At 75.1% G+C, this 43,270-nt stretch carries 32 protein-coding genes and 1 pseudogene; 13 read left to right on the top strand and 20 right to left on the bottom strand.

Going from position 1 to position 43,270, the window contains the following annotated elements:
* Positions 1 to 487 precede the first annotated feature (487 nt).
* The 7 genes from ACFVHV_RS29785 to ACFVHV_RS29755 all read left to right on the top strand — a co-directional run bounded on the left by ACFVHV_RS29785 (position 488) and on the right by ACFVHV_RS29755 (position 12,317).
* Entirely contained in the window at positions 488 to 1,873 is a 1,386-nt protein-coding gene (locus tag ACFVHV_RS29785) for a PLP-dependent aminotransferase family protein (protein ID WP_380355023.1), read from the top strand.
* Positions 1,870 to 2,985, top strand: a complete 1,116-nt coding sequence (gene dpgA / locus ACFVHV_RS29780) for a 3,5-dihydroxyphenylacetyl-CoA synthase DpgA (protein ID WP_380355020.1) — start codon at positions 1,870 to 1,872, stop codon at positions 2,983 to 2,985. The genes ACFVHV_RS29785 and dpgA overlap by 4 nt, the downstream gene beginning before the upstream one ends.
* Positions 2,986 to 3,006: 21 nt before the next feature.
* Positions 3,007 to 3,690, top strand: coding sequence for an enoyl-CoA-hydratase DpgB (gene dpgB, locus ACFVHV_RS29775; protein WP_359913179.1), 684 nt, complete (start codon positions 3,007 to 3,009; stop codon positions 3,688 to 3,690).
* Positions 3,687 to 4,988, top strand: a complete 1,302-nt coding sequence (gene dpgC / locus ACFVHV_RS29770) for a (3,5-dihydroxyphenyl)acetyl-CoA 1,2-dioxygenase DpgC (protein WP_380355018.1) — start codon at positions 3,687 to 3,689, stop codon at positions 4,986 to 4,988. Before dpgB ends, dpgC begins: the two co-directional genes overlap by 4 nt.
* Positions 4,989 to 5,050: 62 nt before the next feature.
* Positions 5,051 to 5,278 carry an MbtH family protein gene (locus ACFVHV_RS29765; protein WP_359913173.1) on the top strand — a complete coding sequence of 76 codons (228 nt, stop codon included), beginning with the start codon at positions 5,051 to 5,053 and terminating at the stop codon, positions 5,276 to 5,278.
* The gene (locus tag ACFVHV_RS29760; protein ID WP_359913170.1) at positions 5,275 to 7,305 is read left to right on the top strand and encodes an ABC transporter ATP-binding protein; all 2,031 of its coding nucleotides are present in this window, start codon (positions 5,275 to 5,277) and stop codon (positions 7,303 to 7,305) included. The genes ACFVHV_RS29765 and ACFVHV_RS29760 overlap by 4 nt, the downstream gene beginning before the upstream one ends.
* The gene (locus ACFVHV_RS29755; RefSeq protein WP_380355014.1) at positions 7,302 to 12,317 is read left to right on the top strand and encodes an amino acid adenylation domain-containing protein; all 5,016 of its coding nucleotides are present in this window, start codon (positions 7,302 to 7,304) and stop codon (positions 12,315 to 12,317) included. Before ACFVHV_RS29760 ends, ACFVHV_RS29755 begins: the two co-directional genes overlap by 4 nt.
* Positions 12,318 to 12,364: 47 nt before the next feature.
* On the opposite strand, the gene dpgD is transcribed toward ACFVHV_RS29755, so the two are convergent.
* The 5 genes from dpgD to ACFVHV_RS29730 all read right to left on the bottom strand — a co-directional run bounded on the left by dpgD (position 12,365) and on the right by ACFVHV_RS29730 (position 19,199).
* Positions 12,365 to 13,246, bottom strand: a complete 882-nt coding sequence (gene dpgD, locus ACFVHV_RS29750; protein ID WP_359906313.1) for an enoyl-CoA-hydratase DpgD — start codon at positions 13,244 to 13,246, stop codon at positions 12,365 to 12,367.
* A 64-nt stretch (positions 13,247 to 13,310) separates the two neighbouring features.
* Positions 13,311 to 14,861: a hypothetical protein gene (locus ACFVHV_RS29745; protein ID WP_359906310.1), complete on the bottom strand. Its 1,551-nt coding sequence runs from the start codon at positions 14,859 to 14,861 to the stop codon at positions 13,311 to 13,313.
* A gap of 14 nt (positions 14,862 to 14,875) precedes the next feature.
* Positions 14,876 to 16,975: a hypothetical protein gene (locus ACFVHV_RS29740; RefSeq protein WP_380355011.1), complete on the bottom strand. Its 2,100-nt coding sequence runs from the start codon at positions 16,973 to 16,975 to the stop codon at positions 14,876 to 14,878.
* Between the two features lie 228 nt (positions 16,976 to 17,203).
* On the bottom strand, positions 17,204 to 18,250 hold the full coding sequence (locus ACFVHV_RS29735) for a DUF4190 domain-containing protein (RefSeq protein WP_380355008.1): 1,047 nt from the start codon (positions 18,248 to 18,250) through the stop codon (positions 17,204 to 17,206).
* Positions 18,251 to 18,554: 304 nt separating this feature from the next.
* Positions 18,555 to 19,199 carry a tetratricopeptide repeat protein gene (locus ACFVHV_RS29730; protein ID WP_380355006.1) on the bottom strand — a complete coding sequence of 215 codons (645 nt, stop codon included), beginning with the start codon at positions 19,197 to 19,199 and terminating at the stop codon, positions 18,555 to 18,557.
* 168 nt (positions 19,200 to 19,367) lie between these two features.
* On the opposite strand from ACFVHV_RS29730, the gene ACFVHV_RS29725 reads away from it, so the two are divergent.
* Positions 19,368 to 19,862: a helix-turn-helix domain-containing protein gene (locus ACFVHV_RS29725; RefSeq protein WP_380355003.1), complete on the top strand. Its 495-nt coding sequence runs from the start codon at positions 19,368 to 19,370 to the stop codon at positions 19,860 to 19,862.
* A gap of 70 nt (positions 19,863 to 19,932) precedes the next feature.
* On the opposite strand, the gene ACFVHV_RS29720 is transcribed toward ACFVHV_RS29725, so the two are convergent.
* Complete coding sequence (locus ACFVHV_RS29720; RefSeq protein ID WP_359906295.1) at positions 19,933 to 20,535, bottom strand: ATP-dependent Clp protease proteolytic subunit; 603 nt, start codon at positions 20,533 to 20,535, stop codon at positions 19,933 to 19,935.
* 1 nt (position 20,536) lies between these two features.
* Complete coding sequence (locus ACFVHV_RS29715) at positions 20,537 to 21,175, bottom strand: ATP-dependent Clp protease proteolytic subunit (protein ID WP_380354999.1); 639 nt, start codon at positions 21,173 to 21,175, stop codon at positions 20,537 to 20,539.
* A 283-nt stretch (positions 21,176 to 21,458) separates the two neighbouring features.
* On the opposite strand from ACFVHV_RS29715, the gene ACFVHV_RS29710 reads away from it, so the two are divergent.
* Together ACFVHV_RS29710 and ACFVHV_RS29705 are read left to right on the top strand one after the other, a co-directional pair.
* The gene (locus tag ACFVHV_RS29710; protein ID WP_359906290.1) at positions 21,459 to 21,956 is read left to right on the top strand and encodes a hypothetical protein; all 498 of its coding nucleotides are present in this window, start codon (positions 21,459 to 21,461) and stop codon (positions 21,954 to 21,956) included.
* Positions 21,953 to 24,796 carry a M48 family metalloprotease gene (locus tag ACFVHV_RS29705; protein ID WP_380354996.1) on the top strand — a complete coding sequence of 948 codons (2,844 nt, stop codon included), beginning with the start codon at positions 21,953 to 21,955 and terminating at the stop codon, positions 24,794 to 24,796. The genes ACFVHV_RS29710 and ACFVHV_RS29705 overlap by 4 nt, the downstream gene beginning before the upstream one ends.
* 93 nt (positions 24,797 to 24,889) lie before the next feature.
* Here the strand turns inward: ACFVHV_RS29705 and ACFVHV_RS29700 are convergent, their stop codons facing one another.
* The gene (locus ACFVHV_RS29700; RefSeq protein WP_380354995.1) at positions 24,890 to 25,720 is read right to left on the bottom strand and encodes an arylamine N-acetyltransferase; all 831 of its coding nucleotides are present in this window, start codon (positions 25,718 to 25,720) and stop codon (positions 24,890 to 24,892) included.
* A 201-nt stretch (positions 25,721 to 25,921) separates the two neighbouring features.
* On the opposite strand from ACFVHV_RS29700, the gene ACFVHV_RS29695 reads away from it, so the two are divergent.
* On the top strand, positions 25,922 to 26,893 hold the full coding sequence (locus tag ACFVHV_RS29695) for a hypothetical protein (RefSeq protein WP_380354992.1): 972 nt from the start codon (positions 25,922 to 25,924) through the stop codon (positions 26,891 to 26,893).
* 169 nt (positions 26,894 to 27,062) lie between these two features.
* On the opposite strand, the gene ligA is transcribed toward ACFVHV_RS29695, so the two are convergent.
* The 11 genes and pseudogenes from ligA to ACFVHV_RS29640 form a co-directional block, all read right to left on the bottom strand.
* Positions 27,063 to 29,141, bottom strand: a complete 2,079-nt coding sequence (gene ligA / locus ACFVHV_RS29690; protein ID WP_380354990.1) for an NAD-dependent DNA ligase LigA — start codon at positions 29,139 to 29,141, stop codon at positions 27,063 to 27,065.
* A gap of 581 nt (positions 29,142 to 29,722) precedes the next feature.
* Positions 29,723 to 30,532, bottom strand: a complete 810-nt coding sequence (locus tag ACFVHV_RS29685; RefSeq protein ID WP_380354987.1) for a TIGR04222 domain-containing membrane protein — start codon at positions 30,530 to 30,532, stop codon at positions 29,723 to 29,725.
* Between the two features lie 263 nt (positions 30,533 to 30,795).
* Positions 30,796 to 31,311 (bottom strand): annotated as a pseudogene (locus tag ACFVHV_RS29680) (IS701 family transposase); the annotation flags it as partial.
* A 65-nt stretch (positions 31,312 to 31,376) separates the two neighbouring features.
* A complete protein-coding gene (locus tag ACFVHV_RS29675; protein ID WP_380354984.1) occupies positions 31,377 to 32,321 on the bottom strand; it encodes a hypothetical protein in 945 nt (314 codons plus the stop codon).
* Entirely contained in the window at positions 32,318 to 33,856 is a 1,539-nt protein-coding gene (locus ACFVHV_RS29670) for a phenylacetate--CoA ligase family protein (protein WP_359906269.1), read from the bottom strand. The genes ACFVHV_RS29675 and ACFVHV_RS29670 overlap by 4 nt, the downstream gene beginning before the upstream one ends.
* A 77-nt stretch (positions 33,857 to 33,933) precedes the next feature.
* Positions 33,934 to 34,089: a hypothetical protein gene (locus tag ACFVHV_RS29665; RefSeq protein ID WP_359906266.1), complete on the bottom strand. Its 156-nt coding sequence runs from the start codon at positions 34,087 to 34,089 to the stop codon at positions 33,934 to 33,936.
* An 82-nt stretch (positions 34,090 to 34,171) separates the two neighbouring features.
* Complete coding sequence (locus ACFVHV_RS29660) at positions 34,172 to 35,182, bottom strand: 3-oxoacyl-ACP synthase III family protein (protein ID WP_380354981.1); 1,011 nt, start codon at positions 35,180 to 35,182, stop codon at positions 34,172 to 34,174.
* A gap of 199 nt (positions 35,183 to 35,381) precedes the next feature.
* Complete coding sequence (locus ACFVHV_RS29655; protein WP_380354978.1) at positions 35,382 to 36,494, bottom strand: hypothetical protein; 1,113 nt, start codon at positions 36,492 to 36,494, stop codon at positions 35,382 to 35,384.
* 107 nt (positions 36,495 to 36,601) lie between these two features.
* Complete coding sequence (locus ACFVHV_RS29650) at positions 36,602 to 37,033, bottom strand: SRPBCC family protein (protein ID WP_380354974.1); 432 nt, start codon at positions 37,031 to 37,033, stop codon at positions 36,602 to 36,604.
* 53 nt (positions 37,034 to 37,086) lie between these two features.
* Positions 37,087 to 38,097, bottom strand: a complete 1,011-nt coding sequence (locus tag ACFVHV_RS29645; protein ID WP_380354971.1) for an aldo/keto reductase — start codon at positions 38,095 to 38,097, stop codon at positions 37,087 to 37,089.
* A 267-nt stretch (positions 38,098 to 38,364) separates the two neighbouring features.
* Positions 38,365 to 39,999 (bottom strand): alkaline phosphatase family protein, encoded by a 1,635-nt coding sequence (locus ACFVHV_RS29640; RefSeq protein ID WP_380354969.1) that lies wholly within the window; start codon positions 39,997 to 39,999, stop codon positions 38,365 to 38,367.
* Between the two features lie 198 nt (positions 40,000 to 40,197).
* On the opposite strand from ACFVHV_RS29640, the gene ACFVHV_RS29635 reads away from it, so the two are divergent.
* Positions 40,198 to 40,965 carry a GntR family transcriptional regulator gene (locus tag ACFVHV_RS29635; protein ID WP_359906252.1) on the top strand — a complete coding sequence of 256 codons (768 nt, stop codon included), beginning with the start codon at positions 40,198 to 40,200 and terminating at the stop codon, positions 40,963 to 40,965.
* A gap of 102 nt (positions 40,966 to 41,067) precedes the next feature.
* Here ACFVHV_RS29635 and ACFVHV_RS29630 read toward each other — a convergent pair whose 3' ends face one another.
* Positions 41,068 to 41,589, bottom strand: coding sequence for a hypothetical protein (locus ACFVHV_RS29630; RefSeq protein ID WP_359906249.1), 522 nt, complete (start codon positions 41,587 to 41,589; stop codon positions 41,068 to 41,070).
* Between the two features lie 324 nt (positions 41,590 to 41,913).
* Here ACFVHV_RS29630 and ACFVHV_RS29625 point away from each other — a divergent pair, with 324 nt between their 5' ends.
* The gene (locus ACFVHV_RS29625; RefSeq protein WP_380354965.1) at positions 41,914 to 42,987 is read left to right on the top strand and encodes a helix-turn-helix domain-containing protein; all 1,074 of its coding nucleotides are present in this window, start codon (positions 41,914 to 41,916) and stop codon (positions 42,985 to 42,987) included.
* The last annotated feature ends 283 nt before the right edge of the window (positions 42,988 to 43,270 follow it).

Here is a 43,270-nt window from a genome sequence, read left to right as displayed (position 1 = left end):
CCGCCGGGCCCGCCGGTAGCGGACCGTGACGGGAGGGGAACCCTCAGCACTTGACAGTCTCTTGCCCCGAGGCGCGTACTGGAACAAGGACAAACAGCAGACAGGGCCCTGTGCTCCAGGATTCCGTTCGATCTCCGCGGCCGGTGCGAAGCGGCGACAGGGCGTCGGGATGCTCCGCACCCCCGCGTCGTGCTCGGCCCGGTGCCTTCGACGGGCCCTTTCGTGTGCCGGTACCGCGCCCGCACCACCGGACGGTGCACGGGCGGTGACGCCGCCGGGGGCCGGAGCCCGTGGGCCGGGTCCGAGGGGCCGCCATGAGGTCGAAGTCGAAAACGGCCGATGTTCGAACGCGGGAGGACGCCGCCGGCGCACCGCCGGCGGGACGCCGCCGCATCGGCGCTCTGCCGCGCGTCCTTCACGCGAGCCCCGGCATCCGCCCTTCCGACGGACTGCCGTCCTGCGGCTCGTCGACGGAAAGGCGGGCACCATGGTGCTCGATTCGACAACCCTGCACTCGAGCATCGAGGACCCGGTTCTCGACCGGATGAACTTCCTGAACGAGATCACGTCCAGCTACCCGGACGCGGTGTCCTTCGCGCCGGGGCGGCCCTATGACGGCTTCTTCGAGGTCGAGGAGATCCACGCCCACCTGCGCCGGTACGCGAAGTACCTGGAGAGCCGGGGCGCGGGGCCGGCCGAAGTGCGCGACGGCTTCTACCAGTACGGGCCGGCCGCGGGGCGGATCCGCGAGCTGATCGCGTACTGGCTGCGGCAGGACGAGGGGCTGGAGGTCGCGCCCGAGGCGATCGTGGTGACGGTCGGTGCGCAGGAGGCGATGTTCCTGGTGCTGCGCGCGCTGTTCGCGACGCCCGAGGACGTCCTGCTGCTGGTGACCCCCTGTTATGTCGGGATCATCGGGGCCGCGCGGCTGCTGGACATCCCGGTGGTCGCGGTGCCGGAGCGTGACGGGCGGCTGGTGGTGGCCGACGTGGACGGGGCGGTGCGGGCGCAGCGTGCGGCGGGCCGGCGGCCACGGGCGGTGTACGTGGTGCCGGACCACGCCAATCCGACCGGGTCCACGCTGGACCTGGCGACGCGGACCGCGCTGCTGGAGCTGGCCGAGCGCCACGGGCTGCTCGTCCTGGAGGACAGTCCCTACCGGCTGAGCGGCCCGGGGCCGCGGCAGCCGATGCTCAAGGCGCTCGACCGGTCGAGGAGCGTCGTCCAGCTCGGCAGCTTCTCCAAGACGCTGTTCCCCGGCGCGCGGATCGGCTACGTCGTGGCCGACCAGGAGGTGCGGGGCGGGCGCGGCGGGGTGCGGCTGCTCGCGCGGGACCTGGCGAGGGTGAAGAGCATGGTCACGGTGAACACGTCCTCGCTCAGCCAGGCGGCCGCGGCGGGTGCGCTGCTGGGTGCGGACGGCCGGCTCTCCGTGCTGAACGCCCGGGCCGCCGAGCACTACCGGCGCAGCATGGCTTCGACGCTGGCGCAGTTGGAGCGGTGGCTGCCCGAGGGGCGGCGCCGGGAGCTGGGGGTGGGGTGGAACCGTCCCGAGGGCGGGTTCTTCCTCACGCTGCGCACCGGTTTCCGGACCGGCGCCGCGGCCCTGGAGCGTTCGGCCCGGGACTTCGGTGTGATCTGGACGCCGATGGAGTTCTTCCATCCGTACGGCGGGGGCGAGCAGGACATCCGGCTCTCGATCAGTTATCTGACGCCCGGGCAGGTGGCCGAGGGCGTCGAGCGGCTCGCGCGGTTCGTGGAGGCGCTCAGCGGCGAGCGGCGCCCGGAGGGGACGCACAGAGCCAGGACGTACAGAGCCGCGGCGCACGGCGGCGACGTGCCGGGCACCGGAACGGAGAGTGACGCATCATGACCGCGGCCCTGGAGCGAACGACGGTCGCCACGGCCCCGCGCATCCTGAGCGTGGGCACCGCCGTGCCGCCCGAGCACTATTCCCAGGAGGAGCTGCTCGACCTGTTCGGGATCACCGACCGGAAGGTGCGCTCGGTCTTCCTGCTGGGCTCCATCCGGCAGCGTTCGCTGGTGCTGCCCCCGGCGGCGCCCGACGGCACGCGGGTGCGCGAGAGCCAGGGCGATCTCCTGGACAAGCACAAGGCGTGGGCCGTGAGCATGGGGTCGGACGCGATGTCGGTGTGCCTCAAGCGGATCGGGGCCGACCTGTCCGAGGTGGGCTACCTGTGCTGCGTGACGTCGACCGGCTTCCTCACCCCGGGTCTGAGCGCGCTGCTGATCCGCGAGCTGGGCATGGACTGGCACACGGCGCGGGCCGACATCGTCGGCATGGGCTGCAACGCGGGGCTCAACGCGCTGGCCGTGGTGGGCAACTGGGCCGCGGCCAATCCGGGCCGGCTGGCCGTGATGGTCTGCTCGGAGGCCTGCTCGGCCGCGTACACGATGGACTCCACGATGCGTACGGCCGTGGTCAACAGCCTCTTCGGCGACGGCGCGGCGGCGGTGGCGGTGATGGCCGACCCGCGGGGCGGCGAGGGGGCCGAGGAGGAGGGGTCCGGCCCGCGCCCGGAGGGCCCGCGGATCCTGCGGACGGCGAGCGTCACGATCGTCGACGCCATCGACGCGATGCGCTACGACTGGGACCGCGACCAGGACCGCTTCAGCTTCTTCCTGGATCCGCAGATCCCCTATCTGGTGGGCGCGCACGTGGAGGGCGTCGTCGACCGGCTGCTGGCCGGCACGTCGCTGCGCCGCGACGACGTGGCGCACTGGCTGGTGCACTCGGGCGGCAAGAAGGTCATCGACGCGGTCGCCGTCAACCTCGGGCTGACCCGTCACGACCTGCGCCACACCATCACCGTGCTGCGCGACTTCGGCAACGTCTCCAGCGGCTCGTTCCTCTTCTCCTACGACCGGCTCCTGCAGGAGGGCGTGGTCCGCGACGGCGACTACGGCGTGCTCATGACCATGGGGCCGGGTTCGACGATCGAATCCGCGCTCATCCAGTGGTGAACCGACGCGAGGGAGACCGCGATGCCCGTCAACGCCCTGCCCGAAGGCCCCGTGCTGCACGTGGACGGCGGCCGGGAGATCTCGGCCGGACTGACCGAGGCCGTCGGCGCGCTGTGCGACGAGGCGGAGTCCGCCGGAGCCGACTTCGCGACCCTGTACCTCTCCGGCGCCCCGACGGGCGAGGCGGTGGCGAAGCCGGCCGACGTGGCCACCGTGACGAAGTGGGAGCGGGCCGTACGGCGCTTCGAACGGCTGCGGCTGCCCACCCTGGCGGCGGCGAGCGGGGAGTGCGGCGGCGCGGCACTGGACCTGCTGCTCGCCACCGACGTGCGGGTGGCGGCACCCGACCTGCGGCTGCGGGTGACCTTCCACGGGCAGGCCGTGTGGCCCGGCATGGCCGGCTTCCGGCTGGTCCAGCAGCTCGGGCCGGCCCCGGCGCGCCGCACGGTGCTCTTCGGGATGCCGATCACCGCCCGTGAGGCCCTGGAGCACTGCCTGGTGGACCGGGTGAGCACGGACCCCGGGCGCACCCTGGCGGCCGCGGCCCGGCTGCTGCGCCGGCTGTCCGGCCCCGAACTCGCGATCCGCCGCCAACTGGCCTTCGACGCCCAGTGGATGAGCTTCGAGGACGCGCTCGGCCCGCACCTGGCCGCCTGCGACCGCTCGCTGCGGCGCGCCCGGGCGGCGGACGGGGTGACGGCGTGAGCACCCCGAACGGGCGGGCGCCCGCCGCCGTACGGGAGCGCGCCGCGGACGGCTTCGACCGGGCGGCCCGGCGGCTGCCGCCGTTCCCCGAGCCCGGGCCGCGCACCGGCGGCCCGCCCGCCGGCACCGAGCGGGCGCTGGAGGACGGCCGCGCGCGGCGCACCGCCTTCCTGGACCTGCACGCCGAGGCGCTGTACGACCGGCTCACCGAGGGCCGCACGCTGCGCCCGCGGCTGGAGGCCCTGGTGGAGGGCGCCGCGTTCGCCGTGCCCCACCTGGTGCCCACGCCCGCGCAGCTGCGGGCGGAACGGGCCCTGCCGGTCGCACGGCGCCTGGGCTACGAGATCGACCTGGGCGTCCTCCTGCGCGGGCTGCTGCGCTGCCCGGACGCCGGCCACCACCTGATGGACTCCATGCTGCGGCCCACCGGGCGCGCGCTGGCCCTGCTCGGGGAGTTCCGGGCCACCGGGGTGGTGCGGATGGAGAGCACCCGGCTGGAGCGGCGCGCGGGGGTGGCCCGGATCACCATGTGCGCCGGGGACCGCCTCAACGCCGAGGACGAGCAGCAGGTCGACGACATGGAGACCGCGGTCGACCTCGCGCTGCTGGACGGGCAGTGCGAGATCGGGCTCATCCGGGGCGGCGAGATGACGCACCCGCGCTACGCGGGCCGCCGGGTGTTCAGCGCCGGGATCAACCTCAAGCGCCTGCACGCGGGCGAGATCACGCTGGTCGGCTTCCTGCTGCGCCGCGAGCTCGGCTACCTCAGGAAGCTGCTGCTCGGGCTGCGCACGGACGAGGCGTCCTGGCGCTACCCGCTCACCGACATGCCGTGGGTGGCCGCGGTGGACGGCTTCGCGATCGGCGGCGGCATGCAGCTGCTGCTCGCGGTGGACCACGTCCTGGCGGCCTCCGACGCCTATCTGAGCCTGCCGGCCGCGCAGGAGGGGATCGTCCCGGGCGCGGCGGACTTCCGCCTGCCCGCGGTGACCGGCCCCCGGCTGGCCCGGCAGATCATCCTCGGCGGGCGGCGGGTGCGCGCGAGCGATCCGGAGGCCCGCACGCTCGTCGACCGGGTCGTCGACCCGGCGGAGCTCGACGGGGCCGTCGAGCACGCCGTGCAGCTGCTGCGCGACCCGGCCGTCACCGCCAACCGCCGCATGGTGAACCTCGCCCTGGAGCCGGCGGACGGCTTCCGCGCGTACATGGCGGAGTTCGCCGTCCAGCAGGCGCTGCGCGTCCACGCGGCGGACGTGCTCGGCAAGGCGGGCCGCTTCACGGCCCGGCCGCCCGGCTGAGGCCCCCGGGCCCCTCCCCCGCCGCCCCGGCGGGCCGCCCCCGAACGATTGAGGAGACCGAGATGACCAGCCCCTTCGACGACCCGGACGCCTCCTACCTCGTCCTGGTCAACACCCTGGGCCAGTACTCGCTGTGGCCGGCGTTCGCGCGGACACCCGCCGGGTGGCGGATCGCCCACGGCCCGGGCGCGCGCGACGAGTGCCTGGAGTACATCGACCGGGTCTGGAGCGACCAGCGGCCGCCGGGCCCGGTCACGGCCACGAACGGCAAGGAGGTCGCCGCGCCATGATGGCCGGCCCGGGCCCGCTGATCACGGTACGGGCCACCGGCGGCGACGGGCCCGACCCGGCCCGGGGCCGGGTCAGGCCCGGCACCGCGCGGCGGATCCGGCCCTACCTGCGGCCCTACCGGCGGCAGATCGCCGCGCTGCTGAGCCTGACCGTGGTCGACGCCGTCATCACCGTCTCCACGCCGCTGCTGTTCAAGGTGCTCATCGACCACGGCATCGTGCCCCACGACCGGGGCGTGGTGGCGGCCGCCGCCGCCGCGGTGGCGGGCCTGGCGCTGCTGCAGGCGCTGGTGGGCTTCTTCGTCAGCCGCAGTTCGGCGCGCATCGGCGAGGGGCTCGTCTACGACCTGCGCACCGAGGTCTTCCGGCACGTGCAGCGCCAGCCGCTGGCGTTCTTCACCCGCACCCAGACCGGTTCGCTGGTGAGCCGGCTCAACACCGACGTGATGGAGGCCCAGCAGGCGGTGACCGTGCTGCTGTCCAACGTGCTCTCCAGCCTGGTGGTGCTGGGCCTGGTGCTCGTCACGATCTTCCTCCTGTCCTGGTTCGTGGGCCTGGTCGTGCTCGTCACGGTGCCGCTGTTCGTGCTGCCCGGCCGCGTCGTGGGGCGCCGGCTGCAGCGCAACCTGCGCACGTCGATGCAACTGGACGCCGAACTCGGCTCGTTCATGCAGGAGCGCTTCAACGTGGCCGGCGCGCTGCTGGTCAAGCTCTACGGCCGGCCGAAGGGCGAGGCCCGGCGGTTCGCCGGCACCGCGGCGCGGGTGCGGGACGTCGGCGTGGTCACCTCCGTCTACTCGCGGATGCTGCTGGTGACGGTGACGCTGCTGGCCTCGCTCGCCACCGCGGTGGTCTACGGCGTCGGCGGCGAACTGGTGATCGACGGGGCCATCCAGATCGGCTCGCTGGTGGCCCTGGCCACCCTGCTGGCACGGCTCTTCGGCCCGATCAACCAGCTCTCCAACCTGCAGTCGAACTACCTGACCGCCCTCGTCTCCTTCGACCGGCTCTTCGAGGTGCTGGATCTTGAGCCGCTGATCGCGGAACGGCCCGACCCGGTCGTGCTGCCCGCCGCGGCCCGGGCCCCGGCCCCGGAGATCGAGTTCGAGGACGTCTCCTTCCGCTACCCCGCGGCGAAGGACGTCTCCCTCCCCTCGCTGGAGACGCTGTCGCTGCCGGCCCCGGAACGCTCCGGCGACGCCGCGGCGCTGCGCGGGGTGAGCTTCCGCGCCCCGGCGGGCCGGCTGACCGCGCTCGTCGGGCCCTCCGGCGCCGGCAAGACCACGATCAGCCAGCTGGTCGCGCGGCTCTACGAACCCACCGCGGGCACCGTGCGGATCGGCGGCCACGACGTGCGCGACCTGTCCCTGGCCTCGCTGCACGACACCGTCGGCATGGTGACCCAGGACGCGCACATGTTCCACGACACCATCCGCGCCAACCTGCTCTACGCCGAGCCGGACGCCACCGAGACGCAGCTCGTCGAGGCCTGCCGGGCCGCGCAGGTCTGGGACCTGGTCTCCGCGCTGCCCGACGGGCTCGACACCGTCGTGGGCGACCGCGGCTACCGCTTCTCCGGCGGCGAGAAGCAGCGCCTGTCGATCGCCCGGCTGCTGCTCAAGAAACCGACCGTGGTCGTGCTCGACGAGGCCACCGCCCACCTGGACTCCGAGTCCGAGGCGGCCCTGCAGAAAGCGCTGTGGACCGCCCTGGCCGGCCGCACCGCCCTGGTGATCGCCCACCGCCTGTCCACCGTCCGCGAGGCCGACCAGATCCTCGTGGTCCAGGACGGGCGCGTGGTCGAACGCGGCCGGCACACCGACCTCGTCGACGCCGACGGCCTGTACGCGGAGCTCTACCGCACCCAGTTCGCCGAACCGCCCGCGCCGCGCCCGGAAGCCGAGCAGCACTCGGCGAACGGCTACGGCGACCTGCCCCCGCTGCCGCGCGGCGGAGGGCCCCTGCGCCGGCTGCCGCCGCCCCAGACGGCGCCCGAGCCCGGCCGACCCGAACGGAGAGCACGATGAGCCAGCTGACGGTCGAGGACGTGTGGCCGCTTTCCCCGCTGCAGGAGGGACTGCTGTTCCACGCCTCGTACGACCAGGACGCGCCCCGGGACGTGTACGTGGGGCAGCGGATCCTCAACCTCGACGGGGACCTGCGCCCCGAGGTGCTGGAGGCGTCCTGGCAGGCGGTGCTGGACCGGCACGCGAGCCTGCGCGCCGCCTTCCGCTCGCGCGCGTCCGGCGACACCGTCCAGGTGATCGCCAGGGGCGTGCGGATCCCCTGGACGTACGCCGACCTCGGCGGGCTGGGCGCGGAGGAGGCCGAGCGGGAGGCCGCGCGCCTGGCCGAGGTCGACGCGCGGCGCTTCGACCTCGGCGTGCCGCCGCTGCTGCGGGTGCTGCTGCTGCGCGCCGGCCCCGGCCGGCACCGGATGGTGGTGACGATGCACCACATCCTGATGGACGGCTGGTCGCTGCCGATCCTGTTCGGCGAGCTGTGGGAGGTCTACGGCAACGGCGGCGACGCCTCGGTGCTCCCCAAGGTGCCGCAGTACCGCGACTACCTCGCCTGGCTGGTGCGCCGGGACACCGACGCCTCGCGCGCGGCCTGGCGCGCGATGCTGGCCGGGACGGAGGAGCCCACCCTGGTGGGCCCGGCCGACCGCGGCGGCCCGCCGGTGATGCTGCGGCACGTGGTCGAGCGGCTCGGCGACGACCTCGCCGAGCGGCTGCGGGAGACGGCGCGCTCCGCCGGGGTCACCTTCAACCGGGTCTTCCAGGTCGCCTGGGCGCTGCTGGTGGGCAAGCTGTCCGGCCGGCTGGACACCGTCTTCGGTGCGACCGTCTCCGGCCGGCCCGCCGAGGTGCCGCAGGCGGACCGGATGGTCGGGCTGTTCATCAACACCGTGCCGGTGCGGGTGCCGCTGGACCCGGCCCTGCCCTTCCGCCGGGCCATGGCGGCGCTGCAGGACCAGCAGACCGCCCTGCTCGACCACCAGCAGCTGAGCCTGCCGGAGATCCAGCGCGCCGGCGGTCCCGGCGCGGTCTTCGACACCCTGATGGTCTTCCAGAACTATCCGCGCGGGCCGATGGCGGCCCCCTCGGCCGGACCGGCGGCGCCCGCCGGGCCGGGCCGGGCGCCGCGGCCCGCCGACGGCTCGCCCCCGGGCGAGGGCCTGGGCGGCACGGCGCTGCGCAGCGGGGAGCAGGCCGGCGGCCCGCTGGGGCCGCCGCCGGGCGACGGGCGGGAGCCTCCGGGGCCGCCGCCGGGCGACGGGCGGGAGCCGCCGGGCGGTCCGTCCGGGATCGGCCTGCGGGGCCCGGCCGGCATCCGGGTCTCGGCCGGCGGCGGCGAGGAGGCCGCCCACTACCCGCTGACCATCGTGGTCACGCCGACCGACGACATCGAGGTCCGGCTGGACTACCGGCCCGACCTGTTCGACGAGCGCACCGCCCGGGGCCTGGTCGACCGGATGCTCCTGGTGCTGCGCCAGGTCGCGGACGACCCGGACGTGCCCCTGGGCCGGCTCGACGTGCTGACCGGCGAGGAGCGGCACGAACTGGACGGCTCCGGGTACCGGACCCGCCGCGAGCTGCCCGGCGCGACGCTCGCCGAGCTCTTCGAGCAGCAGGCGCGCCGCACCCCCGGGGCCGTGGCCGTGGTCGCCGGGGACACCGAGCTGACGTACGCCGGGCTGGACCGGCGGGCGAACCGGCTGGCGCGCCGGCTGGCCGCGCTCGGCGTGCGCCCGGAGACGCTGGTGGGCGTGGTCGCCGAGCGTTCGCCCGAGCTGATCGCCGCGCTGCTGGCGGTGGTGAAGGCCGGTGCGGCGTACCTGCCGATGGACGGCCGGCACCCGGCCGCCCGGCTCGCCGCGACGGCGGCGCAGGCGGGTGCGGCCGTCGTCCTGGTCGACGGGCCGAACGCGCGGCGGGGCCTGGCCGACGCCGCGCTGTTCGAGGGCGCCGAGGTGCTCCTCCTGGAGCCGGCCCCCGCGGGCCCGGACTCCCCCGACTCGCCCGGCTCGCCCGCCGCGAACGGGGACGGCGCGGCCTTCCCCGCCGTGCCGGTGCGGCCGGAGAACCTCATGTACGTCGTCTACACCTCGGGTTCCACCGGCCTGCCCAAGGGCGTCGCGGTGACGTACGGCAGCGTCCTGGCGTTCTGCCTGGACGGGTGCTGGTCCGCCGAGACCCTCGAACGGGTGCTGGTGCAGGCCAACCACGCCTTCGACGCCTCCACCTACGAGATCTGGACGACGCTGCTGCACGGCGGCCGGCTGGTGCTGGTGCCGCCCGGGGACATCGACACGGTCGAGCGCGGCCGGCTGATCGCGGACCAGAAGGTGACCAGCGTGCACGCCACGGCCGGGCACTTCCGGGTGCTCGCGGAGCAGGCCCCGCACATCTTCGCCGGGGTGCGCGAGGTGTCCACCGGCGGCGACGTGGTCTCCGCGCACGCCGTACGGACGCTGCTGCGCTCCCACCCGGGCCTGGTGGTGCGCACCACCTACGGCCCGACCGAGTCCACCGCCTTCGCCACCCAGCTGCCCTTCACCGACCCGGACGCGGTGCCCGACGCGGTGCCGCTGGGCCTGCCGATGGACAACACCAGGGCGTTCGTCCTGGACGCGTTCCTGCGGCCCGTGCCGGTCGGCATGACGGGCGAGCTCTACCTCGCCGGGGCCGGGCTGGCGCGCGGCTACCTGGGGCGCGCCTCGCTCACCGCGGAGCGCTTCGTCGCCTGCCCCTTCCCCGCCGAGGGCGAGCCCGAGGGCGCGCGGATGTACCGCACCGGCGACCTGGCGCAGTGGACCCGGGACGGGCAGCTGCTCTTCCTCGGCCGCTCCGACAAGCAGCTCAAGATCCGCGGGTTCCGCGTCGAGCCGGCCGAGATCGAGGCCGTGCTCGCCGCCCACCCGGGCGTCGCGCAGGCGCTGGTGGTCGCGGTCGAGGACGCGGACGGCCGCAAGCGGCTGGCCGGGTACGCGGTGCCGGCCGGCGGCGGGGAGGCCCCGCCCGAGCCGCGGGCGCTGGTGGAGTACCTCGCCGGGAAGCTGCCGGACTACCTGGTCCCGGCCTCGGTGACCGTGCTGGAGGCGCTGCCGGTGACGGCGAACGGCAAGGTCGACCGGGCCGCCCTGCCGCGGCCCGTCTTCGCCGGCCCGGCGCAGGGGCGCGCCGCGGCCACCGACGCGGAGGAGCTGCTGTGCCGGCTCTTCGCCGAGGTGCTGAACCTGGAGCGGGTGGGCGCGGAGGACTCGTTCTTCGGCCTCGGCGGCGACTCGATCACCTCGATGCTGCTGGCGGGGCGGGCCCGCAAGGCCGGGCTGGCGATCACGCCGCGCCAGGTCTTCGAGCTGCGCACGCCCGCGGAGCTCGCGCGGGTGGCCGAGCCGGTCGACGCCGAGCGGGCGGCGCGCCCCGAGGACGTCCCCTGGGGCCCGGTGCCGCTGACCCCGGTGATGCACGAGATCGCGGCCCGCACGGGTTCGGCCGCGCGCGCGGGCAGCCAGTCGATGGTGCTGACCGCCCCGCCCGGTCTGACGCCCGGTTTGCTGGCCGCGGTGCTGCGGGCCGTCCTCGACCGGCACGACGTGCTGCGGGCGCGGCTGGAGGAGGCGGACGGCCGGCTGGTGGTCCCCGAGCCCGGCGCGGCCCCGGCCGTCGCCGCGGCGGACCTGGTGACCCGGGTGGAGGCCGCGGGCCTGGACGGGGCGCGGCTGGACGCGCTGCTCGACGAGCAGGCGGCGGCCGCCGAGGCCGCGCTCGCGCCGCGGGACGGCGTGATGCTGCGGGCCGTGCTCGTCGACCGCGGCCCCGCGCAGGACGCCCTGGTGCTGCTGACGGCCCACCACCTGGTGATCGACGGGGTCTCCTGGCGGGTGCTGATGCCCGATCTGGCGCTCGCCCACACGGCCCTGGCCGCCGGGGGCGCGGACGCGGCGCGGTCGGCCGTCGCCCCCGAGCCGACCTCGTTCCGCCGCTGGGCGGGCGCCCTGGCGGAGCGGGCCAGGGCGCAGCGGACGGTGGACGAGCTGCCGGCCTGGCGGCGGGTGCTCGACCGGGTCGAGCCGCCGATCGCCGGGCGTGCGCTGGACCCGCGGACCGACACCGTGGGGGGCGGGGTGTCCCGCGCCGAGCTGACCGTTCCGGCGCCGATGGCGGGAGCGCTGCTGGCGGCCCTGCCCGCGGCCTACCACGCGGGGGTCGACGACGTGCTGCTGTCCGGGCTGACGGCGGCGCTCGACGAGTGGCTGCGGGCGCGCGGCGGGCGGGCCCCGGAGGGCTTCCTGATCGACCGGGAGGCGCACGGCCGGGTGCCGCTGGCCGAGGACATGGACCTGACGCGCACGGTCGGCTGGTTCACCGCCGTCCATCCGGTGCGGCTGGAGCCCGGTCCGGTCGACACGGCCGAGGTCCGGGCGGGCGGGGCGGACGCGGCGCGGCTGATCAAGCGGGTCAAGGAGCAGCTGCGGCAGGTGCCGGGCGACGGTCTGGGGTACGGGCTGCTGCGGTACGTGAACCCGGCCACGCGGGCGGTGCTGGAGCCGCTGGCGCAGCCGCAGATCGGGTTCAACTACCTGGGCCGGTTCGGCGGGGCCGGCGGGGAGGCGGACGTCCCCGGTGCCGACGGGGTGCCGGCCGGTGCGCCGGCCGGGGTGTCCGCGCGGGCGTGGACGCCGGCGGGTGAGCGCCCGGTGCCCGACGGCGGCGTGGACCCGTCGACGCCGCTGCGGCACGTGCTGGAGATCAACGGTTCGGCGCGGGACCTGCCCGGGGGGCCCGAGCTGGGCTTCGTCCTGGAGTCGCCGGGCGGGCTGCTCACCGGGGCGGAGCTGGGCGATCTCGCCGGGCGCTGGCGGGCGGTGCTGGAGGGCCTGGTGCGGCACGCCGCCGAGGGGTCCGGGGGCCACACCCCGTCGGACTTCTCGCTGATCTCGCTGGGGCAGGAGGACATCGACGAGTTCGAGTCGGCCTTCGGCGGTGAGGGCGAAGGCCGGGACGAGGGCCGGGGTGGGGGCGGGGGCTGAGCGGGTCGCGCCGGCGCGGGCGTCGGAGCGGCCCGGAGGGGGCCGGTTCAGCGCCCGCGCCACACGGGTGCGCGTTTCTCGGCGAAGGCGCGCGGCCCCTCCCGGGCGTCCTCGCTGGCCCGGCGGACCTGCTCCCAGTGGTAGCGGGTGGTGAAGGCCTGCTCCAGCGGCAGGTCGACCGAGCGCAGCACGGCCTCCTTCAGGGCGCGTTGGGACAGGGGGGCGCAGCGCAGCAGGTCGGCCGTCCACCGCTCGACGCAGGCGTCCAGCTGGTCGTCCGGGACGACCTCGTTGACCAGTCCGAGGGCCAGTGCCTCGTGGGCCGGCATCCGGCGCCCGGTCAGCAGGTAGCCCATCGCGGCCTTGAGCGGGATCTGCCGGGCCAGCCGGAAGGCCCCGCCCGCGCCGGGGATCAGGCCGAGGGCGGCTTCGGGCAGGGCGAAGACGGCGCTCTGTGCGGCGATCACCAGGTCGCAGGCGAGGACGAGTTCGAAGCCGCCGCCGAGGGCGTGGCCGCGGACCCGGGCCAGGACGGGTTTGGACAGTGTGAAGCGGTCGGTCAGGCGGGGCGAGCCCGGCTGGCCCCGGGAGCCGAAGCTCGTCGGCGGGTGTCCCTCGCGGTCGAGCCGGGCCCGTTCCTTGAGGTCCTGTCCGACGGAGAAGGCGCGCTCGCCCGCGCCGGTCAGCACGACCAGCCGCACCTCGTCGTCGCGTTCGACCTCGTCCCAGACCGCGCCGAGTTCGGCGTGCATCCGCCGGTCCATCGCGTTGAGGACGTGGGGCCGGTTCAGGGTGACGCGTGCGACGTGGCCGGCCCGCTCGTAGAGCACGGGCCGGTCCGTCGCGGGCTGCGGTGCCGTGGGCTGCGGTGTCGCGGGCTGCGGTTCTGCGGGTTCCTGTGCCGCGGGTGGCGGCGTCGCGGGGTCCACGCGGGCAGGCTACCGGCGGGCCCGGGCCGTCGGGCGCAGGCCGGGCCGCGGCGCCGCGGCCCGGTCAGCCGTCGCTGCCGATGGAGCAGTTGGGGTCGGGGGCGTGGCCGAGGGGCCAGGCGAGGGTGTCCAGGACGGCGTTCCTGGTGACCGGGTCGAGGTGGACGACGGGCACGGCCTTGTTGTACGGGTTGCCGTACTGGTCGAGGCAGATCCAGCCGCTCGCGCCGTCGACCCGGTTGTCGCCGTGCAGCCGTCGCCAGCTCTGGACGACGTCGTCCGTCGAGGGCGTCCTCACGTTCCCCACCGTCTGGTTGCGGATGCCCGCGACGGCGGTGGAGACCGAGTCGTAGGTGATGATCACGCGGCCGTCGCGCAGGTCGGCGGGGCCGATCGCGTCGGGTGCCTTGGTGTCGGGCTCGCCCAGCAGGTCGGCCAGCTCCTTCGAGGCGGCCTTGGAGCCGCCGGGGCCCTCGGTGCTCTTCTCCCCGAAGGTGTCGGGGTGGGCGAGGGCGGTGTAGCGCACGGTGATGCCGGCGCCCGTGCTGAGGGCGTCCCACTTGTCGGCGAACTTCTCGTCGACCATCAGGGTGGAGGCGTGCGAGCCGGTGACGACGGTGTAGTGCTTGTTGCACTTCCGGTTGCCCAGTTCGACCAGGAACTGGCGCAGTTGGACCGGGCGGCCGGCGAAGTAGAGGGTCGTGGCGGCGGAGGTGCAGATGCTCGGCACCATCTGGTGGAAGTCGTTGGCGAGGTTGCCCTCGTCGTTGAAGTCGGGCGGCGACTGGTAGGTCTCCGGGGCGTTGGGGGCGCCCTTGGTGAGCTTCTCGAAGGTCTGGCGCAGGGTGGCGAGGTAGTTGTCGTTGTCGCGGGTGTCCTCGATCACCAGGGCCTCTTCGGGCTTGATGGCCGCCCCGTACGAGGTGAGGGCGCCCGCCTGGTCGGCGTTGCCGGGGGCGATGCGCGCCAGTCCCGGGTAGCGGCGCGGGTCGGCGGCGGTGTTCTTGATGTCGTCCGCGGTCATGGGGCCGGCGACGACCGGGATGTGCTTGTCCGCGGTGAGGTAGCGCACGGCCTGTTCGGTCTCGGCGATGCTGATGTTGATGCCCGTGACGGCCCGCAGGTTCTGCTTCCCGTCTGCCGCGGCCTGCGCCAGCTGGTCGGCGACGGCGCGCCACTGCAGGTAGCCGCGGCCGGGGTTGGCCAGCACCAGCCGGATCGGGGGCTGCCGCTTGTTCTTGTTCCGGTCGTCGTTGGCCCAGTGCTGGGCCAGGTAGGCGCCCTGCACCTGTTCGACCAGTTCGCGCCGTTCGGCGGGCGCGGCGGAGGTCATGGGGATCATCAGGGCGACGGTGACGGGCGAGCTGTCGGCCACGCGGTCGTTCTCGGCCTTGATGCGGGCGGTGACCTGCTTCAGCTCGTCGGTGAAGACGTAGGCGCCGTCGGTGACGCCCACGCACTCGTGCCGGTCCCCGCGCCGCTCCACGCCGGGGGCGCAGGAGGGGTCGTCGACCAGCAGGTACTCGTATCCCAGATAGCCCCCGGCGGCCAGGACGGCGGCGGCGAGGACGGCCGCCAGCGCGCGGTTCAGGGGACCGTCGGGCAGAACGCTCATGGTCGGGGGTCTCCTCAGATCGGGAGGTGGGGGGCCTGGACCCAGCGCCGCAGGAGCTGCGGCCAGGTCTCGTACGCGTGGAAGAACACCGTCTGGTGGGCGGCCCCGGCGAGCTGGGCCAGGGTGAGCAGCTGCAGCTGGACGCTCCCGATCAGCCGCTCGTCGGGCGGGGCGAGCGGGTGCGACTGCTGCCACAGCGCGTCGACGAGGAACTCGACCGCCTGGTGCACGGGGGTGCCGGCGCCCCCGCAGGCCGGGCAGTCCTCGGGCTGGGCCGCGAGGGCGGTCAGGTTCCGGGGCGGGTGCGGCGCGGCGCAGACCAGGTTGAGGGCGGTGAGCCAGCCGGCCGTGTCGTGGCCGGCCAGGCGCCGGTGGAGGGCGCGCACGACGGTGCCCGTGTCGAGGACGGCGAGGGAGTGGTGCAGGAAGCGGTCGTCGGGCGGGGCGGCGTTGCGCGGGGCGGCGGTCTGCGGGGCGGCGGTCTGCGGGGCGTAGCGGTCGCAGAGGGTCTCGTGGATGTCGTGCCACCGCTCGGCCCCGGGGGTCGCGTCGAGCGCGGTGACCAGGCGGTGGCCGAGCAGGGCGCGCAGGGTGGGGTCGCCGACGAACGGCGCGCCGATGCCCGGCCACGGGTGGGCGCCCCAGTGGTCGTGCTGCAGCAGCCCTCTGGTCGTCTGGACGCGCAGGGTCCCGTTGTCGCCGGGCGGGTAGTGGGCGTCGAGCGCGTGGGCGGCGTCCTCGTCGAGCGCCGGGGCGAAGTTGGTCAGGCGCTCCCGGGCGGTGTCGTCGGGGACCAGGAGGCGCAGCAGCCGCTCGTGCGCCGGCGTGCCGGGCTCGTCCTCGGCGGGCAGGTCGAACAGGGTGCGCGGGTCGGGGCTCTGCCCGAGGCGCACGGCCCGTCGGACGGCCCGGACCAGGACGTGGGCGATGCCGGCCCGGCCCGCGCTGAGGCGGTGGATCAACTGGGCGATGTCGGGCCCGGGGTGGTCCGTGCCGAACATCCACGTGACCTCGTCGAGGGTCAGCCGGGCCAGCGGCAGCCGCAGGGTCCAGCCGGCCGGTGTCTGCGGCCGGTCCTCGCGCCAGAACGGGCCGGTGGCGTTGCGTGTCGTCGCGGTGGTGCTCTCGGGGTCGGGGGTGGCCGGTTCCGGTGCCAGGACGGTGACGACCACGCCCGGCCGCGTCCGGACCGTCTCCTCGTGCCAGACCTCGGTCAGCATGTCCAGGACCGGGCGGCCGAGCGGGGTGTGGGCGTTGTCCAGGAGCAGCAGCGGGCGCGGCACCCGGTTCTTCAGTCGCGCCCAGGTGTAGTGGTCGTCGATGTCCGCCAGGAGGGCGGCCATCAGGTGGCGCTCGGCGCGCCCGCGGTCGTGCGGGTTGCCGCGGAAGCCGCGGGCGAGCTCGGAGAGCTGGACGTTCGCCTCGCCCTGGGCGCTGACCCGCCGTTCGGCCCACCAGCGCAGGCCTTTGTTGTTGGCGCGGGCGCCGAGCAGTTCGGTGGCGACGATGTCGGCGAGCGAGGCGACGAGTTCGTTGACCCCGGGGCCCAGCCCGACGACGGTGCCGAGGTTCGGGGCCACCTGTCTGGTCCAGCCCGCCACCTTGTCCCGGCGCGCCTGGGCGTCGGGCTGGCTCTCGCGCAGCAGGCTCTCCAGGCGCCGCCCGGCGGCCTCCAGTTCGCCGGGCCCGACGGCCTGCCAGCTGGTGACCGCCAGCAGGCCCTGGGTGAGCCGGGGGAAGGACAGGCCCGCGCCGAACCTGCTCGCCCGCCGGCTCAGCTCGTACCGCAGGTGGAAGAGCAGGTCCGAGGTGTGGGAGGCGTTGCTCAGCCGGGGGGCCTCGTTCTCGGCGGGCAGGGCGAGGCCGGGGCGGCCGAAGTCCGCGCGCCCGAGGTCCGCGTAGGCCTGGGGCAGGCGCTCGGCGTACCGCACCTCCAGGGTCTTCAGGAGGGTGGTCCTGCCGGTCAGGCGCCCGCCGGAGCACTCGATCAGCAGGGGGATCCCGGCCGGGATGCGCAGCCGGGTGCCGCCCCCGGGTTCGGGCCCCGACAGTTCGAGGCCGACCAGCGAGGGAACGACGGCCTTGAACACAGCCGCCCGTCCGTCCAGAACCACCGCGACCCCCCTGTCCTCCGGCGCGGCGGGAGTGCGCCGCGCCGGATGGAGAATAGGGGAACCGGTCGGTCCGCCACAGGTGTATCGCCGCGGACCCGGACCTCGGTTGCCAATTCGTGACTCGCCTGATAATCCGTCAGTTTTCCTGCGGGGGCGGGCTGGTGGGAACGGTGTTTCCCGTGGCGCTGGTGGTGCCCGTGGTGCCGGTGGGACGGGGGCGGCGCCGGGTCAGCCGATGGGGCCGGTCCAGGCGACGGTCTTGCGCTGGAGCAGGAGGCCGTAGGTGAACTCGACCGAGATCCGGTCCGTGCCGTTCGGCAGGGCGTACGCGTACACGCCGGTGGCCTCCTGGCCCGGGGCCAGCGAGCCGGTGATGAGCTTCAGCTTGTCGCTCCCGTCGCTCAGCGAGAAGAGCAGGGCACCCTTGGCGTCCCTGACCGTGGGCAGTCCCGATCCGTTGAGCGGGAGCTCCTGGGATCCGGTGTTGACGACGGTGATCCTCAGCTGGACGATCGTGGCGTCCTTGGGCGGCTGGTACACGGTCAGGAGCGGGGAGTACGGCTCCGGCGCGGCCGTCGTGACCTTCAGCCCGTCCCCGTAGGTGTAGGTCTGGCCGAACGACAGGTGCCGGGCCCGCTCCTCCGCGGCCGCCTTCTCCTTCTCGGCCTCGATCCGCTTCAGCTCCGCGTCGATCCGCTGCTTCTCCTGGGCGGCCCGTTCCTGGGCGGCCTTGGTCGCGGCCTCGGAGCGGGCGCGCGCGGCGTCCGCCTCGGCCCGCCGCTCCTCGTTGACCGCCTGCACCCGGGAGACGACGAACACCCCGGCGCCGACCGAGACCAGCAGGCCGGTGACGCCCAGGATCACGCCCGCCAGGGCCATCCCCCGGTTGGTCGCCGTGCCCTTGCGCGCGTAGCCCAGGCCGATGGCGCCGAACACGACGGCGAGCAGGGCCGGCAGCCAGGACAGCCAGAACAGGATGACGACCAGGCCGAGGACGACACCGACGATGCCGAGCACCAGGGCGGCGATGCCCAGGCCGTTGCGGGGCTGCGGGGCGGGCATCGGCATCGGGTACGGCGGCCAGTACGGCACGCCGGGCGCGGGCGCCGCGCCCGGGGCGGGCGGCACGCCGGGTGCCCCGGCGGGGGCGGGAGCGGTGACGGACGCGGGGGCCGCGGTCTCGCCCTGGCCCGGGGTCAGCGGCGCCCACGGGTCGGTGGCAGCCGCTTCCTCGGCGGACTGCGGGCTGCTGTCGGGCGGGACGGGAACGGTCATGCGGGATCCTTCGGAAACGTCGAGACGATGAGCTGCTGCCGTCCGGCCCCGGGGCGGGGTCCTTCCCGGGTTCCTCCGGGGTCCTTCCGGGGCGCCCCCGGGTCCTCCGGGTCGTCCGGGTCGTTCCCGGCTCCCCGGCGGCGGCGACCCGCCCCGCGCGAAACGGCCGCCACCTCGTGCCGGGCCCGCGCGTCAACCCCCTGGGACGGGACGCCGACAGGATCGGCGAGTGATCAACATACAGGGGCCCGGCACCGGCCCCGACGCCGCGGTCCGCGGGCGGCTCCGGGCCCGGGACGACGCCTCAGGACCCGTCCCGGCCGTCCGGGAGCTCCGGGCTGAACAGGTGCGCCCGCCGCACCCCGGCCCTGCGCAGCTCGTCCGCGACGATGCGCAGGACGGTGCGGGCCATGTGCGGGAGGACCAGGCCCTTGCAGTCCAGCCGCACGTACGGGATCGAGGCGTCGACGGCGGCGTGGTTGGGGCTGTAGGGCGGCATCTCCTCGTCCCAGGCGTCCTCGGCCTCCTCCGGCGAGAGTTCGCGGCCGTCCTCGAAGACCAGCATGAGCCGGGGCTCGGCGGCGGTGAGCGCCGCGACCGCGCGCGCCGGGTCGTCGGACCTGACGGCCACTCCGAAGACCTGGCAGGGAACAGCGCCGGGGCGGGTCCGCTCGATGGGCAGCGTGTGCGGATCCACCGTGATGCCGCCCGGCTCGCTCTCCGAGACGGCCGCCCGCCGCATCCAGAACGCGGCCTCGTCGCTCTCGCCGCAGGCCTCGACGACATGCCACAGCAGCTCCGGCCCCGCGCCGCGGACCGCCTCCTCGAACAGGTCGCGGGCGCGCTCCCACTCCCCCTCGTCCGCGGCCTCGCGCCCGCGCCCGAACGCGGCTTCGGCGGCGGGCGACAGGGGCGGCAGGGGCAGCGGCGACGGCTCCGTGGTGTCCACGGCCCCATGGTTACCACGGGCCTGCGACAGTCCGGTGTCCTGCGGGTGAGCACCCGGCCGCCGGGCGGCGCCCGCGCGGGACGGGCGAGGCGGGCGGGGAGGGGCGGATTCACCCAGGGCAGAACGCCGTGCTCTTCCCCCCGGGCCCCCGGTCCCTAGGCTGAAGGGGTGAGCACTCAAGCGCCGAACGAAGCCCGCGTCATCCCCCTGCGCCCGCACGCCTCGCCGCCCGCGTCCGGCGGGGAGTCCCGCCCCCCGCGGACGCCCGCGCGCAGGGAGCCGCTGTGGCGCGACGTCGTCGGCGACGTGCTGCGGCGCGAGCGGCTCGCCCAGGAGCGCACGCTGAAGGACGTCGCGGAGGCGGCCCGGATCTCGATGCCGTACCTGTCGGAGCTGGAGCGCGGACGCAAGGAGGCCTCCTCCGAGGTGCTCGCGGCGGCCGCCCGGGCGCTGGGGCTCGGCCTCGCGGACCTGCTCTCGCTCGCCCAGGACGAACTGGCCCGCTACGCCCCGAGCCGGGTCGGCCAGGGCCTGGCGGACCAGGGCCTGGCGGACCAGGGCCTGGTGGACCGGAACCGGGTGGGCCGGACGGGCCAGGGCCTGGCGGGCCGGGGCCGCACCTCGCCCGCGGGGCGGTACGACGGACTCTGCCTCGTCGCCTGACCGCGGCGCGGCACCGCGGCGGCCGGGTACGGCAGGGCTCGCCCCCTGCCGTCGCCCGGCCGCGCGCGGCTCACCCGGACGCGAAGCGCCGGCTCAGCACCTGGTCGGCGATCCCGTAGGCGACGGCCTCCTCGGCGGAGAGCACCTTGTCCCGGTCCATGTCCGCGCGCAGCGTCGCCGCGTCGTGGTGGGTGTGCCGGGACAGGACCTCCTCCACCTGCGCGCGGATGCGGACCATCTCCTTGGCCGCGAGGCTGAGGTCGGAGACCGTCCCCCGCCGGCCGCCGCTGGCCGGCTGACCGAGCAGCACCCGGGCGTGCCGGAGCACGAACCGCCGCCCGGGGTCCCCGCCGGCCAGCAGCACCGCCGCCGTGGAGGCGGCCTGGCCGACGCAGAAGGTGGAGATCGGCGCCTGCACGAAGGTCATCGTGTCGTAGATCGCCATCAGTGAAGTGAACGATCCGCCGGGCGAGTTGAGGTAGATCGAGATCTCCCGCTCCGGGTTCTCCGATTCCAGGTGCAGGAGTTGGGCGATGACCACGTTGGCGACCGAGTCGTCGATCTCGGTGCCGAGGAAGACGATCCGCTCGTTCAGCAGCCGGCTGAAGACGTCGTAGGTGCGTTCGCCCTGCGCGGTGCGCTCGACGACGTAGGGAACCGTGTACGAGCCCATGTCACAGTCCGATCCGTCGGCGGGAGGCGGCCGGGCGGATGTCGGCGACCGACTCCACCACCCGGTCCACGAGCCCGTACTCCCTGGCCTGCTCGGCGGTGAACCAGCGGTCCCGGTCGCCGTCGCGCGCGATGGTCTCCTCGCTCTGCCCGGTGTGCTCGGCGGTGATCCGCTCGATCGCCCGCTTGGTGAACTGGAGGTTCTCCGCCTGGATCTCGATGTCCGCGGCCGTGCCGCCGATGCCCGCCGAGGGCTGGTGCATCATGATCCGCGCGTTCGGCAGGGCGAAGCGCTTGCCGGGCGCCCCCACGGTGAGCAGGAACTGGCCCATGCTGGCGGCGAAGCCCATCGCCAGCGTCGAGACGTCGTTCGGGATGAGCCGCATGGTGTCGTAGACGGCCAGCCCCGCGGTGACCGAGCCGCCGGGGCTGTTGATGTACAGGCTGATGTCGGTGCGCGGGTCCTCCGCCGACAGCAGCAGCAGCTGCGCGCACACCCGGTTCGCCGACACGTCGTCGACCTGCGTGCCGAGCAGCACGATCCGCTGGGCGAGCAGCTGCGCCGCGAGGTGGTCGTCGAAGGCGCTGGGCGGGGTGTCGCCCTCCGCCGCGCGGGGCGGGGGCGTGGTGAGCGGGGCCATCGGGTCTCCTTGTCGAGGCGGGGGGCGGAACTCGCCGTCCACTCCACTCTCGACCCGGGAGGGCCCCCGGATGCGGCCGCTCTGCCCGCGGCGGATTCGCCGAGGGCAGAGCGGGCCGGCGCCCCGCCGCGCCGCCGGACCCGGGGCCCGTCCGCAGGGCACGGTCGGAAAACTTCCTGGATGACGAAGCTCCGACTGGGGTAAGTTCCGCCAGCACACCATCAGTTGACGAAAGATCAGCTGGGAGGTCGGGCGGATGGCCGGATCGGTTCGGGACGTCGTCGTGGATGTGGTGACACGGCTGGCGCCGGAGGAACTGCCGTTGCTGCGGGGGCTGGACGGACTGTCCTCCGAGGAGGTGGTGGCGCTGTTCGGACGCCGGCAGCGCGGCGAACCGCTGGGGTTCGGGCTGGCCGAGGCGGCCGCGCTGGCCACCCCGGTGGTGTGGATGGCGGTGGACGAGGCGTGCCGGGCCGCGGTCGGTGCCGGCGTGAGGCGCGCGGGCGGCGGGCTGCGGCGGCTGTGGCGGCGCGGGCGCGCCCGGCCCGCGGTGGAGCCGCCCGTACCGCCTTTGGACGAGCGGCAGTTGGCGGCCGTCCACGCCCGGGTGCGCACGGGTGCCCGCGAGGCCGGGTTCGACGAGCCGGCCGCCGGCGCGCTCGCGGACTGCGTGGTGGCCCGGCTGGCCATGGAGCCGGGCGCGCCCGCTCCCCCGGCGGAACCCGGCTCCGGGGCCGGGCGCGGGTCCGGCGCACCGCTCCTCCCGGAGCCACCGGCGTGAGCGCACCCGCCGCGCCGCCGGTGCCACCGATGCCACCGGAGCCGCCCGCCGTCCCGCCGGCCCTCGACCCACGGGTACTGCCCGCCGGAACCGCCCTGCGCTTCGGCCTGCTGCTGCTGTCCATGGTCGTCGCCGGCCACCACATGCTGACGACCATGCTGGAGCTGGTCCGCAAGGGCAGGGCGACGGAGTACGCCTGCAAGCTGGCCGCCGGGCTCGACCCCAACGGGGACTTCCTGGCGCAACTGGGAGTCGCCCCGGGAACGGACCCGGCCCTGCGCGCCTGCCTGGCCGCCGGACCGGACGACCCGTCGTGGCCGGTGCCCGTCGCGCTGGCGCTGGTGCTGGCCGCGGCCGCGACGCTGTACCTGCTGCTGCCCCGCTGGCGCCGGCGCTCGCGCCGGCTGGTGCCCGTGGACGGGCAGCTGCGGGAGGAGCTGGAGCGCCTGGCGGGGCAGGCCCGGCTGCCCGTGGTACCGGAGTTCGTGGTGGACCCGCGCCGGCTCGGCCCGGGGGCGGTGGCGTTCGGCCACGCGCGCCGGCGCACCGTGTGCCTGTACGCGGGGCTCTCGGTGAGCCGGCACAGCGATCCGGCCGGGTTCCGGGCCGTGGTGCTCCACGAGTTCGCACACATCCGCAACCGGGACGTGGACCTGGGGTACGCGGTCACCGCCCTGTGGCGGGTGTTCGCACTGCTGGTGGCCCTGCCGTTCGTGCTGGTGGTCGGCGGGACGCTGGTGGGCGCGGAGTTCGGGCTCTTCGTGGGCGCCGACCGGGTGTTCTGGCCGGCCGGGCGGGCGCCGCTGGTGCGGCAGACGGCCACCGCGCTGGGGATGGCGCTGCTGGTGGTCCTGGCCCGCGCCGACACGCTGCGCCACCGGGAGCTGTACGCGGACGCGGACGCCGTCGCCCTCGGCGCCGACCGGCGGGTGTGGGACGTGCGCGACCCCGCGGGCCCGGCCGCCCGGCTCGGCCGCCTCTGGCGGTCGCATCCGACCTGGGCGCAGCGGCGCCGGGCGCTGGACGACCCGGCGGCGCTGTTCACCCTGGCGCCGTTGCAGACGTTCCTGGTGGGCGCGGCCGGTATCGCCGTCCCCCTGCTGCTGCCCCCCTTTGCCGACGGGACGGTCGGGGTGTGGCTGGCCACCGTGCCGACGGCGACGATCCTCGCGGTGGCGGCCTGGCGGTCGACGGCGTACGCGGCGCACCGCGGGACGGCCGGGCCGGACGGGCTGCGGGCGGGGCTGTGGCTGGGCGCCGGCCTGGTGGTCGGCGAGCTGACCGTGGACATCACCGCCGGCGGCGGTTGGCTCCCGGAGCATCCGATCGCCCTGCTGGTGCCGCTGCTCGGCGCGTTGGCGTACGTCCCGTGGCTGGTGCAGTGCGCCCGGCTGGGGCTGGATCCGGGGCGCGGGCGGGTGGCCGCGGTGATGGCGCTGGCGGCGGCGGTGCTGGTCGCCGCGGCCGGGCTGACCTGGTGGTCGAAGGGCGGCCACCTGTACACCGCCGGGGACTTCCTGGTCCAGGGCGGGATCCGGGAGGTGCTGCTCCAGCAGTTCCCCGACGGGTGGGAGCGGCACCGGGCCGAGCTGGGGTGGATCGCCGCCGTGCTGCCGCGTCTCGGTACGGACGGGCGCACCGTGGCCTTCGCCGCGGCCGCGGGGGCGCTGTGGGCGCTGCCGTACCTGCTGTGGCTGCTCGGCGGGCACCGGGGGCTCGGCCGGGCGCTGCGCCGCGGGCTGCTGGGCGGTGCCTTGTGCGTGGTCGGGGTGCTGGCGGTCAAGGCGGCGCTGCACGCGGACCGGCCGCCGCTGGGTGAGCGCGGGAGCGGGTTCGCGCTGCGGTACGTGTGGTGGCTGACGGTCGCGATCTGGGCGGGGATGGTGGTCACGGCGGTGGTCGTGGCACTGGTGTCCCGGCGGCTGTGGCTCGTCGGGGCGCTGGTGGCGGCGGGGGTCGCCCAGGCGTGCGCGCTGGTGGCGGTGTTCCTGCTGATGTCGGTGGACGGCTGCCTCGGGCCGTTGCGGACCATGGGCGACAGCTGTCTGTGGGTACCGCGGGGCAGTTGGCCGCTGGTGCAGGTGCTGGCCGGCCCGGTGCTGCCGGCGCTGTTCGGGGCGGCGATGGCCGCGGCGCTGGTGCGGTTGCCGCTCGCGCTCGTCCGGCGGCGGGGCGACGGGCCGCAGACCGCCGACCGGGTGGCGCGCTCCGGCCCCCGGCGGGCGGTGCTCGCCGGGGTCCTCGTCGGGGCGCTGGCGCTGGGGCCCGTCGCCGTGCAGGCGTCGGGTTCGGGTTCGGCGGGCGGGCTCGGCCCCGTGGTGCAGCGTCCGGCCGACGCCCGGTCCGAACGGGTGCGCGTCTTCCAGCTGCTGATGTGGTACCGGGTCGGCGGGAAGCAGGACACCCTGGCGCTCATCGAGGGGTACCAGGCCTTCTACGACGAGGTCCAGGTGCTCGATCGGACGGCGCGGGAGCACCCGGGCGAGCAGGTGCGGTTCGACGGCCGCCGCTTCGCCGGGATCTGCACCACGCTCCACCGCGCCGCCGGGACCGCCCTGGGACACCTCCACATCCCCGACTCCGGCCTGGACGGGCCGTGGTGGGCGGCACTGGAGCAGACCCGACGGGCCGGGCAGCACTGCGCGCAGGTCATGGACCGCGACCGCGAGGAGCAGCCGGGCGAGGGCGACGCCGTGCTGGCGGAGGTCGCCGACGGGCTCCGTGCGACCCTGGGCGCCATCGATCCCGTCGTGCGGCGGATCGAGAGCGACGGGCCGCGGTACTGGCCGGACCTGGTCCGCATCACCGGTCCTCGGCCCTCGGGGCGGGGCGACGGCTGAGGGGCGGTCCCGCTCGGGCGGTCGGCTCGCCGAGCCGGCGGGCGGGGCCGGCCGCGGCCTGCTCGGGCTGAGCGCTCGGCGGCCGCCGAGCGCTCAGCCCGAGGAGACCGGGAGGACCGGCAGGGCCGGGAGGCGGTCCAGCGCGATCCCGAAGCGGGTGCGGTAGGCGGCGAGGGCCTCGTCGTCGGCGAGGGTCCGCTCGGTGCGCCCGCCGTCCGGGGTGGTGGTGATCAGGCGGTTTCCGCTGATGGTCACCCGCCCGCCGTCCGCGGTGGGCAGCGAGCAGGTCGTCGAGCGGGTGAAGTGGGAGTGCGGCGAGGTGGCCTGCCACCAGCAGGTCGGGGCGAAGTCGGCGAGTTCGTACGGGCGCGGGCCCAGGCGGTACTGCGGCGCGCCGTCCAGCAGGACGTCCAGGTCGCCGTGCCCGCCGGTCGGGACGAGGGTGAACGCGCCCTCGGCGTCGGTCTGTTCGCCGCGCTCGTCCAGGCGCAGCGGGTGGCGGCTGAAGCGGCCGAAGCCGACGTCGACCAGCCACGGCTCGTCGAGGTCCACCCGCAGGGCGAGGTGGTCGAGCGGCGGGCCGAGCCGTTCGCCGTCGAAGACGCGGGCGGCCAGCAGGCTGACCCGGTAGCCGAGTGAGGTGAGCAACTCGGCGAAGGAGCCGTTGAGTTCGTAGCAGAAGCCGCCTCGGCGGCGGGTCACGACCTTGGTCCGCAGGGCGGCGGGGTCGAGGTCGACGCCCTCGCCGAGGTGGATGCTCAGGTTCTCGAACGGGACGGTGCGCAGGTGCGCGAGCTGGAGCCGGGCGAGGGCCTGCGGGGAGGGCGCTCCGGGGTCGGGGAGGGCGATGCGGTCGAGGTAGGCGGACCGCTGGGCGGCGGTGAGGCCGGCGGGGGGCTGCTCGGGGTGTGGCGCGTGATCCATCCGGCCATTCCACCGGGGTGCGGGGCGCGGGGGCATCGGCTTTTGGTCCTACGTCCACCCGGACGGCCGTGCGCGGCCACGGGTCGGCGCCGCCCCCGGGCGCTGCCCCCGCTCTGCCCTTTCGGCCCTCGTGGACGCCCGCGCCGGGGCCGTAGTCTCGACGGCCGGGGGCCGGACGGCGAAACGGGAGGGCCGGGAAGCGTGCGCAAGGCCGTGACACGCTCGGTGCCGCCGGTGCCCGGGGCCGCGCCGAGGAGGCGTACGACGCCGGGCCCGGCCGCGGTGCCCGCCGCCCCCGGCAGGGCGCCGCACCCGGCCGAACTCGCGGCCCTCCAGCGGACGGTGGGCAACGCGGCCGTGACGCGCCGGCTGCAGCGCCAGGAGGCCCCCGGGGTCAGGGAGCAGGCGCGGCGCGACGCCGCCGACCCGACCGGGCACGGCGAGTGGGGCACGTTCCGCGAGGACATGGCCCGGGCGGGCTTCTCCGGGGACGTCACGGAGATCGCCTGGCAGCTCGTCCTCGGCGGCATCGCCGACCAGGGACGGCTCAACGACGAGGCCATGGCGCGGTTCACCGAACGCCAGGACCAGCGCGACCACCGCGCGTCGAACAGCTGGTACCAGGAGCTGGTGAAGGTCGTCGGCGACCACCTGGAGATCGACACGCCGACGCTGGCCCTGTGGTCGGGCGGCCGGGAGATCAGCGACTACGCCCTCGCCAAGGGCCACACCCCGCTGGAGGCCACCGCCTTCGGCGGCGTGGTCGACCGGCTGTCCCTGACCCCGGACTGGATGCTCAAGACGCCGATGTGGAACGTCCTGTCCAAGGCCTTCGTGAGCCGCGCCCGCGGCCCCGTCCACATCTTCCTGCGGGCCTACGACCCCGAGAGCGTCCTGATCGCGCAGGAGGTGCCGCAGCTGCGGGTGGTCATGGCGCTCGACCCGGCGGTGCGGCTCGTCTGGCACCCGGTGTACGCCGCGGCCGACGGCCGGCTGATGGAGATCACCCGGGGCCTCGACCTGGCCCCCGACGCGCCCTGCTCCACCCGCGACGCGTGCGTGCGGATCCTCTACGACTACCTGCGCCTCGTCCACGACCCGGCCAACACCCGCTCCGAGCGCGCCCACGCGGACATGAGCGCCCGCCTCGCCGCCAACGGCAACTCCCCGTAGCGCCGGCGGCCCGTCGCGCTCCCCCGCGCCGCCCGTGCGCAACCCCCGCGAACGACGCCGCCCCCGGCGGGTCCTCGGGAGGACCCGGCGGAGGCGGTCGCGGTCGGGGGTCGTGGTCGGGGGTCGTGGTCGGGGGCCGCTCGGGGCCCGGACGGTGGCCGGCCGGCCGTCAGGCCTCCAGGTGGGTGGCCACCAGGGTGGCGAACTCCTCGGGGGTGAGGATGCGGATGCCGAGTTCCTCGGCCTTGGCGCGCTTGGAGCCGGCCTTCTCGCCCGCGACCAGGAGGGTGGTGCGCTTGGAGACCGAGGAGGAGGCCTTGCCCCCGGCGCGTTCGATCAGTTCGTTCATCTGGTTGCGGGAGAGGTCGGCGAGGGCGCCGGTCATGCTGCCGGTGACGACGACGGCCTCGCCGGCCAGCGGTCCGCCGTCGCCACCGCCGTCGCTCCCCTCGCCGGTGCCGTTCCCGTCGCCGGTGCCGCTCTCCCCCGCCGCGGCGGCGGGGGCGGTCGGGGCGGTGACGGCGGTGCCCACGCCGAGGGCGGCGAGGCGGTCCAGCAGCGGGGCGAGGTCGACGAGTTCGGCGGCGACGACGCGGGCCTTCTCGGTGCCGATGCCGTCGACGCCGGCCAGGGTTTCGGCGTCGGCGGCGCGGATCGCCGTCATGCTGCCGAAGTGCGCGGCGATGCGGCGGGACATGGTCCGTCCGGTGCCGCGGATGCCGAGGGCGCAGAAGACCCGGTTGAGCGGCTGGGTGCGGGCGGTGGCGATCGCGGCGAGCAGGTTGTCGGCGCTGGTCTCCCCCATCCGCTCCAGGGTGAGCAGTTGCTCGCGGGTGAGGGTGAACAGGTCGGCGAGGTCGGCGACCAGTCCGGCTTCGACGAGCTGGACGGCGCGGGTGCCGCCGAGGCCCTCGATGTCGAGCTGGTCGCGGCCGGCCGCGTAGAGGACGGAGGCGACGGCCTGGCAGTTGCGGCCGCGGGTGCAGCGCCAGCGCTGTTCGGTGGTGTCGATGGCGTCGCCGCAGCGCGGGCACGCCTCGGGGAAGGCGATCGGCTGCTCGGCGCCGGTGCGGGCGTCGAGCACCGGGGCCTCCACCCGGGGGATCACGTCGCCGGCGCGGTAGACGAAGACCTGGTCGCCGATCATCAGCCCGCGCCGTTCGATGTCGGCGGGGTTGTGGAGGGTGGCGAAGGTGACGGTGACGCCGTCGATGACGACGGGTTCGAGGACGGCGCGCGGGGCGATGATCCCGGTGCGGCCGACGTTCCACTCCACCCCGAGCAGCCGGGTGACCTTGTGCTGGGCGGCCAGTTTGCGGGCCACCGCCCAGCGCGGGGCGCGCGAGCCCAGGCCGGCCTCGGCGCGGTCGGCGGCCAGGTCGGCCTTGACCACCACGCCGTCGATCCCGAAGGGCAGTTCGGCGCGCAGCGCGGCGATCTCCTCGATCCGCCGCTGGACCTCGGTGATGCCCGCGCAGTGCCGCGGGCGGGCGTCGGTGGTGGCGGCGGTGTTGGCGCCGAGGACGGCGAGGTGGTCCAGCAGGGCGCTGTGGTCGAGGCCCTCGGGGCCGACGGCGTCGTAGCCGAAGAAGGTCAGTTCGATCCGGTAGGGGCGGTCCTTGGCCCGCAGGGTGCCGGCGGCGCCGCTGCGGGGGTGGGCGAAGGGGGTGGCGCCGTGCTCGGCGCGCACCCGGTTGGCGTGCTCGAACTGCTCCTGGGTGAGCAGGACTTCGCCGCGCAGTTCGATGTCGGCGGGCTCGGTGAGCTCGGCGGGCAGGCCGAGGACGGCGTCGGCGGCGTGGGTGATGTCCTCGCCGGCGAGGCCGTCGCCGCGGGTGATGAGCTGCTGCAGGCGCCCGGCGCGGTAGCGGGCGGCGACGGCGAGGCCGTCGAGCTTGGGCTCCACGCACCAGGCGGCGACCGGCCGGCCCAGGCGCCGTTCGAGGCCGGCGGCCCAGGACTCCAGTTCCTCGGCGGAGAAGACGTTGTCCAGGGAGAGCATCGGCGCGCTGTGCGGGACGTCGCCGGTGGCGGCGCCGCCGGCCACCTTTCCGGTCGGCGAGTCGGGCAGGGCCTGGTCGGGGTGGGCGCTCTCGTAGACGGCGATGGCCCGCAGCAGGGCGTCGTACTCGTCGTCCCCGAGCGGGGTGGAGCCGTCGGTGTAGTACGCGGCGGCGGCCCGGACGGCGGTGGCGACGGCGTCGGCGTACGCGGACGGGGAGGCGAGCGGTGCTGCGGTCTCGATCATGCGGGAATCATGACGGCCGGCACTGACATCGGCGCCCGGAGCGGTCGGACCATCCGGGCGGTGGTGGGGGTGTCGGCGCCGTGGCGGCGGGCGTGGCGGCGGGCGTGGCCGGGGGTGGGGCCGGTGCCGAGGACGCGGCCTTCGGCGAGGGCGAGCCGGGGCGTGTCTTGTGCGAGGTCCGCCGCTGCACCGGCTGGATGCGACACATCACCCTGGCCATGCTCGCCCACGCCTTCCTGGCCGCGATGGCGGCAGCGGCGTCAAAGGGGGCTGCAGAAACGGTTCCCGCCCCATGGTCGACCTCACCGTGGCGAAGATCCGGCGGCTCCTGGCAACTGGCCGTCCGCACGGCCCGCGTCCGCCACGGTGCTCGCCCCGCGCTCATGCCTTGAACTGGTCCATCTGGCGACGGGAACGCCAGGCCGTCGCCCGCCGCTGCCACTATCAACGTCGACTGCACACGATCGAGGGGCGGTCCCATGAAGACCGCCCCTGATGGAGCACCAACCCACTACACTCCATCGCGCAGCCCTCTGAACAGGCAAAACGTCGAAGTCCTGCTGGAGTACCAGGCCCCGTAGCTAACCCCCCTCGCCGGAGCACGTGTAGAGGCGCTGCTGCATCGAGGCTTCCACCTGGGCGGCCATCCGGCGGTCGGAGGCGGCGTCGCAGGTACGCAGTTCGTGGTCGGCGGGCAGGGCGGTGAGTCCCCGCAGGGCCACGGCTGCCGTCCCGCTGTGGGGTTCGGCCGCTCGGGCGGCTTTCAGTACCCGGGCTCCCGTCTCGGTGGCGTTGCGTAGCAGCGGAAGCGATACGTGGTTGATCCACAGAGCGGCCGCGAAGGGCAGCAGGAAGGCCGCGAGCAGGAAGGCCGCCAGCGGGGCGGGCCAGAGCCCTCGGTGCGCGCCCGTCCACGCCCCTGCGACCAGGAACGCGAGGACCACCGCGCCGATCAGCACCTCCATCCGCCGGTTCACCCGGCATACGCGTTCGACGAGGTCCTCGTCGTCGGCCAGGCCCCGCGCCGCGAGCCGCGCGCGCAGGGCCTTCGCCTCCGGGGACTTCTCCACCGCCCAGCGCAGCGTGGTGAGATCGCCGGTGCGCGCGGACCCGAGTGAGCGCACGGCCGCCGCCTCGAACTCGTCTCCGGCACCGTCCTCCGCTCCCGCGCCGGTGCCGGCTGCGGCGGGCGTGGTCAGCGTGACGTCACCGGAGCGGGAGGCAACCAATCGGCCGCGCTCGTACATCTCCGTCACGGTCATCACCCCCAGGTTCCCGGCCAGGAAGGCGAGGTCGACCCGTGTCAGGTCGAACTCCCGCCCGGTCGCCAGCTGTTCCGCCCGGCGCAGCTCCCGCAGCCCGACGTAGCAGCACACGGCGGCCACGGCCACCGCCGCCGACACTCCCAGCAGAAGCACCAGGACCACCCACATGACGTCCCCTCTCCCCGTCGAGCCAGCCCCAGTGTGTAGCCCGCGACGACCGCCGAGCAAGTGGCAAGTGTGTTATGCAGAACGGGAGTTGACACTGACCTGGCGCCCGCCTGCCCGCCCGGCGGGCAGGGAAGCGACGACCGCCGGAGGACAGGGCGTGGAGGGCGGTGCCGTGGTGCAGCCGGTCGGTGTGGTGGGCACGGCAGGACCGCGCTGGGCGACTCGACCTCGTCGCCGATCCCGGCGGCCCGGCAGCGCTCGCGGTCGTCGGTCCAGGACTTCGGCAGGTAGAGCGCCCGGTCGATCAGGGTCCGGCCCAGCTTGCCGGAGTAGGCGAGGAAGACGCCGACCTGGCAGTTCTCGGTGCGGCCGGGGGTGCCGGAGTACTGCCGCTGGACCCCGGCCGACCGCACGCCCTTCTTCAGGAATCCGGTGTCGTCCACGATCAGCACGCCACCGGGATCGGCCAGGTGCTCGACGACGTACTCGCGCACGCCGTCGAGCACCCCGTCCGCGTCCCGGTCGATCCGGTTCAGCAGCCGCTGGATCCGGTCCGGCCCGCCGTGACCGGCCTCCTCGGCCACCGTCCAGTCGTTCTTGCGTTCCAACGGCGCCAGCAGACCCCGCATGTAGGCCAACGCCGAATCCCGCGCCTCGCTCCGCGCGAACCGGTGACCGAACCGCTCATGCAGTTCGGCGAGCCCGTCCGACCAGCAACGAGCATCGACATCGGACATGTCCCCACCCGTGAACAGCCCAACGAGCGAATCCAACAACCTTCACGGTAAGCACCGTTGCCGTACTAAGTACCCGGGGGTGCGCCCTCGGGGACGGGGGCGGCGAGGGCGGCGTCCGGCTCGGTGCCGGGTCGGGTGCCGGAGCGGGCGGGGAGCGGGAGCGGGTGGCCCTCGCGCCACTGGGCGGTGGTCCGCTCGCCGCCCGAGCGGCGCTGCCAGTACAGGTGCTGGGCGACGATCAGCGGGCCCAGCGCGGTGAGCAGCGGGAATCCGGTGGTGAGCCAGTTGAGGGCGAAGCAGGCGCTGACGGCGCTGGTGGTCAGCAGGCCGACGAGGGCGGCGACGGCGGCGGCGGTGCGGCCGTGGGCCTTGGCGGCGACCAGCGGGGACAGGACGAGCAGCAGCAGGTCGCCGAGGCCGACGGCGACGGGGGCCGGGCCGCCGGTGAGGGCGAGCATCGGGGCGAAGGGGCGGTCCTGGACCTGTTCGAAGAAGCGGGCGGTGGTGTCGGTGAGGGTGGTGGCGGTGAGGTCGTAGGCGGTGAGGACGGCGGCCAGGGCGGCGGTGTGGACGGAGCGCAGGCCGCTCTGGGTCCAGAGGTTGGCGACGCCGACGACGGCGGCGGCGATCATCAGGTCGCTGCCGGCCCGGGCGGCGCCGGGGTGGCCGGTGAGGGCGGCGAGCGTGGTGGCGGCGGTGGCGGTGAGGGCGGCGGCCCAGGACCAGGGGGCGGCGCGCAGCCGGGCGGCGGCGAGCAGCGGGGCGAGGGTGAACTGGACGGCCAGGCAGCCGACGAGGCCGAAGACGGCGGAGACGGCGGCGCCGGGCAGGGCGGTGTAGAGCAGCGGGGCGAGGACGACGCCGGCGCACAGGACGGCGATGTCGCCGCCGGTGTAGACGCCGACCGGGGGGCGGGGCATCCGGATCCGGGCGAGGTACCAGGCGGCCAGGGCCAGTTCGGCGGCGACGGCGGCGCTCAGTGCGGCCAGGGCGGCGGGGCTGACGGTCATGCGGTTCCTCCCCCGGCCGGGACCGTCGACGGCGACGGGGGTGCCGGTGGTGTGCCGAGGGCGCCGGGGCCGCCGGCGGTGCCGGGAGTGTCGAGGGTGTCGAAGGTGTGCTCGCGCAGGTCGGCGCGCAGGGGTGCGGTGGGCGGCATGGCGGCGCGGTCCTCGTACAGCACGATGTCGGACAGCCGCAGGCCGGCGGCGTGGGCGCGCTCCTCCAGGCGGCCGCGCAGGGCGGTGGCGGGCAGGCGGTCGACCAGCAGGTGCAGGCGGGCGGGCCCGTGGGGGCCGTCGGGGCCTTCGGTGAGGGCGTGGCGGGCGGGCAGCGGGACCTCCGGTTCGGCCTCGACCAGGTCGAGCACCTCGCGGGTGGTGACGGTGCGGCTGAGCGGCCCGTTCCAGCGGCCGAGGATCTCGGAGGTGGCGGGGAGGTGGGCGAGTTCGCAGGTGGGCGGCTCGGCGGGGAGGCGGACGAGGTCGCCGGTGGCGTAGCGCAGCAGCAGGGTGCAGTCGCGGTAGGGCACGTAGGGGGTGTGCACGACGGTGCCGGTGGCGCCGGGGGCGGTGGGTTCCCAGGTGAGCGGGTCGAGGACTTCGAGGTGTCCGAACTCGGTGGTGTGGTGGAGGTGGCCCCGGGTGCAGGGGGTGGCGCCGGAGGGCAGGATCTCGGTCATCAGGTAGGCGGAGGTGGCGGTGGCGCCGAACACCTCCTCGGCGCGGCGGCGCAGGGGCGCGGAGAGCACCTCGCCGCCGACGCTGATCGACCGCAGGCCGAAGTCGGCGCTGCGCCACTTGCGTTGTTCGGCTTCCTGGACGAGGGCGGCCAGGTAGGAGGCGGAGGTGGTCAGGTGGGTGATCCGGGGGTCCTTGCCGGGCAGGCCGAGCGGGGCGGCGAGGCGGTCGAGGGCCACGGCGGGGCCGACGGTGCCGAACTGGACGAACCCTGCGCCGGCGCGGGTGGCCGACTCCTCGGCGTTGACGAGCGGCAGGGTGGCGCGGGAGCAGCCGGCGTAGGCGACGGTGTGGCGGGGGCGCAGGCCGAGGCCGAGCACGGCGGAGATGGTGCTGAAGGCGACGGCGCACTCGAGTTCGGCGCGGGAGAACCACACCGCGGTGGGGGTGCCGCTGGTGCCGGTGGTGAGCGCCATCAGGACGGGGGTGGCGGCGTCCGAGACGAAGGCGGCGGGCAGGGCGCGCAGCGCCTGTTTGGGGGTGACGGGGACGCGCGACCAGTCCTCGGGCTCCAACCGGGCCGGGTCGAGGTCGAGTTCGGCGAACAGCCGGCGGTAGTGGGCGGTGTGCCGGGCGGCGGCGCGGGCGGTGGCGCGCAGGCTGCGCCGGGCCACCTCGCGCCGCACCTGCGGGTCGACGTGTCCGGCCCGGCCGGGCAGCAGGGCGGAGTCCTCGCCGGGCTCGCCGAACTCGGCGATGGTGGCGACCAGGTCCCGCGCGAGGCGTTCCAGGTCGCTCGGGCGTATTCGACGGTTCGTCAGGATTGCTGCGCCGTAACGCAGTTGGCTCAGCGCGGTCGCGAACAAGCGGGCTCCCCAGGCCAGGGTCGGACGGTACGCCACCCGGCCCCGGCCGGGGTCGATCGGATCAGGCCCCGATCAGGTCAGACCATGTGGAGGAACATGGCGGCGGTGAGGGTGCTGAAGGCGTACTTGAGGTAGTGCTTGACCATGATCGGTTCTCCCTCGTACGGGCCGGGCCGGCCGCCCTGACCGGGCGCGGCAGCGGATGCCCGTGGCCGGTTCTGGTCGACGGGCAACGGCAGTATAGGGACGGTTCGGCCACCCGCAACAGCCTGTGTGCACGGCCAACCTTCCGGCTGTTCACGTCAGTTCGTGGTGTCAGCACTCCAGGAGGGTGCAGCTCCAGTGCATGCCGCGCCCCATGCCGGCCAGGGCGATCAGGTCGCCGTCGCCGAAGTGCCCGGACGCGCGGTGGTGATGGAGGTCGAGGAGGTGGTCCGCGGCCCCGAAGTGGCCCCGCTCCAGGGAGATTTCGAGGTTGGTGCGCTCCACCGGGACGCCGAGCCGGTCGGCCAGCTTCGTCAGCGTGCCGAGGTTGTCGTTGAGCAGCACCACCCTGGCCAGGTCCGGGACGGACGCGCCGATCCGCTTGCAGGCCCGGGCCACCACCTCGCGCACCCGCTCGCCCATCAGGCCGGCGAACTCCTGGAAGCGCTCGGCGTCGTAGTCGAAGAACTCCATCAGGCCCCAGGCGTCGCGGGCCGGCGGGGGCGTCCGACCGCCGCGGAAGGGGTCGGCCGCCCCGCCCTGGTCCATCCGGAACAGGTCGGCGTAGCGGCCGTCGCTGATCGTCTCGCTGGCCCGCCAGCGCAGTTCGGGGTGGCCGCGCCCGGCCACCGCGGCGCCGGCGCCGTCGGAGAACAGCAGCGAGTTGGTGTGCATCCGGTTCCAGTACGGCTCGCACGTCCGGTTCGCCCCGACCACCAGCGCCCGCTGGTACTCGGGGTGAGTGGCGAAGCGGCCGGCGAGCAGGTCGAAGCAGGTGATGCCGCTGACGCAGCCCTGGCCGACGAGGACCGCCTCGGCACGGCGGGCGCCCAGCCGGTCCTGGAGGCTCGCGGCCGCGTCCCAGTACAGGTACTCGGGGATGTCGGTGATCGCGAGGACCACCAGGTCCAGCTCGGCGGGGTCGGTGCCCGCTTCGTCCAGGGCCGCCCGGGCGGCGTCGACGGCCAGGTCGGTGAGCCCGACCCCGGCCGGGCTGCGGTGGACGGTGCGGTAGCCGTACGCCAGGACGCGTTCGACGTCCTCGGTGTACTCCGACGCCACGTCGGCGACGGCGACGGGCTCCCCGAGGGCCGATCCGAACGACATCAGTCCGTAGTCCACGCCACTGCCCCTTCCGGCCGCGCGGCTCGCCTGTCCGCGCACTGTTCGACACCGGCAAGGTGCCGCTTCCGCCGCCGAGGGAGTTCGTCATCGAACTTCCGTTTCCCGGTCCGGCCCGACGCCCCGTCAGGCTATACAGCGCCGAGGAGCCCTGACCAGCACCGACACCGGCACCCTCGCCGCCCGGGCGGACGACGGATCACGGCGCCGGCGGGATCCCGGTGTGCGCGAGGGCGAGATCGACCATGCGGTGCATGACGGCGCCGGGAACGGCGGGATTCCGGGCGCCGGTCGCGGCCCCGCGCGGATCGAGCAGCAGCGCCACCAGGTCCTCCGGCGGCAGGGCCGGATTGGTCCGGGCGAGCCACCGCACGTCGCGGTCGTCGTCGGCGGCGAGCGCGGCAGCGGTGGCCGGGGCGAGCCGGCGGTGCCCGGCGGCGGCCCGGCGGACCACCGGGTCGGGGTCCGCGGCGGCCCGCTCGACGTCGGCGCAGCTGGTGGCGGGGTCGTCGAGCGCGGCGGCCCGCAGGCGCGGGTTCGGGTCGGCGGCGAGGCGCAGCAGGCCCTCGCGGGGGAAGTTGGGGTGGTTGCGCGGGCGGCCGGGGAAGGAGAAGGTGCCGTCCCACCACCCCGCCATGTCCAGGAGCATCCAGGGCGGGGCGTCGTCGCAGGACTCGGCCAGGAAGATCCGCACCACGCGGTCCTCGTCGCGGGCGAGGAGGTCGGCCACGTCGGCGGGCAGGCGCGGCGCCCTGGCGACGCTGCGGCGGACCAGCAGCTTCGGGGAGGCGGCGAGCAGGCGCATGGCCTCGGCGTCGGCGTGCAGGGCGGTGACCCACCGCAGCTCCGCGCTCCCGCTGCCGGGGTCGATGTCGGGGGTCGCGGCGGCCGTCGCCGCCAGCTCGGCGGGGTCGGCGGGGCCGGCGGGCGGGAGGGCGTCGCCCGGCGACGGTTTCCGGGCGGCGCCGGCCAGTTCCGTGAACAGCCCGCGCAGGCCCGACCCGGGCGTGGCGGCGATGAGCCTGTCCCACTGCGCCGGTGTCAGTCGGCCGCTCTCCGCGACAGCGATCCGCACGCGTCGGCCGGGGTGGGCGATCGCGGCGTCCACGACCTCCTCGGGCAGGTCGTCGCGGTGCAGGACGTCGTGCGTGCCGGCGTCCAGGAGGCACAGCAGCAGGTCGGCGGGCGCCGCGCGGTTGTGGCCGAGCCCGGACAGCCAGGCGAGGCCGGTCGCGCGCTCGACGTCGGTGGCGGAGGTGAGCGGGGCCCAGACGGGGCCGGGCTCAGCGGGCGGTGTCGGTCTCGGTGTCACCGGCCGGAGCCTACGCCCGCCGCCCGTACGGGCCCCGGGGCCGGCAGCCCGGGCGGCCTCCGAGGGGTGGGGTCGCGGGACGCCGGCGGCGGGGCGGGGTGCCCCGCTCAGCCCGCGAGGGCCGTGGCGAGGGTCTTGTCGAGGGCGTCGAGGCCGTCGGCGTAAATGCCGGCGAACAGGTCGACGACCTCCTGTTCGGTGGCGTTGTCGGGGTTGAAGCGGCCGGACCACTGGACCTCGGCGATGTCGTCACGGCCGGGGACGGCGTGGACGCGCAGGGTCGAGACGTAGCCGGTGACCGGGAAGGGGGCCCGGAGGATGGCGTAGCTGTACTGCCGCTCGGTCTCGTTGAAGTCCACGAGGCGCTCGACGATGACCTCGCCCTCGGGGTTCTTCAGGCTGCGGACGCGGCCGCCTTCGGACGTGGTGCTCTCGGGGATGTAGGGGAGCCAGTCGGGCAGGGCGTCGAAGCCGCCGATGAGGTTCCAGACCTGGTCGGGCGGGGCGGGGACGATGCGGCTGACGGAGGTGGAGGCCATGATCGTTTCTCCTGTACTGCGGCGGGGCGAGGGGTGGGGGTGAGGGGCGGGGTTCAGGCGCCGTTGGGCAGCGGGGCGGCCGGGCCGACCAGGCCGGCGGCGCGCAGTTCCTGCCAGAACGCCGCCGGGACGGTCTCGTTCAGCGCGGCGAGGTCCTCGGCGATGCGGCTGGGCCTGGTGGCGCCGGGGACGACGGCGGCGGTCACCGGGTGGGCGAGGGAGAACTGCAGGGCGGCGGCCTTGACGGACACGCCGTGCCGGGCGGCGACGGCCTTGAGGCGGGCGACCTTCTCGATGATGTGCGCCGGGGCGGCCTGGTACTCGAAGTGGGCTCCGCCGGCGAGGATGCCGGAGCTGTAGGGGCCGCCGACGACCATGTCGACGCCCTGCTCCTGGGCCATCGGGAGCAGGCGCTGCAGCGCGTACTCGTGATCGAGCAGGGTGTAGCGGCCGGCCAGGAGGAAGCCGTCGGGCTTGGGCTCGTCGAGGGCGAGGGTGAGCTCGATGGGCTCGGCCTTGTTGACGCCCAGGCCCCAGGCCTTGATGACGCCCTCGTCGCGCAGGCGGGACAGGACGCGGAAGGCGCCGGTGCGGGCCTCCTCGAACTTGGCCAGCCACTGGTCGCCGTGGAAGTCCTGGGCGATGTCGTGGACCCAGACGATGTCCAGGCGGTCGGTGCGCAGGCGCTTCAGGCTGTCCTCGATGGAGCGTTCGGTGGCCTCGGCGGTCCACACGTGGAGCATCTTGTTGGGGTTGCCGTGCTCGAACAGGCCGCCCTTCTCGCCGAGGTCGCGGTCGCCCTCCTCCGGTTCGTCGAGGATGACGCGGCCGACCTTGGTGGACAGCACGTAGGCGTCGCGGGGCTTGGCGGAGAGGACCTCGCCCAGGCGCTGCTCGGAGAGGCCGGCGCCGTAGAAGGGGGCGGTGTCGTAGTAGCGGATGCCGTGCTCCCAGGCCGCCTCGACGGTGGCCAGGGCCTCGGCGTCGGGGATCGCGCGGAACATGTTGCCGAGGGGGGCGGTGCCGAAGCCGAGCGTGCCGGGGAGGAGTTCCTTGAGGGACATGTCAGTGCCTTTGCGGAGCGGGCGGGGGCCCGTGGGAGGGGTGCCCGCCGGGGGTTGCGCCTGCACCGAGTGATTGGTGCAGACGCGCCTTACATGCAGGAACAATAGTTGCACGCGCGCTGCAATGCAAGGGGTGGGCCGCTCCGGGGCAGCAGCGGGCCGGGGCGACGGGCGACAGCGGGCCCGGGCGACGGGCAGGGGCGGGCCAGCACGGCCGCGGGCGGGGGCGGGGCCCGGCGCCCCTCCCCCGCCCGCGCGCCGTCCGGCTCAGGAAGCCGTGAAGGCGACCTGGTCGACGGTCCAGAAGGCGCTGTTCGTACCGGTGTAGCGGAACTGGAAGCGGGCGGTGGTGGCGCCGGCCGGGACGGCGACGGGGAGGTTCTCGACGGTGTTGAGGTCGCTGCGGTAGGACTTCACCGGCTGCGGGGCGCCGTTGTCGAAGACCACGTAGACGTCACCGGTCTGCGGCCCGTCGATCTTGTAGTTCGTCGCGAAGGACAGCACGCCGCGGCTCGCGCCGGAGACCGGGTAGGCCGGGCCGACCAGGGTGGAGTCGAACTGGCCGGCGCCGTGCGCCTTGTCGTCCCACTCGTCGGAGTCGGCGACGGCGAAGACGTTGCGGGCGCGCACATTGGTCTCGCGGGACTGGCCGAGCTGGGCGGCGGTCCAGAACTCGTCGGTGGCGAAGGTCCAGCCGCGCCACTCGGTGACGCCGCCGGTGGGCATGCGGGAGTTGTCGATGCTCCAGCCGGCCGGCGGGGTGTGGGTCCAGCCCTTGACCGCGGCCGGGATGCCGCTCTCGTCGGCGCGGGCCTGCAGGCCCGGGCGCAGCGCGTCGAAGGCGTCGGGGACGATCTCCTCGATCGGGCGGCCGTCGAGCTGCCAGGCGGGGTCGACGGGGGCGCCCTCGTGCTTGAGGACGGTGGGGGCGATGTCGACCGGCTTGACGTCGTAGCGGCGCGTGCCGGGGGCGTAGCCGGTGCCGCCGGCGATCAGGAAGGTCTGGCGCTCGTCGGCGCTGTTGCCGCCGTGGCCGCCGGCGTCGGTGTGGCCGTGGTCGGTGGTGACGAGGATCAGCCAGTCCTCCGAGGCGTACGTGGGGCGGGACCTGACGGCCTGGAGGACCTGGCCGACCAGGGCGTCGGCGGAGTGGAGGGCGGCCGCGTACTCGGGGCTGGCGCCGCCGTGGTTGTGGCCGGCCTCGTCGACCTGGTCGAAGTGCAGGAAGGTGGCGTCGGGGTTGCCGTGGGAGAGGTGGTCGACGGCGTCGGCGGCGGTCTTCGTGTCGTTCTCGCTCTCCTGCAGGCGCAGGTCGGCACGGCCGTTGAAGACGTTGCCGGCGATCGGGTTCCAGGAGCCGATCACCAGGGTGGAGTTGGCGGGGTCGGCGTTCTCCAGGCGGGTGGCGAAGTCGGGGTACAGGTCGAAGCGGGAGCCGGTGAAGCTGTTGTCCTTCACCTGGTGCTTGTCGGGCCACACGCCGGTGGCGATGGTCGACCAGCCGGGGCCGGAGAGGGTGGGGGCCAGCGGGTTGGCGTAGAGGTCGCCGGTGGCGGTCATGCCGCCGGCCATCAGGGCCTTGAGGTTGGGGGCGTCGGCGGTGAGCAGCTTGTCGTAGCGGGTGCCGTCGACGCCGATGACGAGGGTCTTGGCCTGCTTGGTGCCGTTCGGCAGGCCCTGGTACGGACCGCCGGCGGTGGCGGTGGCGGTGGCGGTCGCGGCGGTCGCGGCAGTGGCGGCAGTGGCGGCAGTGGCGGCAGTGGCGGCGGTCGCGGCGGTCGCGGCGGTCGCGGCAGTGGCGGCGGTGGCGGTGGCGGTCGGCACGATCAGCCCGGCGACGGTGGTGGCGGCGGCGAGGGTGACGGCCAGGGCTGCGGTGCGGGTGGAGCGCGGGGTGCGCAACGGATGACTCCCAACTGGTCGGCAGCACGGTGCAGTTGCACCGGAAGTGAGGATGGGCCGGGCGGGCGAGGACGGGCCCTCCGCGAATCCACGGTTGTATGAACAACCGCAGAAATTCAGACCAGACCCGTTATGCTTCCGTGATCCCTCACCCCGGGGTGCCCGCCCGGCCCGGACGGCGCTCGATAGGCTTGCGCGGTGAACCACCCCATCCCCAGGGCCGTCCCCGAGCCCGCCCGCGCCGGCGTCCCCGAGCACGGCCGGGTGCCCAAGTACTACCTGGTCAAGGCCCGCCTGGAGGAGCTGATCGCCGAGCTGGGCCCGGGCGGGCGGCTGCCCACCGAGGTCGATCTGGCGCAGCGTCACGGGGTCGCGCGGGCGACGGTGCGCCAGGCGCTGCGCGAGCTGCTGCTGGAGGGCCGGTTGCGGCGGCAGGGCCGGGGCACGGTCGTGGCCGGGCCGAAGATCGAGCAGCCGCTGTCCCTGAGCAGCTACACCGAGGGCGTCTCGCGCCAGGGCCTGCGCCCGGGCCGCACCCTGATCGCCCTGGACCGGCTGCCCGCCGACGCGGCGATGGCCCGGCTGCTGGAGGTCCCCGAGGGCGAGCCGCTGTGGCACCTGGAGCGGGTGCTGCGCGCGGACGAGGAGCGCGTCGGACTGGAGTCCACGTACGTGCCGGTCGCCCGGGTACCCGCGCTGGCAGGGGACTTCGACCCCGAGGGGTCCTTCTACGGCTATCTGCGCGAGCAGGGGGTGCGGCTCGGCGCCGCCGACGAGCGGATCGAGACGGTGCTGGCCAGCCCGCGCGAGGCCCTGCTGATCGGCACCCCGCCGGCGCTGCCGATGCTGCTGCTGCACCGCCGCAGCCTGGACGCGGCGGGGCGCCCGCTGGAGCAGGTGCGCACCCTCTACCGCGGGGACCGGTTCAGTTTCACCCTCGCCCTGGGCGCCCCGGACGCGAACTGACCGTCCGGCGGCCGCGGGTCCGGCCGCCGCCGGCAGGGCGTGCAGGGCGTGCAGGGCGTACGGGGCGTGCAGGGCGTACGAAGCGTCCGGGGCGTACGGGTGTCAGCAGGTGCCGACGCGGCCGTTGTACGAGGACCAGACCGGCACCCAGGGGCTGTTGTTGTCGTGCGGGCGGTAGACGACGAAGTTGCCGTCGTTCTGCATGCGCGCCCAGTTGGCGCTGGGGTTGCAGCCGAGGGCGGTGCCGGACCACCACTTGGCCTTCTTGAAGGTGTCGTAGACGACGAAGTTGCCGTCGTACTGCATGATCACCTTGCCCGGGCCGCCGCTGTTGGTGCCGCTGGCCCACAGCGCGTAGCCGGTGTTGGTGTCGTACTCCACGAGGTTGCCGTCGTTCTGGTAGAGCAGCCGGTAGTCGCCGTTGCCGGAGACGAGCGAGTCGCCGGGCAGCAGGCAGTTGCCCCAGTTCATGTGGTCCCAGCCGCTCGGGTTGCGCGAGCAGTTCCACTCACTGTTGACGTCGGCGGAGGCGCTGGTGGCGGTCGTCAGTCCGGTGACCGAGGCCAGTGCCAGGGCGGCGCCGACCAGGGACAGGGTTCGCTTGACCGTTCCGGTGTTCCTCATCGTTCCCCTCGTTTCTGCTGCGGCGCGGTTCCCGACCGGCCGCGGCACGGTGTCGTGGACGGCCGTACGGACCCGGGGCCCGCCCGCCGTCGTGCGGTGGGAGCGGGGCCTCTCGACCCCTGCGTCCATGGCAACGGGATGCGGGCGGCGGCCGGTTCACCGGGATTCCCGCGGCCGGCCGCCGGACCGGGGGCCGGGCGGAGGCCACCGGGCCCGACCTTGTAGGTTTCGGTGTCACCGGCTGCAAGGAGCCGGTGACACCTGGTGGGGAGGGGAGCCCGGCCGGGCAGGAAGGGGACGGACCCCGGAAGGAAAGGGCGGACAGTGGCCACGAGCACGCAGAGCGTGTTCCGCAGCGAGGGCGTACCCGTGACGGAACGGTTCGACTGCTGGCGGGAGTTGGTCAGCCGCACCCGGGACAGCGAGGTGACCAGCGTCCACTGCGACGACTTCCGGGCGGAGATGCGGCGCCTGGAGCTGGGCCCGGTGACCCTCCTGCGCAGCTCCTTCCAGCCGACCCGCTTCCACCGCACCGCGCGCCGGGTGCGGCGCTCGGACCCGGAGGTGTTCCACCTCACCCTGCTGCTCGACGGCGGCTTCACCCTGACCCGCGACACCGGGCGCACCGAGACCTTCGGGCCCGGCAACCTGCACATGCTCGACAGCTCCCACCCGTTCGACCTGCGGGCCTTCGGCTCCCGCGCCGCCCGCTCCCCCGGGGACCTGCGGATCGAGGCCGTCGGCGTCGACTTCCCCTCCGCCCTGCTGCCGGTGCCGCCGCACCGGCTGGAGGACCTGCTGGGCCGCGGCTTCTCCTCCCGGGAGGGCACCTGCGCGCTGCTCTCGGACTTCCTGCTCAACCTCGACCGGCAGGCCGCCCTCCTGGGCCCCGCCGACGCCCCCCGCCTGGGCGGCGTCGTGGTCGACCTGGTGGCCGCCTGGCTCGCCCGGGAGGTGGACGCCGAGGCCGCCGTGCCCGACGACAGCCGGCAACGGGCCCTGGTCGAGCACGTCCGGGCCTTCATCGGACGCAACCTGCACGACCCCGAGCTGACGCCCGCCGTGATCGCCGCCGCCCACCACATCTCCGTCAGCTACCTGCACCGCCTCTTCGGCCGGGAGTCCGGCGGCGAGACCGTCGCCGCCTTCATCCGCCGACGCCGGCTGGAGCGGGCCCGCCACGAACTGGCCGACCCCGCGCTGCGCTCCCTGCCCGTCCACGCCGTCGCCACCCGCTGCGGCCTGCCCCGCGCCGCCGAGTTCAGCCGCGCCTTCAAGGCCGCGTACGGCCTCTCCCCCCGCGAGCACCGCCACCGCGCCCTGACCGGGAGCGGGGGCGAGGGCGGGACCGGGAGCGGGGCCGGAAGCGGGAACGGGAACGGGGCCGTCGGCGGGTAGCCGTACGGGCAAGGGCAGCCGTACGGGCGGCGCGGCCCGTACGGACCGGGCCCACGGGCGCGAAAACCCCGCATCGTGAGCACCAGGTGCGCACGAGCGGGCGGGAATCCCGGATCAGTGCACGCAATGCCAAGGACTGTCCACTCAGCGCCAACACGGCGGGGGTGACGCCCTGGCATCCTCCCTGAGGGACACCGCGCAGCGGAACGTCGAGTTCCGTTCCGCGCCGGCGGCCCGGCACGCCACGGGGGAGCGTGCCGGGGCGCCGGGTGCCGCACCGCCC

The sequence above is a fragment of the Kitasatospora sp. NPDC127116 genome (assembly GCF_042677365.1).
Taxonomy (GTDB): domain Bacteria; phylum Actinomycetota; class Actinomycetes; order Streptomycetales; family Streptomycetaceae; genus Kitasatospora; species Kitasatospora lactacystinica.
This window is presented reverse-complemented; position numbering and strand designations above follow the sequence as displayed.

Coding starts and splice junctions, on each gene's coding strand:
- ACFVHV_RS29735 (WP_380355008.1), bottom strand. CDS start 18,250: ATGACCGTTCCCGTCCCGCCCGACAGCAGCCCGCAGTCCGCCGAGGAA.
- dpgA (WP_380355020.1), top strand. CDS start 1,870: ATGACCGCGGCCCTGGAGCGAACGACGGTCGCCACGGCCCCGCGCATC.
- ACFVHV_RS29715 (WP_380354999.1), bottom strand. CDS start 21,175: ATGGCCCCGCTCACCACGCCCCCGCCCCGCGCGGCGGAGGGCGACACC.
- ACFVHV_RS29720 (WP_359906295.1), bottom strand. CDS start 20,535: ATGGGCTCGTACACGGTTCCCTACGTCGTCGAGCGCACCGCGCAGGGC.
- ACFVHV_RS29645 (WP_380354971.1), bottom strand. CDS start 38,097: ATGTCCCTCAAGGAACTCCTCCCCGGCACGCTCGGCTTCGGCACCGCC.
- ACFVHV_RS29755 (WP_380355014.1), top strand. CDS start 7,302: ATGAGCCAGCTGACGGTCGAGGACGTGTGGCCGCTTTCCCCGCTGCAG.
- dpgB (WP_359913179.1), top strand. CDS start 3,007: ATGCCCGTCAACGCCCTGCCCGAAGGCCCCGTGCTGCACGTGGACGGC.
- ACFVHV_RS29760 (WP_359913170.1), top strand. CDS start 5,275: ATGATGGCCGGCCCGGGCCCGCTGATCACGGTACGGGCCACCGGCGGC.
- ligA (WP_380354990.1), bottom strand. CDS start 29,141: ATGATCGAGACCGCAGCACCGCTCGCCTCCCCGTCCGCGTACGCCGAC.
- ACFVHV_RS29785 (WP_380355023.1), top strand. CDS start 488: ATGGTGCTCGATTCGACAACCCTGCACTCGAGCATCGAGGACCCGGTT.
- ACFVHV_RS29630 (WP_359906249.1), bottom strand. CDS start 41,589: ATGAGGAACACCGGAACGGTCAAGCGAACCCTGTCCCTGGTCGGCGCC.
- ACFVHV_RS29700 (WP_380354995.1), bottom strand. CDS start 25,720: ATGGATCACGCGCCACACCCCGAGCAGCCCCCCGCCGGCCTCACCGCC.
- ACFVHV_RS29650 (WP_380354974.1), bottom strand. CDS start 37,033: ATGGCCTCCACCTCCGTCAGCCGCATCGTCCCCGCCCCGCCCGACCAG.
- ACFVHV_RS29675 (WP_380354984.1), bottom strand. CDS start 32,321: ATGACCGTCAGCCCCGCCGCCCTGGCCGCACTGAGCGCCGCCGTCGCC.
- ACFVHV_RS29765 (WP_359913173.1), top strand. CDS start 5,051: ATGACCAGCCCCTTCGACGACCCGGACGCCTCCTACCTCGTCCTGGTC.
- ACFVHV_RS29745 (WP_359906310.1), bottom strand. CDS start 14,861: ATGAGCGTTCTGCCCGACGGTCCCCTGAACCGCGCGCTGGCGGCCGTC.